The sequence below is a fragment of the Burkholderia sp. Bp9012 genome (genome assembly GCF_003853825.1).
GTDB classification, from domain to species: Bacteria; Pseudomonadota; Gammaproteobacteria; order Burkholderiales; family Burkholderiaceae; genus Burkholderia; species Burkholderia diffusa.
In genome coordinates this window covers 56,013-111,401 of the sequence record NZ_QTQA01000022.1, presented here as the reverse complement: position 1 = coordinate 111,401, position 55,389 = coordinate 56,013, and the positions used below count along the sequence as shown (strand labels likewise).

The window sequence follows — 55,389 nt, the reverse complement described above, 5'->3', positions numbered from 1 at the left end:
GGTACAGGTTCGCGTTCGGCAGCTTGAGCAGCTCGATGTCGGTGCCCGGATGCAGCTTGGTGAAGCCCGCGACGGCGTCGGCGAGCCCCTTGCCATAGATGTCGTCGCGGCCCGCGATGACGAGATCCGCCGCGAAGGCGTGCGAGGCGGCAAGGGACAGCGCAACGGCGGCGGACAGCGCGCGCAGGCGGCTCAGCAGGGTCATGTGGTCTCTCTCGATCGGCGTGGTGGCGGGTCGGCCTCGCGTTGCACACGTGTGCAACACGGGCGACGCTTCGGGCGTCCTGAAGCGAACGCCATTGTTCACGTCGATCGTTAAGAATTTGTGGCACGCGGCGGAACCGGCCGGCCATCGCAGCCGGCCGCCCCGACCGCCTCGCCACGTGCGCGCCGTCAGAAGTTCACGCGAATCCCGGCCATCACCGCCAGCTGCCGGCTCGAATTGCTGTTCGCGAGCACCGGAATCTGCGCGTAGTTCACCGCATTGCCGTTCGCGTCGGTGCCGAGCCCCGTGCCGCTCGAGATCTGGCCGATCGCGACCGCATACAGCGCGGTGCGCTTCGACAGGCTGTAGTTCGTACCGACGTTGACCTGATGGAAGCGCGTCGTGCCGCGACCGTCCGTGTGCGCGGCATTGAAGATGTATGCGACGCCGCCCTGCAGCGCGGGCGTGAACATGTACGTGACGTTCAGCTCGCCGATGTCGAACGTGAACGACTGCTTGCGCGGCTGCGCGTCGGTCGAGAAATAGCGGCTGTCGCCGAGGCGCGTGTGCGTATAGGTCAGTGCGACCGTCGCCGCGCCGAGCGTCACCGAGCCGCCCGCGCCGAACGCACGCATCGAGCCGGCGTCCTGGAGCAGGCAGTACATCGCGCCCGGATTGCTGCACGCGAAGTCGCCGATATAGCCGCTCGCGCCGCCGAGCGCGGCGTCGAGCGGCTGGTGCAGGTCGAGATAGCCGACCGAGAACGCGACCGGCGCACGCGTGTAGGTCGCAGCAACCGCATAGCCGCGCTTCGCGGAAAAGTCGCCGGCCTGCCCGCCGAAGCTGAACGTGCCGCCGAACGTCAGGCCGTTGAAGTCGGCGCTGGTGAACTTCACCGCGTTGTTGAAGTTGAACGCGGCGTTCAGGTTGTCGACGTCGCCGAGATGCGAGCCGTACGGCGTCGCCCAGTTGTTGCTCGATACGTATGCGCCGAGCATGTCCGTGTACGAATCGTACTGGCGGCCGAGGCCGAGCGTGCCGATCGAATCCTGGCGCAGCCCGACCCACGCCTGCCGGCTGAACGCGGTGCCGCCCTGCAGCGCCTGCCCGTTCGCGGACAGGAATTGCTGCTCGAGCGAAAACACCGCGTCGAGCCCGCCGCCGAGCGGCTCGGCGCCCTGAAATCCGAAGCGGGACGGCACGAGGTTGCCGCCGCCCATCTGCCATGCGTGGCCGCTGCCGGTGCTGCCGTCGGCGCGCGTGAACTGCTGGTTCGTCGAATAGATGATGCCTGTGTCCACGGTGCCGTACAGCGTCACGCTGCCCGATGTTTGCGCGTGTGCGTTCATGCAGCCCAGCGCGGCCGCGGCCGCGGCCAGTCTTCGTCCGATCTTCATGTCCCGCCCCTCTGATGTCATCGATTCGCAGTGCAGATCGATGGTGTTGTCGATATGGGTGACAGGACTCTATCCAGCGAAAATTCGGGACCCCTATCCCAAATCAGCAAATGATGAAGCGCAAGGGCGACACGCGACTGCGACCGCGCCCGGCTGCACCAGCGCGATATGCGCAAACGTCATTCGGGACGCAGGGTCTGCGACGGCAACTCGCCGAACAGGTCGCGATACTCGCGTGCGAAATAGCCGAGATGCGTGAAGCCCCAGCTCGCGGCGGCCTCGCCGACGCCGAGTTGCTGCGCCGAGGTCGTGCGTAACAGGCGACGCACCGCATTCAGCCGGATCGTGCGCAGATAGCCAACGGGCGTGACGTCGGCGACGCGCTGGAAGCTCGTCTGCAGCGTGCGGCGGCTGCAGCGCAGCGCGCGGCACAGTTCGAGCACGGTGACGGGTTCCTCGGGCCGGTCGCGCAGGTGTTTCTCGCAACGGCTGACGATGTCGCTGTAGGTCGCGTGCGTGATGTCGCGGCGCTCGGCGCCGATGCCCTGGTCGAGCGCATCGAGGAACATGCCGAGCATCGCGTCGCGGAACATCTTGCGGGTGGCCGCATATTCGAGGCAGCCGGGGTTGCGCTGGGCGTCGTCGATCAGCGACGACAGCCGCGCGCCGAGCGCGACGCCTTGCGCGTCCGACAGCCGCGTGACGTGCCGCAGCTTGCGCGCGCCGGCCGCGCCGAACTCGGCTTCGCACAGCTCGTCGATCATGTCCGACGCGGCGCTGATCCCGACGAGCCCCATCCCTTCCGGCGTGTGGAATTCGAAATCCTCGCCGGCGCGCAGCGCGAGCAGCGCATAGCCGTCGACCGGCTGGCCCTGGAACGTGCCGGCGAGCGGCATCGACAGCGGCACCGCGAGCGACGTGCGCCCGGCCGGCGCAACGCCGGTTTGCGCGACACGCCGGTTGGTCGTCTCGCGGAAGAAATGGAATTCGTCGTACAGCACCTGCGTGACGGTGCCTCTGAACCGGCCCGGCGTCATCTGGCGGTAGACCTGATGCCAACCCGCGATCGCGAGCCCGTGGTCATGCACGTCTTCGTGTGAGCGTGACTGGAACAGCATCGGCATCTCCGGTGAAACCCTGAATCCGCGTTGCGCCCGCACGGCGCGCAGCGGCATAGCTTACCCCCGCAAAATTCCGCGTAGTGCAGTTTCGAATGCAAGGCAGGCCACCGACAGCGCGGTGGCCTGCTCGCCGGTCAGGCGGACATAGCGCCGAAACGACGGCATCCGGTTCACGATCTCGCTGCCGCCGAACGGCACGACGGCGAGCGTCCAGCGCCCGTCGCGCGCGGCGATTCCGCATTCGGTCAGGTGCAGCGGGCGTAGCGCATCGGCAAGTGACGAATCGACGACGAGCGCGGCCACCGCCCTCACGAATCCGGGGTCGCATCCCGGCGCGGGCGCGGCCGCGATGCCGGTGCGCCGCAGCCAGCCCGTCTGCAGCACGCGCGCATGGCCCTGCGCGGCCGGGCCGTCGGCACTGATCGACACCTGCACGCTGACCGTATGCATCAGGAACTGACGGTCGACGCGTTCCTCGATGCTCACGCGCACGCCGTTCGGCAGCCGGGCCAGCGGTTCGGCAGCGCCGCAGTGCGCATCGCGCACCGCACCGAGGTCCGCCAGCACGCGCGCGGCGATCGCGCCGGGCCGGTAGCCGGGCGGCGGCGTGTCGGGCGCCGCGCGCCATCGGATGAATGCGAGCCTCACGACGCGACGTGCTCGTTGCGCAGCACTTCCTCGACCGGCACCGGTTTGAACGGATGCCGGCGCTGCACGACAACCGTCCAGAACAGCGCGTACAGCGCGGTGAGCCCGAGCATTGCGCCGAACGGCACGTAGATGTCGCGCGCGTTCATGCCGGGTGGCGTGATGTACCAGATCGCGAGCACGATACCGACGCTCGACACGATCTGCGGCAGCGGGAATAGCGGCGAACGATACGGACGCGGCAGATCCGGGCGACGGATGCGCAGCATCACGACCGACGCGGTGACGAGCAGATACGCGGTGCCCCACGCGCAGGTCGCGGCGAGCACGAGGTGCAGGATACTGTCGAGGTTGCCGTTGATCAGCCACGCATGGAAGATCGGCACGATCGCCGACGCGACGATGCCGACCACCGGCGTCTTGAAGCGCGGATGCAGATACGCGAAGCAGCGCGGCAGCGCGCCGTCGATCGCCATCCCGTACAGGATGCGCGGCAGCCCGGCCATCAGCGTGTTGATCGTCGCGGCGCCCGCGCACAGGAACGCGATACCGAACCACACGCGGCCGAAGGGCCCCAGCACCTGCAGCGCGAACGCGGGGATCGCGCCCGGCGTGTCGAGCAGGTGCGTGAGGCCGTCCGGGCTCACCGGCACGTTCGCGACCTGGCGGCGGATTGCCGCGCCGTACAGGAACATGCAGATTGCGACGCCGACGAGGCCGAGCGCCATCGCGCGCGGGATCGTGCGGCCGGGGGACTTCATTTCCGGCGCGAGCGGCGTGACGAACTCGCAGCCCACGAACATGAACATCGCCATCCCGACCAGCGACAGCACCGCCGGCACCGACGTGCCGACTTCCGAGCCGCCGAACCAGCCGTCGAGATGCACGGCCGGCGCGGCCGCGAGGCCGAGGATGCCGAAGATCATCAGCGACAGCCACATGCCGGCCGTCAGCACGATCTCGAGCTTGCTGAACACCTTGATGCCGATGATATTGGTGATCGCGAAGGTGACGACGAGGCCGACGCCGACGAGCCACGAGCTGTTGTGCTTCTCGAACGCGGCGTTCAGCGATTCGAAGTTGACGAGCGCCATGATGCCGCTCAGGATCGTCTCCGCCGTGCCGGCGAACACGTGCACGAGGAAATACGCGGAAATCGTGCCGGTGATCGCCCAGAAGCGGCCGAGCCCGCACGACAGGTAATCGTAAACCGAGCCGGCCGTGGGCAGCATCGCGGCGGCTTCGGAGAAGGTGGTCGCCTGCGCCTGCATCATCACGAACGCGATGATCATCGCGACCGCGAACGCCCAGCCGCCCATTCCGAAGCCCGACGTCGCGGTGAGAATCACCGGGCTCGCCATGATGAGGCCGACGGCGCTCGCCAGCGCGGTCGGAAAACCGACCGCGCCCGCCTTCAGCACCGTGCCGCCGCCTGCTTCAGCCGACTTGCCGGCGGGCGTATCGCCCGCGGCGCCGGTCACTCCAGACCATCCCGACATGTTCGTCTCCTTCCCTTTTTGGGCGGAGCCGGCGCTGCGGCGCCCGCTCCGTTCCGTGCTTCGCGGTCGGCCCGGGGCGGCGCATCAGCACGTCGCCACCGGAGCCCCAGTCGATCCAATCCGGATCCGATGTCGAAAAAATACGCAGGCAAAATAATCCGGTCATAGCGCAAATCGGCAAACCGGCGGTGGAGAACGGGTTATCCCGCCCTCCACCGCCGGTTCGGCGTCACGCGATTCCCGCTTTACGGCCTCACGCGAATGGCACGGCCTCGAAGCCCGCCGCGAGCGCGTCGACGATCCGGTCGAGCTGCTCGCGCTGGATCACGAGCGGCGGCGACAGGATGATCTTCGTGCCGACCGGGCGCACCAGCACGCCATGCTCGCGCGCCACTTCCGCGACGGCGTTCGCGTAGCCCGACAGTGGGTCGATCGGCTCGCGGGTCTGCTTGTTCGCGACGAGGTCGAGCGCGAGCATCAGCCCCTTGCCGCGCACCTCGCCGACCGCCGCGAAGCGTTCGGGGAACGACTGCAGCGCTTCAAGCAGATACGCACCCTGCTTCGCCGCGTTCGCCGGCAAGTCTTCCTTCACGACGATGTCGAGGCTCGCGATCGCGGCCGCGCAGGCAACCGGGTGGCCGGCGTACGTGTAGCCGTGCATGATCGCGCCTCCAAAATCCGCGTTCGCGGCGAACGCGTCCTCGATCCGCGCGTTCACGGTCGTCGCGCCGAGCGGCACGTAACCGGACGAGATCCCTTTCGCGAGACACATGATGTCCGGGCGCACGCCCCAGCCGCGACTGCCGAACATGCTGCCGCTGCGGCCGAAGCCCGTCACGACTTCGTCGGCGATCAGCAGCACGCCGTAGCGATCGCACACCTCGCGCACGAGCGGCCAGTAGTTGGCCGGCGGCACGATCACGCCGCCCGCGCCCTGCACCGGCTCGGCGATGAACGCGGCGACCGTGTCGGGGCTCTGGAACTGGATCTCGCGCTCCAGCATTTCCGCGCAGATCCGGCCGAGTTCCTCCGGATCCTGCGTGAACGGATTGCGGTACAGCCACGGCGTCTCGACGTGGAAGCAGCCGGGCAGGTTCGGTTCGTAGTTGCGGCGGAACACCGTGTTGCCGTTCACCGACGCGCCGCCGAAGTGCGTGCCGTGATAGCCCTGCTTCAGCGAGATGAACTTGGTGCGATCGGCCTGGCCGCGCACCTTCCAGTACTGGCGCGCGATCTTCAGTGCGGTCTCGATCGAGTCGGAGCCGCCCGAGCTGTACAGCACGCGGCGCATTCCTTCCGGCTCCAGCATGTCGATCAGCTTCTTCGACAGCTCTTCCGCGCGCGGATGCGAGATGCCGTCGAACAGCTGGAAGTATTCGAGTTCATCGAGCTGGCGCACGATCGCATCCTTCACTTCCTGGCGGTTGTGCCCGACGTTCACGTTCCACAGACCCGCGACGCCATCGACCAGCTGCTTGCCGGTTTCGTCGAACACGTAGCAGCCGTCGCCGCGCACGATGCGGATCGGCTTGCGCTGTTTCATTTCGTTCGGGTGCAGCATCGGGTGCCAGAACTTCGCTTCGTTGTAGCTCATTGCAGTCTCCACTTTCGGATCGTTTGAACCGCGATCGCTCGCGTTAGAGGATCGGGGTTCGAGGTTTTCGGGGTGTTCGGAACGGATGCCGCGCGTCAGTGCGCGATGCACACGGATTTGGTTTCGGTGAAGCCTTCGATCGCGTACTGGCCGAACTCGCGGCCGATGCCCGACTGCTTGTAGCCGCCGAACGGCATCGACGGGTCGAGCGGAATGTGACAGTTCACCCACACGGTGCCGGCCTCGATCTGCGGCACGAGATTCATCACGCGCTTCAGATCGTTGCTCCAGATGCTCGCGGCGAGGCCGTACGGCGACGCGTTCGCGAGGCGCACGGCGTCGGCCGCATCGTCGAACGGCACGACGACGATCACCGGGCCGAACACCTCGTCGCGCACGATCGCGCTGTCCGGATGCGGATCGGCGATCACGGCCGGCTTCACGTAGTAGCCGGGCAGGTCGTCGGCCGGCGTGCCGCCCGCGAGGAACGTGAGGCCCGCGCGGCGCGCCCCCTCGATGTGCTGGACGACCTTGTCGCGATGGTGCGCGGAGACGAGCGGGTTGATCTGCGCGGTGGTGTCGAGGCCCGCGCCGAGCTTCATCGACTGCGCGACGCCCGCGAGGCCGTCCGCGAGTTGCGCGAACTTGCTGCGGTGCACGTAGATGCGCGACGCGGCCGCGCACACCTGCCCCTGGTTGAAGAACGCGCCGGCGGCGACACCGTCGAGCGCCTGCGCGACGTCGACGTCGTCGAGCATCACGATCGGGTTCTTGCCGCCGAGTTCGAGCGAGAAGCGCGTCATGTTCTGCACGGCCGCCGCGCCAACCAGCTTGCCGGTCGCGGTCGAACCCGTAAACGAGATCTTCGCGATCGACGGGTGGCTCGACAGTGCGGCGCCGCATATGCGCCCGCCGGTGACGACGTTGAACACGCCGGGCGGCACGCCGGCGTCGCGGGCGAGTTCGGCGAGGCGCAGCGCGGTGAGCGGCGTTTCCGGCGACGGCTTCAGCACGATCGTGCAGCCGGCCGCGAGTGCCGGGATCAGCTTCCACACGGCGATCATCAGCGGGAAATTCCACGGCACGATCGCGGCGACCACGCCGACCGGCTCCTTGCGCGTATAGGCCGTATAGCGCGCGCCGGGCGGGAACGGGATCGACACGTCGAGCGTCTGGCCGGTGATCTTGGTCGCCCAGCCGGCCATGTAGCGCACGTATTCGACACTCGCGCCGACCTCGATCGCGCGCGACACGTGGATCGACTTGCCCTGGTTCAGCGTTTCGAGCTGCGCGAGCGTTTCGGCATCGGCTTCGATCAGGTCGGCGAGCTTCAGCAGGATGCGCTCGCGGTCGGCCGGGCGCAGCCCGCTCCACACGCGGGTGTCGAATGCATGCTTCGCGCTGGCGACCGCGCGGTCGACGTCGTGCGCGTCGGCATCCGCGACCGTCGCGAGCCGCTCGCCCGTCGCCGGGTCGTACACGTCGAGTCGCGCGGCCGCGTGCGCGGGTTGCATGGCGCCGTCGATGAAAAGGCCGAAATCGCGTGCGACGAATGTGCGCACGGTGTCGCTGACCGTGACGAAGTTTGTGGTGCTCATGGGCGTCTCGATGATTGTCGTGGCTGGGCCGCGTGCGCTCCGGCATGCGGGTGTCGAACCACTGTATCGACGAGGGATCGCGCCCCGTGAGCGCAAATTGGCAAGCGCGCGGGGGATCGAAACGCGGGTGAGCCGGGAACGGGGAATGGCGGCGTGCGAGCGCCGCGCTATCGTCAGATGAATGGCGCGGGATGCATGCTGGTGCGGATGCGGAAAAACTACAGGAACAACGTGCCGACCAGCTCGGTGCGGTTCGACACGCCGAGCTTGCGGTACATCCGCATCAGATGCGTCTTGACGGTCGGCTGGCCGAGCGCGAGATCGCGCGCGATCTCCTTGTTCGAGCGGCCGTCGCGTACGAGGCGGGCGATCTGTTCCTCGCGGTAGGTCAGCCGCGCCTCGCAATCGATCCGGTGAATCCCGCGCCGTGCGCGCAGCAGCGGGCTCAGCGCGGCTTCGGCAACAGGCTGCAGCCGTGCCAGCGCGTCGATCTCGCCCGGCGCGAACCGGCCCGCCGTGCCGTTGCCGACGCCACCGCCCGCTACGCCCTTCCCGAAGCGCAGCAGCGAAAACGCACCGATCGTCCGGCCCGCGTCGTCGCGCAGCCAGATCTCGACGACGTCGGCAACATTGTGCCGCCGCAGGAAACGGGTCCAGTATGCGGATGCATCGCGTCTTTCCTCAGGCAATTGGGAAGCGAGCGTCACGACCGCGTGAGCGCCTGCCGCGCAGCGCGACGGGTGCAGCGGATCGAGCATCCGGTAGCGCGCGATGTAGGTGCGATGCATCGACTCCGGCATGCCGAACAGCTCGAAATCGGCCGGCTCTCCGCTCAGGTCGAGCCGGTAGAACACGATCGCGGACGGGCTCGCAAACGCGTCGAACGCATCGACGCACGCGCGCAGCGCGCGCTGCCAGTCGGCGGCTTCGTGATCGGCGGGAACGGATGAGGTCGGCATGATGGGAGCGGCCGGCGGCCGCACGCGTCGAAGTTCGGGCCAGCCTACCGGCGCCGAAAATGGGCCGGTGAGCACAAATCGGCAATTCGTCTGCTGGTGCCGGATGGCGGACGCGCCGGCCGTGTTGCGACAACCGAATCGACGTCAGGACATCATGCGCCGCGAACCCTGCGGTCGACGATGGCCGTCGACGGTGGCGCGAGACATCGCACGCACCGGCCGTGTCCCGACGACGGAATCTGCGTCGGGAAGGCATGCGCCGTGAGCCGCAGGACCGAGCATGGACGTCGAAGACGGCGCGGAACATCGCGCACGCCGATCGAGCGCGATCGGAACGATCGGCGAGGTTTCCGGAGCGGCCGCGCGGGCGGCCTCGAAACGAAGGCGCGGCACCATGCGCGCGCCGCCCTGTCAGTGAATCTCAGTGCGCATTCGCGGCGAACGTGTCGCAGGCGCTCACTTCGCCCGATTCCATCCCGCGCCGCAGCCAGTACACACGCTGCTCGCTGGTGCCGTGCGTGAAGCTCTCCGGCACGACGTAGCCCTGGCCTTGCTGCTGCAGCCGATCGTCGCCGATCGCGGCGGCCGCCTTCAGCCCCTGCTCGAAATCGCCTGGCTCCATCAGCCGCTGGTTCGCGCGCTGCGCGTTGTTCGCCCACACGCCGGCGAAGCAGTCGGCCTGCAGTTCCATCCGCACCGACAGCGCGTTCGAGCGCGCTTCGCTCGAACGGCGGCGCGCGGCATCGACCTTGTCGGAAATGCCGAGCAGGTTCTGCACATGATGGCCGACTTCGTGCGCGACCACGTAGGCCTGCGCGAAATCGCCACCCGCGCCGAACCGCTTGCGCAGTTCGTCGTAGAAGCCGAGATCGATGTACACGTTGTGGTCGCCCGGACAGTAGAACGGCCCCATCGCGGTCTGGCCGGTGCCGCACGCGGTCGGCGTCGAGTTCGTGAACATCACGAGCTTCGGCGGTTGGTACTGCGCATGCAACTGGGTGTTGAAGACGCCCGTCCACGTGCGCTCGATATTGCCGAGCACCTTGCGCGTGAACACCGCGCCGGGATCGTTCGCCGGTGCGCCCTGGTGCTGCGTAGGCGCGGGCTGGGCCTGCTGCTGCCGGCCCTGCAGCGCCGACGCGCCTTCGAGCACGACGCGCGGGTCGATCCCGAAAAAATACGATGCAGCCAGCGCGACCACGATCGTGCCGATGCCGATCGTCGCGCGCCCGCCGCCGAACCCGCCACCGCCGCGTCGATCCTCGACGTTCACGCTTTCTCTTTCGTCGTCCAGCCTCATTGCCGGCCCCTCCCTGTTCCTGTCGATGGTCCGGCCGCGCGATGCGCGACCGGACGATCAGCCACCGCGCCCTGCGCCATCGGCAGAGCTGATGTATCCGTATCGGTCGCATGCGCACGCCGATCTTGCCGCCTGCCGCTCCGCTTGCACGACGGAATCGGGCGGCCGTCGCGCCCCGCACTGATGGGCGGGCGCGCCCGCGCCATTTTGCCGGGCTTTTGCGACGCATCGCAAAAATACGGAGGATAGAGCGATTCGGCGCCGGACATCGTCAGCTTTTGCAAAATGACCGCGATCTGGCCAGTCGGCCCGGTGCGCGATACCGCTCTCGCCCGTCCGGCCGGTATGCGTTCATCCTTTCGGCGGATACCGGCGTGCGTCGGCGCCACCTAAAGTGACCGGAAACGACACCTTCCGGAGAACGACATGACGCACCCGCAACCCCGTACGATCGCGATCACCGGCGCAGGCACCGGCATCGGCGCCGCGTGCGCGCGCCGCTTCGCCGCCCGCGGCGATCGCGTCGCGCTGATCGGGCGGCGTCGGGCGCCGCTCGACGCGCTCGCCGCCGAGACGGGCGGCCTCGCGCTCGCCGGCGACGCCGCGAGCACGGCCGACTGGGCGCGTTTCCTGCCTGAGATCGCTGCACGGTTCGGCCCCGTCGATGCGCTCGTCGCATGCGCGGGCGGCCACGGTCTCAGCCGCGCGGACGAAACCGACGACGCGCAATGGCGCGATGCGATGCATGCGAACCTCGACACCGCGTTCGTCAGCGCACGCGCATGCCTGCCCGACCTGATCGCGCGGCGCGGCAGCATCGTGCTGGTCTCGTCGATCGCGGCGCTCGCGGCCGGGCCCGGCGTATGCGGCTATACGGTCGGCAAGCATGCACTGCTCGGGCTCGCGCGTTCGCTCGCACGCGACTACGGGCCGCACGGCGTGCGCGCGAATGCGGTGTGCCCGGGCTGGGTCCGCACGCCGATGGCCGATGCGGAAATGGCGCCGCTGATGTCCGCTCACGGCGACACGCTCGACGGCGCCTATGCGCGCGTCAGTGCCGACGTGCCGCTGCGGCGCGCGGCCGATCCGGACGAAATCGCGGCCGTGTGCGCGTTCCTGGCCTCGCCCGACGCGTCGTTCGTGACCGGCGCGACGCTCGTGGCCGACGGCGGTGCGATGGTCGTCGATGTGCCGACGCTCGCGTTCGACAAGCCGTGATGCCTGGATACACGAAGCCCACGTGACACCGCGTTGCGGGCGGCCGCACAAGGTCGGGCGCGTGTCTTCCGGCACTCGAACGCCCGCCCCCCCGCCCCGGCACGCACGGCGCGCGTTCACGCCCCGGAAATCCGCTAACATCGACCGATCCCGCCGCCCCCGCGCGGCACTGCCTCACCGCTCGGAATTCGATGAACATCCGGTTTCTTGAAACCTTCGTCTGGCTCGCGAAGCTGGAGAACTTCCGGCTCACGGCCGAGAAACTGCACACGACGCAGGCGGCCGTGTCGAGCCGCATCGCGTCGCTCGAAGAGGCGTTCGACGTGCGTCTGTTCGACCGCAACACGCGCTCGGCCACGCTCACGCCCGCGGGGCGGCGCATGCTCGCTTACGCGGAGCGAATCGTGCGGCTCGACAGCGAGATGCGGCGCGACATCGACGCGGCGAGCGACGCGGGCCTGATCCGGATCGGCGTGATCGAATCGATCGTTCACAGCTGGTTTCCGGCGCTGATGGCGCAATTGCGCGAGCGCTATCCGCGCCTCGACGTCGAAATCACGAGCGATACGACGCTGCACCTGATTCGCCTGTTGAGCACCGACGGCGTCGACCTGATCCTGCAGACCGACCCGGTGCCGGGCCCCGACTTCACGAACCTGCCGCTGTGCGAATTCCCGGTGCGCTGGGCGGCCAGCCCGCGCCTCGGGCTCGGCGGCGAACGGCTCGACATCGCGCGGCTCGCCGCGTATCCGATCATCAGCTTCTCGCGACATTCGGGGCCTCACGCAACGATCGAGCGGCTGTTCGCGGCCGTCGAACGGCCGGCCAGCATCAACTGCATCACGTCGGTCGCCGCGATGATCCGGCTCGTCGCCGACGGCTTCGGCGTGGCCGCGCTGCCGCCCGCGATCATCGGGCGCGAACTGCAGGAAGGCGCGCTCGAACTGCTCGACGTCGAACCCGAATTCCCCGCGCTGCCGCTCGTCGCGTCGTATCGCACGCAGGGCCTGCCGGTCGCCGCGCGCATCGCGGAACTGGCGAGCGAAGTTGCACGCGCGATGCCGGCCGCATCGAGTCATGCGAAGACGGGCGCATCGGCAAAGGCCGAGGCTGTCGACGAAGCTCCCGTGCGCCCGGCAAGAAAAACCCAGACCGCAGCGGCAAAACGCATGCCGGAATCCGCGCCGCCCGCCACCCCGGCGAAACGCCGTCCGCGCCGCTCATAAGAAAACCTGTTCACCGCGAATTTGTTTTCTTGTTGGACGGGCACGGCCCGTCTTCGGGACACTGCGGTTCCTGACACACCCGTCACGAGGAACCCGCCATGACCCGCCTTTCCCTTCCACACGGCCAGCTCTGCGTCTGGACGGACATCGACCCCGCGCACGAAGCCGATTTCAACGCGTGGTACGACCGCGAGCACATGCAGGAGCGTGTCGCGATTCCCGGCTTCACGCATGCGCGACGGTTTCGCGCGACGGACGGCGGCCCGCGCAAATACCTCGCGCTCTACGTGACGGACACGCTCGACGTGTTCCGCAGCGACGCGTATCGGCGCGCATTCACGCGGCAGACCGCCTGGTCGCTCGCGAACTTCGAACGGATGACGGGCACGCAGCGGCGAGTCGGCGACCTGACGATCGAGGCCGGCGACGGCGAAGGCATGCATCTCGCGCTGTTCGTGCTGCAGCCTGAGCGCATCGACGTGCCGCACCTGCGCGAGCGCTTCGACGCGGTGCTGAGCGAACCCGGCATCCATGCGGCACGGCTGTTCCGCACCGTGCCGGACCTGTCCGCGCCGATCGGTGCCGATGCGGCCGCGCGTCCGGCCGCCGACGCGCTCGTGCTGATCGAGGGCAGCGATGCGGCGGCCACCCGCCGCGTCGCCACCGCCATCGCTACCGCCATCGCCGGTCACGACGAAGTGCGCACCTTCGACCTGCTTTGGCGCGCCGCCGCGCCGCCGCCGGCGGCCGGTCGCGATGCCGAAACGAAAGCGGCCGCCGCCGCCCTGCCGGCCTGAATCCCGACTTCGCCACCGGCCGCGTCATCCGTCATCGGCACGCGCGTCATCCCGTCATCCTTCACGACATGCCCGACACCATGAGCACTCTCGCCCAGCCCGCCGCCCACGCACCCCGCCGCGTCCGCAACAGCCGACTCGCGACCGCGAGCATGATCGGCACGTCGCTCGAGTGGTACGACTTCACGATCTACAACACGCTCGCCGCGCTCGTCTTCAATCATCTGTTCTTTCCGTCGGTCGATCCGCTGGCCGGCACGATCCTCGCGTTCTCGACCTATGCGGTCGGCTACGTATCGCGCCCGCTCGGCGGCTTCGTGTTCGGCAATCTCGGCGACCGCATCGGCCGCCGTGCGGTGCTGATGCTCACGCTCGTGCTGATGGGCGTCACGACCGCGCTGATGGGCGCGCTGCCGACCTATGCGCAGGCCGGCATCCTGAGCCCGATCCTGCTCGTCGCGCTGCGCTTCGTGCAGGGCGTCGCGCTCGGCGGCGAATGGGCCGGCGCGGTGCTGCTGTCGGTCGAGCACGGCGACCAGAAGCGGCGCGGGCTGTCCGCATCGTGGACGCAGATCGGCCCGTCGTTCGGCACGCTGCTCGGTACCGGCTGCATCGCGCTCGTGACACTGTCGACCACGTCGGGCGACTTCCTGTCGTGGGGCTGGCGCGTGCCGTTCGCGGCCAGCGCGCTGCTCGTCGTGTTCGGTTTCTGGCTGCGGCGCGGCGTCGACGAAACGCCGCAGTTCGAGCAGCTCGCCGAATCGCACGCGACCGCCGAGGTGCCCGTCGCCGACGTGCTGAAGTATCACTGGAAGCGTCTGCTGATCGCGGGCGGGTCGCGGATCGGTTCGGACGTGCTGTACGCGCTGATCGTCGTGTTCACGCTGACCTACGTGACGACCGTGCTGCACCTGTCGCGCCCCGTCGCACTGACAGCCGTGATGATCGGCACGGCGTGCAACGCGCTCGCGGTGCCGTTCTTCGGCGCGCTGTCGGACCGCTTCGGACGCCGCCCCGTATACCTCGCCGGCGCGGTCGCCGGGATCGTGTGGGCGTTCGTGTTCTTCACGATGCTCGATTCGGCGCGGCCGGGTGCGATCGTCGCGGCGGTTGCGATCGGCCTCGTGATCCATGCGGCGATGTACGGCCCGCAAGGCGCGTTCGTCACCGAACAGTTCCCGACACGCGTGCGTTACGCGGGCTCGTCGCTGGCCTACACGCTCGCTGGCATCGTCGGCGGCGCCTTCGCCCCGCTCGTGATCGCGACGCTGTTCCGCGAGACGGGAACGACGACGGCCGTGTCGCTGTACGTCACCGCGTCGCTCGTCGTCACGTCGATCGCGCTGCTGGCCGCGCGCGAGACCGCGCACCGGCCGCTCGCGGATTGAGCGTCCCTGCCGATCGTTTCATTCATTCGCACTTCAAACGGATACCCGCATGCAAGCCCTGTCGTTCAACGTGATGTCCCCGCAAGGTGCGTCCGCTCATGTCGACGTCGAGATCGAACGGGTCGTGATTGCCGGCTGGGCCGGCCGCGATCCGGCCGCGATCCGCGCGCACATCGACGAACTCGCGGCGCTCGGCGTCGCGCCGCCGTCGACCACGCCGTGCTTCTATCGCGTGTCGTCCGCGCTGCTCACGCAGGCGGCGTCGATCGGCGTGCTCGGCGCGCGCTCGGGCGGCGAGATCGAGTGCGTGCTGATCGACAGCCCGGTCGGCACGCTGGTGACGGTCGGTTCCGATCATACGGATCGGGAAGTCGAGGCCTACGGCGTCGCGGTGTCGAAGCAGGTATGCGCGAAACCGCTCGGCCGCGATGCGTGGCGCCATGCGGACGTTGCCGATCACTGGGACGCGATCGAGATGCGTTCATGGTTGATCGGACCTGGCGGAGAACGCGTCGCGTATCAGCACGGCGCCGTCAGCGGGCTGCTCGCGCCCGATGCGCTGTGGCAGCGCTTCGACGACCGGCGCACGATGCCCGCGCGCTGCGCGATGTTCGGCGGCACGGTCGCCGTGCACGGCGCGATCGCGGCGATGGGCGACGGTGACACATTCGAGATGGAACTGCACGACCCGGTGCTCGGGCGCAGCCTCCGGCACCGGTATGCGGTCGAGGTATTGCCGGTCGTCGCGTGACGGCAGGTGGCAGGCGCGCATGCGATCACGGACATGAACCGCATGCGGGCCCGCCATCCGCGTGCCCCGCTCGCCGTCATCGCAAGCAGCCCAGCCCGGCCAGCGCCGCCTCCACCGCGGTATCGAGCGGCGTCATCGGCTCGCGGCCCAGCACCGCCGTCACCCGCGCGTTGTCCATCCGGAGCGGCTCGCGCCACAGATAGCGCATCTCGAGCATCTCGCGCATCGTCGTGACGAACGGTGCCGCCGCCCACACAAGCCACCACGGAAATCGCCGCACCGTCGGCCGCATCCCGTGCCGCTGCGCGACGCGGCGCACGGCCTGCGTCATCTGCGTGCCGTCCGCGTCCCAGTGCCCGCCGAGATGGAAGCGCGCGAACGGCGCCAGCGTGTCGCGTCGCTCGAGCAGCTCGACCATCGTGCGCGCGACGTCCGGCACGTACGCCCATTGATGGCCGACGCCCGGCCGGCCCGGCACGCTGATGGCCGCGACGGGTTGCCCGGCCTTGACGAGCCCCTGCCCGAACCAGTTGTTGCCCGCATGCCCCCCGAAGAAATCGCCGGCCCGCACGATGATCGTCCGGACGCCCTGCGCGGTCGCCGCCTGCAACCGCCGCTCCATCTCGACGCGGATCGCGCCCTTGCGCGTCACCGGATGCTGCGGCGCCTCTTCGCGCAACACGGGAAACGCGTCGGGGCCGTAGTTGTAGATCGTCCCCGGCAGCACGACGGTCGCCTGCGCCACCGTCGCCGCCGCGATCGTGTTGTCGAGCATCGGCAGCACCTGCGTCGACCAGCTCCGGTAACCGGGCGGGTTCACCGCATGCACGATCACGCTGCAGCCGCGCGACGCGCGGACCACCGCCTCGCGATCGAGCGCGTCGCCGCGCATCCAGGCGATCCCGTCGCGCTCCACCGTCTCGGCGTCGAGCGCGCGCTTGAGCGCGCGCACCTGCCAGCCGGCATCGCGCAACTGACGCGCGACCTCGCCGCCAATGCCTCCGCTCGCGCCGAGCACGAGTGCCTGTCGTTGCGTTCCGCCTGCGTTTGCCGTCATGGTCGTTCTCCGTGAATGAACCGTTGTCTGCACGCATTCTGGCGCGAGGCCGCCTAGCAAGGAATTGCCGAACATGATTGATTAGCTATACATTTATGTATGGCCATCGATCTGAACTGGGAACGCTACCGCACCTTCCTCGCCGTGCTGACGGAAGGCTCGCTGTCGGGCGCGGCGCGCGCGCTCGGCATCACGCAGCCAACGGCCGGCCGTCATGTCGCGGCGCTCGAGGCCACGTTCGGCCAGACGCTCTTCACGCGCTCGCCGTCGGGGCTGCTGCCGACCGAGGCAGCGCTCGCGCTGCGAGGTCACGCCGAGGCGCTACGCAGCGCGGCAGCCGCGTTCGAGCGCGCGGCCGCGAGCCACGGCGCGGGCGTGCGCGGCACCGTGCGGATCTCGGCCAGCGACGTGATCGCGGTCGAAGTCCTGCCGCCCATGCTTGCGCAGTTGCGGCGCGATCATCCGGGGCTCGTCATCGAACTGGTGCCGACCGACCGCATCCAGGACGTACTGAACCGCGAGGCCGACATCGCAGTGCGGATGGCGCCGCCCGCGCAGGACGCGCTCGTCGCACGGCGCATTGGCGAGATCGACGTCGCGCTGTATGCCCGCGACGACTACCTGGCGCGCAACGGGACGCCATCGTCGACGGACGAACTCGCGCATCACGCGCTGATCGGCTTCGATACGGTGACGCCATTCATCCGCTCGGCAGGACGCGGGATGCCGCTGTGGAAGCGCGATGCGTTCGCGCTGCGCACCGACAGCAATCTCGCGCAGCTCGCGATGATTCGCGCCGGCTACGGGATCGGCTTCTGCCAGAACCGGCTCGCACAGCGCGATGCGCGGCTCGTGCGCGTGCTGCCGGACGGGCCCGTGATGAAACTGGAAACCTGGGTGGTCATGCACGAGGATCTGCGGGCGAGCCCGCGTTGCCGGGCCGTGTTCGATGCACTGGCTACCGGGCTGCGCACGTATGCCGAAGGGACGGCCGACTAGGCCGCTCCAACCCGCTGCGCCCGCCAGTCGCCGCGATGCGCTATTCGTGGATCTTGCCGGCGAACAGGATGTCGGCCATGCGCCGCCACGGATTGTCGGGCAGGTCATAGCAGCGCAGCCCGTCCTCGGACGCCTCGGCCCAGTCGACCATCGCCTCCAGGTACTCGCCGATCGAGCGGTTTTCCCAGCCGAGCGCGGCGGCCCCGAATGGCGACGGCGGCAGGTCGGCGTCGAGCTGGCGCTCCTTGTGCCAGTCATGGCCGAGCACGCGCAGGAAATGGATCAGCGAGCGCTCGTCGACCACCCGCTCCAGCGCGTGCTGCAGCCGCGCCGCCATATTGCTTTTCAGTTCGTCGTTCATGCGTATCGTTCCCTGCTACGCAACGTTCAGAAAGCTTCCACCTCGCACCAACCGGGATACGTTTCCTCGACGATGAAGAAATCGTCGAAGTAGACCAGCCCGAGCCGCTCGAGCGACCTCATGCACGCATCGGCCGCGTCGCCGCCGAAGAACGGGCCGAGCGACACCAGCCGGTCGGACTCGTCGAAATAGTCGGCGAAATTGAATTCGTGCATGACCGTGGACAGGTCGACCGCTTTCTCGACCAGCGCCGCGCGTCGAACGACGATCCCGAAATCTCTCGATATTTTCATTGGTGCCGCCCCCGTCGAATACGTGCGCCTGCGCCGACGCGCATGGCTGCGTCACATCAGCAACTGCCGCGACAGCACCTCGCGTGCCTGCGTGACCGTCTCACGTTCGCCCGGCATCGGCGGCGTCAGCGAGAACACGGCGTCGGGCAGCGCCGGCAGCCGGTATTTCGCGCCGAGCCGCACGAGACCCTCGCCGATCGCCGATGCGCACAGGCAGCCGACGCCGAGCCCCGCCGCCAGCATCGACTGCAGCCCCGCGACGCCCGACGCGCTGTGCACGAGCACATACGGCGCGTGCTGCTCGTCGAGCGAGCGCACGGCGATCTGATGCATCATGCAGTCGTCCGGCAGCAGCACGAGCGGCAACGGCTCGGGCAACTGCTCGGCGAGCGCGGGCGATGCAACCCACGACAGCGGCTCGCGCCGCAGCACCCACCGCGTATCGGCCGACGCGGGCCGGAACGGGCCGCTCGACAGGTTCATCACGACGCCGAGATCGATCTGTCCGCGCGCATGCGCGGCTTCGATCTCCGCGCTCTTCATCGCGCTCACGTGCAGGCTCAGTTGCGGGTAGCACTCCCGCAACCGCGCGAGCAGGCCCGCGACTTCGTGCGTCCGGTAGTAATCGGTGATCGCGACGCGCAACTCGCCCTTGATCGCCTGGCCGCGCACTTCGTCGAACGCGGCCTCGTTCAGCGCGACGATGCGGCGCGCATGCTGCAGCAAACGTGCGCCGGCCGGTGTCGGCTCCACGCCGCGCTTGCTGCGCACGAACAGCGGCACGCCGGCGCGCGATTCGAGCTTGCGCACCTGCTCGCTCACCGTCGACTGTGACAGATGCAGCACCGGCGCGGCCGCCGTAAGGCTGCCCGCATCCGCCACCGCCGCAAAAGTGCGCAACTGATCCAGGTCGAAACCGCGCATCGCCCTCTCCATCCATCGAATAACCCGATGGATGCTACCACCAATTCCCGCTTTTCCGATTCATCGGCAATCCGCAGAATATTGGTTCAACGGCTCGCACGCGCCCGGTTCAACGGGCTTCGACATGCGTTGCAGCCCTCATTCTTCCGGACTTCCGTTCATGACCGACAACACCCTCGCCCCTTGCGCGCCGGCCGGCACGGCCGCCAAGGCACCGCCGCGCAGCCATCACGGCTGGGCGCTCGTGGTCCTGCTGGTCGGCGCCATTCTGCCGCCGCTCGACTACTTCATCGTGAATCTCGCACTGCCGGCCATCCGCGACGGCATCGGCGCACGACCGTCCGAGCTGCAGCTCGTCGTGTCGGCCTACGCGTGCGCGAACGCGGTCGTGCAGATCACCGGCGGGCGTCTGGGCGACCTGTACGGCCGCAAGCGGATGTTCATGATCGGGATGGCCGGCTTCGTCGTCGCATCGACGCTGTGCGGGCTCGCCGGCAGCGGCGCGGTGCTGGTCGGCGGCCGCGTGCTCCAGGGCCTGTTCGCCGCGGTCCTCGCACCGCAAGTGCTCGCGACGATCCGCAGCGTGTTCAGCCCGCAGGAGCAGGTGCGCGTGATGGGTTTCTACGGTTTCGTGTTCGGTCTCGCGGCCGTGATCGGCCAACTGGGCGGCGGCGCATTGATCAGCCTCCATCCGTTCGGGCTCGGCTGGCGCGCGATCTTCCTCGTCAACGTGCCGATCGGCGTCTTCGCGCTACTTGGCAGCTGGCGCTTCATCCCGGAAAGCCGGCCGCCACGCGGCCAGCGTATCGACGTGCCCGGCACGGTGCTGCTGTCGCTGTTCCTGCTGATGCTCGTCTATCCGCTCACGCACGGACGCGAGGCGGGCTGGCCGCTGTGGATGGTCGCGTGCATCGCCGGGGCGCTGCCGATGCTCGGCGCGCTGCTGGCGGTCGAAGCGCGCCGGATCGCGGGCGGCCGCGATCCGCTGCTCGACGTGCGCCTGCTGCGCAATCCGGTCGTCGTGCTCGGGCTCATGCTCGCGTTCCTGTTCTACATGCTGAGCGCGTTCTTCCTGAGCTACGGGATCTATCTGCAGGGCTGCCTGGACTGGTCGCCACTCGCGTCGGGGCTGGCGATCCTGCCGCTCGGCATCGGCTTCCTCGCGAGCCCGCTGCTGATGCCGCGCCTCGTCGACCGGTTCGGCGGCCATCGCGTGCTCATGCTCGGCTTCGCGATGCTCGCGGCCGGCGTCGCGACCGCCGCCGCACTGGCCGGCGAACACGCGCCCGGCCCGGGCTTTTACGCGGGCATCGCGGCGATCGGCATCGGGCAAGGCCTCGTGCTGCCGTCGGTCGTGCGGATCGTGCTCACGGAAGTCGACGCGGCGCGCGCCGGGGTTGCATCGGGCATGGTCAGCACGATGCTGCAGATCGGCGCGGCCGTCGGGGCGGCGACACTTGGCGGGCTGTTCTTCGCGCGGCTCGGCGCGCAGCCGGGTGCGCTCGACTACGTGCAGGGGTTCAGGACGGCGATGTGGGCGCTGACGGTCGTGTTGCTCGTGTGCGTCGCGTTGTCTGCCGCGCTGGGACCGATGCATCGACGCATGCGCGCCGGCGCGTGACGACACGGGTCGGACCACACATCGCCCGCGGCGAATCGGGGCATGCGCGACCGCTTGCGGGCATCAAGCCCGTTTGTGATGCTTGAGTTGCGCGTGCCGCGCTTCCCATTCGGCCAGCTCGACGCGATAGCGCGCCAGCGCTTCGTCGTACAGGTCGAAAACGCACGGCGAGCAGCCGCTGTTGCAGCAGTCTTCCAGTTCGGGTTGTTCGGGCGGGGTCGGACGCGGATCGTCGGCGAGCGTATCCGCGGAGGCAGGCTTGGTCACGGCTTCAGTCACATGATGTCGAACGCCCAGTATACGGTGATGGACCGCGGCATGCAGGCCGCCGGCCGTATGCAGCCGTGCAACCTGCTGATCGACATCGCGGCGATCGCGCACATTCCGCGTGCGCGATTTCGCATGCCCTGACGTCGTACTCGAGTGCGATCGCCCGTCAGCCGCTACGCCACGCGACCACTCACGGGAATCGATGCGCCGGTGATCGCCTGCGCGTCAGTCGACAGCAGGAACCCGATCATCGCGGCGATCTGTTCGGGCCGGACCCAGCGCGTGAAATCCGCATCGGGCATGTCCGCACGGTTCGGCGGCGTGTCGATGATGCTGGGCAACAGCGCATTCACGGTCACGCCGCGATCGAGCAGTTCCGCCGCCAGCGCCTCGGTGAGTCGCGCGACGCCCGCCTTCGCGGCCGCATACGCGCCCATTCCCGCGCCTGCCTTGAACGCCGCACCCGCGCCGATGTTGACGATGCGGCCCGCCGGGCTCGCCACCAGATACGGCAGCGCGGCCTTCGACGCATTCAGTGCCGTCTTCACGTTCAGTTCGTACATGCGGTCCCACGTGGCCGCGTCGCCATCGGCGATCGTCTGCCACACGAACGCGCCTGCAATGTTCAGCAGCGCGTCGACCCGGCCGAATTCGCGATTCACGGTGTCAAGCGCGCGTGCAGCTGCCTGCGGATCGACGAGATCGATGCCGCCGAGGCGCAGCGCATCGGCCGGCACGCCGGGCAACGCCTGCGCGTCCGGCGCGCTGCCACGGCCGATCAGCGCGACGCGAGCGCCGCGCTGGCCGAGCCAGGCGGCTGTTGCGACGCCGAGGTGGCCGAATCCGCCGGTGATCGCGACTGCCTTGCCTTTCAGGTCGTGTTCCATCGATGTGCTCTCCAGGGTCGAAGGGGGTTGGATGATACGCGGTTCGGTGCGATGCCGGCCGCGACACGGGCATGCCCGGCCGGTGTTTCGGCAGCGTAGCGCCGTTCACGCTTCCGTGTGTGCTGCGACGGATGCGTCATCATCGACGAGGTCGATCTGTTGATCCGCCGCGGCCGTGCAGGTGCGCACCACACACAGCGGCAGGCCGCCGGGCATAATGCGCGATCACGGCGCGCCGCGCGGTGCACCGTGATCGCGCCGGGTCGTCGAACGACCCGCGCCGTTTCCGTATCGAACCCCGAACCTCAATCCGTCTATCCCATGCAAGTACTCGTCGTTGGCACCGGCAAGCTGGCAACCGAACTGCTCGGCTCGCACCGGCTCGCACCGGCAACCTGTCGCGTGATGGCCTGGTCGGACCCCGCCCGTGGCAACGTCCGTTCGATCGTCGTTCACGCCGGATCCGGCCGCGAGCTGCCTGCCGCGATCGAATTCTGCCGCGCCACGGGGTCGCCGCTCGTCGAGCTGTCCACCGGCTCCGACCTCGAAACCGCATCGCACGACTTCCCCGTCGTGCTCTGTCCGAATACGAACATCCTGATGCTCAAGTTCATGAGCATGCTGGAAACCAGCGGCCATCTCTTTCGCGACTGCCACATCAGCGTGACGGAGTCGCACCAGGCCAGCAAGACGTCCGTGCCCGGCACCGCAGTCGGCATCGCTCAGTCGCTCGGCGTTCCGGCGCAGGACATCCACTCCGTGCGGGACCCAGCCGAACAGCGCGACGCCTTGCAGATTCCCGACGATCAGCTCGGCCGCCATGCGTTCCACCGGATCCGCATCGAGGACGGCGCATGCAGCCTGCAATTCGAATCCCGCGTGTACGGCGCGTCGCCTTACGCGGATGGCGTGTCGCGGATCGTCGAGGCCGTCCGGCAGCATGAACTCGAACCTCGCCGGTACTCGATCGTCGAGTTCATTCATAACGGCTGGCTTTAGTAGCGACGGGCGCGACCGGCGCGACGGTGCGCGGGTCGCACCGACGGCGCCCCTGCCGGCCCATTCGACGGCCCTCGTCGCACGATCGCGCGCGCGGCCCTTACCCGTCACCCGGCACGGCTCCGCTCTCCGGCAACGTCGCGCCGCCGTCGACGACGATCGTCTGCCCGGTGATGTACCCCGCATCGGCCGACGCGAGAAACAGCATCGCGTTCGCGATGTCCTCCGGCTCGCCCATTCGGGCAAGCGGAATGTCGCGCGCGATCTGCGCGGCGACCGACGCATCGCCGAGATTGCCGGCTGCCGGCGTGCGGATCATCCCCGGCTCGACGCCGTTGACCGTCACGTTGCGGCGCGCGAGTTCAAGCGCCGCCGCGCGAATGAAGCCGTTCACGCCTGCCTTCGACGCCGCGTAGTGCGCGAGCCCCGGATAGACGACGCGCGGCCCGGTCACCGACGACGTGACGAGCAGCCGCCCCGCCCCCGCACGCTCGAATGCCGGCAGCGCGGCCTGTGCGAGCCAGAACAGCGCCGACAGGTTGACCGACAGCGTGCGCTCGAGCAGCGGCGCATCGATCTGCTCGAACGGAGTGAGCGGGAAGTACGCGGCGTTATGAACGACGACGTCGAGCCGGCCACCGTCGCGCTCGACCGCCGCGACGAGCGCGACGAGTTCGTCTCGGCTCGCGGCGTCGACGCGATACGCACGCGCAGCGCCGCCCGCGCTGGCAAGCGCGTCCGCCTGCACGGCAGCGGCATCGCCGTTGAGATCGGCCAGCGCGACGAATGCATCGGATTGCGCGAAGCGGCGCGCGATTGCCGCGCCGATCCCCTGCGCCGCGCCCGTGACGAGCACCACGCGGCCACTGAAATCCGCACGCAGGCGGCCGCTGCCCGGCACGGCGTTCATCGCTGCGCCTCGCCGGCGAGCGGATGCACGGTTTCGTTCAGCACCTGCGCATGCGCGCCGATCGGGAAATTCGACAGCATGCCGAAATCGCCGCCCTGGTATCCAAAGATCTTGCCGTCCGTCTTGCGTTGTGCGAGGTCGATCAGCACGACGCCGAGCGTCGGCACCACCTTCTCGCGCCATACGAACAGATACAGCTGCTCGGCGAGCCTGAAGTAATGGCAGCGGTCCACGTCGGCCAGCCCGCCTTCGACGCCCTGCAGACACTGCCATGCGTAGAAGTTCTCGTTCAGGTAAATGTGCTCGTAGCATTCGGTCGGGCTGTAGCGATACATCGTCCGTTTGCCGATCAGTTCGCGCGTGGGCCCGTGCAGCGGGCCCGGCTGCGCATGGCCGCCGAGCGTGCCGTGCCGGAACGTCGCATCGACGCCCGTCAGCGGCAGCCCGCGCGCGACACGCGTGAACGCGTCGACATGCGTATCGGCTTCGGTCGGCAGCGTGCCGATCACCGACGTCCACACGCCGCCGCCGACGTCGATCACGAGACTGACCGACGTCGCGCGTGCTGCCGGGTCGATGTAGTCGACGAAGTACAGGTCGTCGCGCAGCCGCGTGACACGGCAAGGCGCCCGGCCGCCCGTGTCGGTCGCCGCGTCGCGCCATTGCAGCGCGCCCGCTTCGAACGTATAGACGCGCCATGCGCCCGATGCGTCGCCGAGGGCCAGCGACCGCCCGACGAGCTCGTCCACGGGCGAGAGGATGTTCGCGTCCGGCGCGAAGCCGTCCGCGAGCGCGCCCACCTGAATGAATACCGTGTCCTGTCGTTCCACCTGCCGTCTCCCGCGCAGCTTCAGGCCCGGCGGGCCCTGTACGCTGCTCATGTGCACATGGTGCGGGCTGCGCACGCCGCGCGGTATCGGCCAAAAGGATGAAGGGCGCGCGGCGCCGGAACGCGCTAAAGTGCACGTGATCCGCGCCGCTGCCGGCGCGAGGAGCGCCCATGCACCGTGTCACCCATTACCGACGCACCGATGAAGGCATCGAGGCGATCAGCCTCGAGTCCGACCACACGTTTCCGCGGCACGCGCACGACGACTTCGGGGTCGGCGTGATCGTCAGCGGCGCGCACCGGTCCTGGAGCGGCCGCGGGCAGGTCGACGCGCTGACCGGCGACGCCATCATGGTCAATCCGGGCGAGATGCACGACGGCATGCCGATCGAAACGGGCACGGGCCGGCGTTGGCAGATGCTGTACCTTGCGCCCGCACTGGTCGCGGGCGTCGCGGCGGAAGAAGGCCTCGGGGGCGTCGAGCTCGCACATCCCGCCGTGCGTGACGCGCGGCTCGCGGCCGCGTTCGGACGGTTGCATGCACGGATCGTCGCAGGAAACGACACGCTGCCGCTCGCCCGCGACGAGGCGCTCGTCACGCTGGTCGCCGGGCTGCTTGCGCGGCACTCGAATCGCGCGCTGCCACCCGCCGGTGTCGCACCGGCGATCCGAGTCGCCCGCGAGCGACTCGATGCGGCGCCCGCCGCACCCGTTTCGCTGGCGGAACTCGCCGGCCTGAGCGGCGTGAGCCGCTTCCAGCTGCTACGCGGATTCGCGCGCGAACTCGGCATCACGCCGCACGCGTATCTGATGCAGTCGCGCACGCGGCTGGCGCGCGCACTGCTCGCGAACGGCCGGCCGATCGCGGATGCCGCGGCCGAAGCCGGTTTTGCCGACCAGAGCCACCTGACGCGCGCGTTCGCGCGCCAGTTCGGGATCACGCCGGGACGATTCACGCAGGCAGGCTGAACAGGCCTCGCCGTCGCTGCGCGGCCACCGGTGCGCGACGATGTCGACCATCGCCGTCCGGCACGTTGGATGGCGGCGCTGCCGGTCAACGGGAGACACCGGACGCATCGCCTTCCCGCTCACCCGCCCCGCTCGCCGACGCGCTGCAATTTCGTTCAAGACGCCCGTGCCGCCGCACGCGACGATGCGGCACATGAAGACACGACTGATCGGCTATCTCTATCTCGCCGCCGCAATGGCAGGCGTAGGCAGCACCGTCATCGCGAGCCGCCTCGCGGCCGGCGGCCTGCCGCCGTTCGCAGCCACCGCGCTGCGCTTCCTGATCGCAACCCCGCTGCTGTTCGCGCTGATGCGAGCGCAGCGAATGCGGTGGCCGCGGGTCTCCACACGCGACGCCGTGCTGCTGGTCGTGCAGGCTGCGGCGGGCGGTGTCGGCTATACGGTGCTGCTGATCATCGGCACGAAGTTGTCGTCGCCCATCGATGCAGGCGTGATGCTCGGCACGCTGCCGGCGATGTCGACGCTGATCGCGGCGGTCGTGCTGCGCGAGCGGCAGACGCCGCGCGACTGGGGCGCGGCCGCGCTGGCCACCGCCGGCGTGCTGTTCGTCACGTTCGCGCCCGGCCAGGCCATGCCGTCGCTCCGGACGCTCGCCGGCGACGCGCTGGTGCTGGCCGCCGTCGCTTGCGAGGCCGTGTTCATCCTGCTCAACCGGCGGCTGTCAGCGCCGTTGCCGCCGCTCGCGCTGTCGACGGCGATGTCGGGCCTCGGCTTCGTGCTCGCGCTGGTGCCGGCCGCGTTCGAATGGCACGCGCTGGCGACCGGCTGGAACATCGGCGCGGTGTCGGCAATCGCGTACTACGCGCTGGTGCCGACCGTGCTCGGCTATCTGTGCTGGTACGCGGGTTCGGCTCGCACGAGCGGCACCGAAGCCGCGCTGTTCACGGCGGTCGCGCCGGTCTCGGCCGTGCTGTTCGCGGTCGCGCTGTTCGGCGAGTCGCTGGGCGGCACGCGCGTGCTCGGCATCGCGCTCGTCGTCGCGGGGATGCTGGTGGGTGCGACACGGCGGCGCGAGCCGCCGGCACGCATCACGTCAGCCGGTTGTCTCGATGGCTAGCCCGTTCGTCGATCGATGGCCATCGCCGCCCGCCATCGACGACTGTAGGAATGTGTCCGCACGCGGCAAAATCGTTGCGTACCGTCGCGCAAGATGCAATATTCGCGTGGCCGGGCCATTTGACCACCATCGAACAATAATTCGCATCGCCATGAACAAGAAGGAAGCCAAAACAAGAATCGCGGCGCTGCTGTCCGCGGGCGCGAGGAAAGCCGACGTGCTTGCCGAGCTGGCCGGACAGGGCCTCAAGGATCGCGTGCTCGCGCGCCTGATCGCGTCGCGCCCCGACCCCGAACTGTGCAGGAAAAACAAGGTGCATACCCGGGTCCTGATCGCGCTCGGCATCGCGCAGTTGTTGATCAGCGTCGCACTCGCCTATCTCATCCTGGTGGACGGACTCAACATGGGCGCCGCGGTGCTGTTCCTCGCTTTGACGGTGCCGCTGTCGCTGCTGTTCATCTGGGGTTTCGCGACCCATCGCGTCGGCGCGTATCACGCGTTCATCATTCTGTCGCTGCTGCAAGTTCCGAAGACCATCGCCGATCTCGGCCGCGATCCGTCGGCCGCGCTGCCGACCCTCGGCGTGACGGTCATCCTGGTCGGCTACGTCTGGTTCGTCCGCAACCGGCTGTTCCCGGACTTCGGCTGGTTCACGCCGCGCAAGGTCGAGGGCCGTTACGCGTTCGTGGAAAGCGCCTGACGCCGCCCCCCGCGCGCCATGAAAAAGGCGCCGGGCCGCCCCGCGATCGCAGGACGGCCCGGCGCCTTCCACATTCCGGAACCCGGTGGCTTACTTCGCCTTCTCGGCGGTATCGCTAATTGCCTGGCCACCCTTCGAAATGTCCTGTCCCACGCCTGCAACGGTATTGCAACCAGCGAGCGCGGCGGTCACGACCAGCAGCACTGCAGCAATCGTACGCGTCATTCTCATTCTCCTTGGAGTCAACATGCCCGGCCGGGCGAATCGTATGCGGCGTGATGCCCTGCGGCTCGCAGGACACGGGGCCTGACCTGATTATACGGAGACAGCCGCCGCGCGCCAGTGTTCGCCGGGCCGGCGTGACGCAGGCCACACGGGGCGTCGCGCAGATTTTCCTTGACTTCGGCCGGCCTCGAACTAATATACGCACCGCGTATATTTCTCATCAGGTGCCGCCGATGACCGTTCCCCAGCAAGCCTTCCTGCGCGACGCGATGCGCCGCCTCAACATGACCCGCGAAGCGTTCGCGAACCGCATCGGCGTCAGCCGCCGTGCGCTGGACACGTGGCTGTTGCCCGACGATTCGCAGGAATCGCGCGGCATGCCCGAGATCGTCGAGCGATTCGTGTCGGAAATCGTCGAACGCCCGGCACCGGACGGCGGGGACTATACGCAAAGCGTAGAAAAGCAGGGGCTCGCGAAGCAATTCCTGTTCGAAGGCAAGCCGCAGCTGATTTCCGTGGACCAGTTCTCCCGCGATTCGGTCGAGGCGCTGTTCCGCGTCGCCGACGTGATGCAGCCGATCGCGCGCCGCCACAAGATCTCCCGCGTGCTCGAAGGCGCCGTGCTCGGCAACCTGTTCTTCGAGGCCAGCACGCGCACCCGTGTGTCGTTCGGCGCGGCTTTCTGCCGGCTCGGCGGCTCGGTATGCGACACGACCGGCTTCACGTTCTCGTCGATGGCCAAGGGCGAATCGATCTACGACACGAGCCGCGTGATGGCCGGCTACGTCGACGCGCTCGTGATCCGCCACCCGGAGAAAGGCTCGGTTGCGGAGTTCGCGCGCGCGACCAACCTGCCGGTGATCAACGGCGGCGACGGCCCGGGCGAGCACCCGAGCCAGGCGCTCCTCGATCTCTATACGATCCAGCGCGAGTTCTCGCGACTCGGCAAGATCGTCGACGGCGCGCATATCGCGCTCGTCGGCGACCTGAAATACGGCCGCACCGTGCACTCGCTCGTCAAGCTGCTCGCACTGTACCGCGGGCTGAAGTTCACGCTCGTGTCGCCGCCGACGCTCGAAATGCCCGCGTACATCATCGACCAGATCGCGACGAACGGCCACGTGATCGAGCAGACGAACGACCTCGCGGCCGGGCTGCGCGGCGCGGACGTCGTCTACGCGACGCGGATCCAGAAGGAGCGTTTCACCGACGAGTCGTTCGAAGGCTACACGCCGGATTTCCAGATCAACCAGGCGCTCGTCGACTCCGTCTGCAAACCCGACACGCTGATCATGCACCCGCTGCCGCGCGACAGCCGGCCCGGCGCGAACGACCTGTCGGTCGACCTGAACCGCGATCCGCGCCTCGCGATCTTCCGGCAAACCGACAACGGCATTCCGGTGCGAATGGCGATCTTCGCGGTGCTGCTCGGCGTTGAGAATCTGGTTCAACACTCGATGCGCGACGCGACGTGGCGCCCACCGGCGTACCTCGGGCCGGAGGATGCGGTGTTTCACGGGATCGATTGACCCGCATCCAGTGTCGCGCCCGTCCGGTCTTGAGACTGCTTCGGCTCAAGGGCCGCGCACAGAAGTAACGCACACGACGCGCCGCCTTGCACGGCGCGTTTTTCATTTTCGATGCAGATAATGCGGGAGCGGCCGGCCCCTGCGTCAGCTGGCCTGCGGGGTCGATCACGCACAAGCCCGCCGCTGCGAACGGCGCGACGTCGCGTGTGGCCACGATCAAACCGTTCGCTGCGGCCGTTGTGGCGATAAGGCCATTGGCCGATGCCAGCGCGTTGCCCGTCGCACGAGCCTTCGCACGAAGGCTCGCATATGCTTTGCTGGCTGCATCAGCAAACGCCAGGACCAGGCCGCGAAACAGCGGCACGATGCGCTCCTCGATGCTCTGGTGCAGCCAGTCCCGCCTCCGCCCTTCCGGCAACACCGCCACGCCGCCACGGCGAATCGCATTTCTGCGAGACCGATTCGACCATCCTGCCCGCCCCGCAAGCGTTCAAACCCTCCGCAACATTCGTCAACACTCTCATCACAAATGCAAACAAGAACGCTTCTCATTTACTTAGAAATTACATAGAATGCCGCCTGAAACCAAATCGTAATAATTCCCGACGGCGTGCACATTCCCGTGGCGCGTCGTTCCGGGGGCCACACCGCGAGGTCGAAGCGCATCATGAAGTCCCGTCCTGAAGAGCTGAAGCTCGGCAAATTCACCACCCTGTGCAGCGTGCTCGCCGCGAGCCCGGCGTTCGCCGACGGCACGCCGCCGCCCGCACCGGTCAGCACCGAAGGCCATCTCGCGCCGATCGAGGTCCAGGGCAAGACCGAGCACAGCTACAAGGCCGACTTCTCCGCATCCACGAAATTCACCGCACCGCTCGTCGACACGCCGAAGTCCGTGACCGTGATCCCGCAAGAGCTGATCCAGAACAGCGGTGCGGCGACGCTGACCGAAGCGCTGCGCACCGTGCCGGGCATCACGTTCGGCGCCGGCGAAGGCGGCAACCCGCTCGGCGATCGTCCGTTCATCCGCGGCTACGACACGCAAGGCAGCATGTTCGTCGACGGGCTGCGCGACACGGGCGCGACCACGCGCGAGATCTTCAACACCGAGCGCGTCGAGATCACCAAGGGCTCCGACGGCGCATACGGCGGCCGCGGCGGCGCGGGCGGCAGCATCAACCTGATCACGAAAGCGCCGCACCTCGGGACGACGGCTGCCGCGAGCGCCGGCCTCGGCACCGACCGCTACCGCCGCTTCACCGCCGACGGCAACTGGCAGTTCGCCGATCACGCGGCGTTCCGCCTGAACCTGATGAGCCACAACAACGACGTCGCCGGCCGCGACGCCGTCAACAACGAGCGCTGGGGTGTTGCGCCGTCGATCGCGTTCGGTCTCGGCACGCCGACGCGCGTGACCGCGAGCTACTACCACCTGTCGACCGACGACCTGCCCGACGGCGGCATTCCATACTTCTACACGACGGCGAACAAGCCCGCGAACGTCGACACGATCCATCCGGCGCCCGTCGACCGCCACAACTTCTACGGCCTGATCGACCGCGACTTCCGCAAGACCACGTCGGACATCAGCACGATCAGGATCGAGCACGACATCACGCCGAACCTGACGATGCGCAACACCACGCGCTACACGGAATCGACGCAGGACTACATCTGGACGCAGCCCGACGACAGCCAGGGCAACGTGGTCAACGGCAAGGTCTGGCGCCGCAACAACAACCGCAACAGCTCGATCAACAGCCTCGCGAACCTGACCGAACTGTTCGGCGAATTCCGCACCGGCCCGTTCAAGCACAGCTTCACGACCGGCATCGAGCTGTCGCGCGAATGGGGCAAGCGCGATTCGTACACGGTCGCGACCGACAAGGGCACGATCTGTCAGAAAGGCATCGGCGCGCCGTCCGGCTACAACTGCACGAGCCTGTGGTCGCCGAACCCGAACGATCCGTGGGCCGGTTCCGTCACGCGCAACAACGACTATGCACATGCGCGAACCACGACCAAGTCGATCTACGGCTTCGACACGATCGAGCTCACGCCGCGCTGGCAAGTCAACGCCGGCGTGCGCGTCGACGACTACTCGACCCGCTTCACCGACACCAGGGCGAACGGCGGCAAGACCTACACGCGCGACGACACGCTCGTGAACTGGCAGGCCGGCGTCGTGTTCAAGCCCGCGCGGAACGGCAGCATCTACGCGTCGTATGCGACGTCGTCGACGCCGGCCGGCATGCTGCTCGGCGAAGGCAGCGAAACGCAGTCGCTCACGCCCGGTCGCGGCGGCGTCGGGGCGAACGCCGATCAGCTGTCGCCCGAGAAGAACCGCAGCATCGAACTCGGCACGAAGTGGAACGTGCTCGACGACAAGCTGTCGCTGACCGCCGCGCTGTTCCAGATCGACACGACGAACGCCCGCGTGACGCTGCCGAACAACCAGTACGCCATGGTCGGCAACAAGCGCGTGCAGGGTCTCGAACTCGGTGTCGCGGGCCAGATCACGAAGCAGTGGCAGGTGTTCGGCGGCTATACGTACATGAAGAGCGAGCTGCGCGACAACGGCAAGGATGCCGCGAACAACGGCCACCGGTTCCCCAATACGCCGAAGCACAGCCTGACGATGTGGTCGAACTACGACGTGACGCCGAAGTTCACCGTCGGCGGCGGCGCGTTCTACATGTCGGAAGTGTTCGGCGATCCCGCGAACCTGCGTGCGGTGCCGTCGTACTGGCGCTTCGACGCGATGGCGCAATACCGGATCAACAAGAAGCTCGATCTGCAACTGAACGTGAACAACCTGTTCAACCGCACGTATTTCGATCAGGCGTATCCGGCGCACTATGCGTCGATCGCGCCGGGCCGCTCCGCGTTCGTCACGCTGAACGCGCGCTACTGATCGATGGAGACCGTCTCGCTGAAGGCGCTCGCGTCGGTGTCGCCGCGCGCGTTCGCCGACATCCTGGCCGGGCCGCCCGAGCGCGCCGCGGCGTGGGTCGCGGCAGCCGCCGAAAACGGGATCGTCGACGCGCAAGCCGTCTACGGCCAGTACCTGCTCGACGGGCACGGCGTCGCGCGCGATCCGGCCGCCGCATTCGGCTGGTTCCGGCATGCGGCACGAGCCGGTCACCCGATGGCGATGAACATGCTCGGCCGCTGCTACGAGTTCGGCTGGGGTACGGCCGCATGCGCACCGGTGGCCGTGTACTGGTACCGGCTCGCCGCGCAGGCCGGCCTCGACTGGGGCATGTACAACCATGCGACGGCGCTCGCGCTCGGCAACGGCATCGCCGAGGATCGCGCCGCCGCCCTCGACTGGTTTCGCCGCGCCGCTGCGCTCGGCCATGCGAAATCGATCAACCTGATCGGCGGCTTCTACGAGGACGGCTGGGTCGTGGCCGTCGATGTCGACGCCGCGTTCGACCACTATCGCCGCGCCGCCGAGGCCGGTGATTTTCGCGGCCAGTTCAACTACGCGCGGCTGCTCGCCGATCGCGGGCGCGTTGACGAAGCCCTCGCCTGGCTCGCGCGCGTGCCGGCCACCGCCACCCCCGCATTCGTCGCGAAGATGCGCGCGTATCTCGCGTCGTCGCCGCTCGATGCGTTGCGCGCGGCGGCGCTGCAGCTGCCGTCTCATGACATGGAGTCCGAATCATGATGCTTCAGATCCCCGGCGTGCTGACCAAGGCGCAGGTCGCGCAATGCCGCGAAATGCTCGATGCCGTCGACTGGGTCGACGGCAACGCAACGTCCGGCACGCAGTCGGCGCTCGCGAAACGCAACCGGCAGTTGCCGGAAGGTTCGCCGGTCGCGCGCGCGGTCGGCGATGCGATCCAGGATGCGCTGGCCCGGCATCCGCTGTTCTTTTCGGCGGCGCTGCCGCTCAAGGTGTTTCCGCCGCTGTTCAATCGCTACGAAGGCGGCGAGGCGTTCGGCACGCATGTCGACAACGCGATCCGGCTGCTGCGCGGTACGGATTTTCGCGTGCGCAGCGACCTGTCGGCGACGTTGTTTCTCGAGGAACCGCACGCGTACGACGGCGGCGAGCTGTGCGTGGAAGATACATATGGCGTGCATCGCGCGAAGCTGCCGGCGGGCGATCTCGTGCTGTATCCGGCGTCGAGCCTGCATCGCGTGACGCCCGTGACGCGCGGCGAACGCGTCGCGTCGTTCTTCTGGATCCAGAGCATGGTGCGCGACGACGGTGATCGCACGCTGCTGTTCCAGCTCGATACGCAGATTCAGACGTTGTCGGCGGAAAAAGGCGCGAAGGATCCGATGGTCATTTCACTGACGGGGATTTATCACAACCTGTTGAGGAAGTGGGCGGATGCGTAGGGTGGCTTTTCGGTAGAAATTAATGCGCATGCACGCGAGTAGCGCCCGAGCGTTGGCAGCGTAATCGATTACATATCCGACGTTACAAAATCGAGATAGCATGCCCTCCGAATTTGAGCTATGTTCTTATGGTATGACAATTAGACATTAAGAATTAGCGCCAATCGGTGGAAATTGCATGATGCCAAAATCCTGCCTGGCGATTTCGGCGTATCCATTTTAAGGAGACGATTATGAACACGGACGTGATCGACGTTTTGGTAGCAATCGACACGGAGGCGATCGTAAAATCGGTTGGATTCAACAATAGCGCCTCCAATCCTTCTACGGTGGATCCCTCGCATGTTTCCATTGCCGGAAGCGGCCAGAGTGCCAAGGATAACAACCTTTCTTTCAACTCACTGGATCCGGTCTATTGGCGGGCCTCTGCAATTGGTCTTGGTGACCCATGCGAAATTTATGATTTCGTTGGCACTGACGAAGTAATCACCCAGCCACAATTAGAGTCGCTTAACGGAACAACGCTCACCCCGAACCCAGAAAACCCGAGTGAGCCAACCGTGAACAACAATATAAAACTATGGCACTGGAAATCTACCGCAGGCCGCAAGGGACAAGCCACATGCGGGATTCGCTTCGTAATAATTGGGCGCGAAGGCCGACAGACCGGTTACTACCAGTGCAATATATCAATCACGACTAGTTGACGGACTGCAGTTCATTCTGTGGCGCTCATTCTTCACCGCGGCGAGGGAGCGCCACTCAATACGATCCATCCACTCATTCGTTCCAACCTGCCTGCACAATCGCGCGAAGTTCCGCCATTTCCCCTGTGGCACGTCGGGTTCGGGTGAGCACCGCGATAGCGGCGTCGGAATTCCTGGCGTTCGCCGCGACTCACCGTATCCAGGTCGGGCAGCGCCTTGTTCTGACGGGCTCTGCTTGCCCTGTCGAGCGCGTCCCGATCGCGCCGCATCTCCCCGAGCCTCCGAAAGCTCGTGCGCATGCAACCTGGACAATCAGGCATTGCGTTGCCGGTCGCGCGACCGACCGCTTGCGGCGTCGCCCGTCGGCGATCTCCGGTAAAGCCGTGCCACGACGGAAAACGTCGACCGAGACCGTCCCCCTCGTCGCTTGCATCAGGTCGCCACGCCGATCTAAAATGACCATCGTCAAATGACCATGCTCATATCATGATGCCGCACGCTCCCGTATCGAAATCCGAATTCAAGGCTCGCGCACTCGAATACTTCCGGCTCGTCGAGGCGTCGGGCGAAAGCCTCATCGTTACCGACCACGGCAAGCCGACGCTGGAAATCCGGCCCTATCACGCAAGCGAAGCCCAGCCATTGGACATATTGCGCGGCTCGGTCATGCGCTACGACAATCCTCTCGATCCGATTGCGGAAGATGATTGGGAGGCGTCGCGGTGATCGTGCTGGATACGCATGCATTGGTGTGGTGGGTAGCGGGCGATCCGTCGCTCAGCAAGAAGGCCCGCAGCGCAATCGATCGCGCGCGCGGCGAAGGCACGCTCGCCGCGTCCGCGATCTCCGCATGGGAAATCGCGATGCTGGTGCGCAACGAACGCCTCGCGCTGACGATGGACGTCGATGCGTGGCTCGCGACGGTCGCGCAAATCGACGGCATGCGCTTCGTGCCGGTCGACGCCGACATCGCCGCGAAGTCCACCGCCCTGCCCGGCACGTTCCACAAGGATCCGGCCGATCGCATGATCGTCGCCACCGCGCGGCGGCTCGGCGCGCCGCTCGTCACGCGCGACGAAAAAATTCGTGCGTATGCGCACGTGAAGACGCTCTGGTGACCGTCATCTACCCGTCAGCCAAATCACGCACCGACGGAGCGTGACTTCGGTCGACAGGCGATTCGTCTGACCGAACCGATGGCGACGCTCTTGCGAAACCGTCCGCTATCGATCAACGCACCGCCCCATACCGGTTTCACGCATTACCACGCGAATAGTGGCATTGGCGGCGCTACGACCTCCATTGCCTCGCGATGCAAAGCGAATTGCTCGCCATATCCAGCCCCGTCGACGAAACATTGCTCGACGAACACACCCGCCGACGTTCTTTCCGACGACAACACCGCGCATCGGTAACATCCGCACTTGCCGATCCCCGCCCACTCCCGCACAATCGGCCCACCTGCCTTCCTCCCCCCGCGCCGATGTCCTATGCGTCACTCGCCACCGGCGTCCTGCTCGCCGGCGGTCTCGGTCAACGCTTCGACCCAAGCGGTCTGCACAGCAAGCTGCTCGCGCTGCTTCCCGACGGCACGCCGGTTGCGGTCGCGGCTGCCCGTCGCCTCGCCGGGGCCACGGCCGACGTGATCGCCGTCGTGCGCCCCGGCGCGGAAAAACTCGCGATTCTGCTGAACGAAGCCGGCTGCCAGGTCGTCTACGCGCCCGACGCGATGCGCGGCATGGGCGCGAGCCTCGCGGCCGGTGTCCGTGCGACGCCGGAAGCAACCAGCTGGCTGGTCGCGCTCGGCGACATGCCGTGGATCGCGGCATCTACCTACGAAATGCTCACGCGCGCGCTCGACGCCGATGACGCGTCGATCGTCGCCCCCATCCATCGCGGCGTACGCGGTCATCCGGTCGGCTTCGCCGCGCACCATTACGATGCGCTCGCCGCGCTCGACGGCGATACGGGCGCCCGCGCGCTATTCGCCAGCGCGTCGGTGAACCTGCTCGACGTCGACGATCCCGGCATCCTTCGCGACGTCGATACGCCGGCGGATCTGGGCTGACATCGGAACGCGCCGGCCGCACCGCACATCGTGGATGCCGGCCTTCGCGCGATCCGGCGCGATACCTGCAGAGGCTCGCATATCGCCGGCAATCCGCATGCCGCTGCGAGAATCCCGCTGCAAACACCCGCCCGATTGCCTATAACGGAGACGAGGCACGCCCGCCGCGCCACCGCCGCCACGCATTACGCGAGTTTCCCATGGACCACACGACCCCGATGCCCGAGCCCCCGGCCGACCCGAACCGCGATCCGGAAGACGATCCGTTGTCGCCACCGCCACCGGGGCATCCTCACGACAACCCGCAGCAACCCGACGGACCGCCGAGCAAGGACCCGGTCTAGCCGGCATCCGCCCGTGCCATCCGACCTGCTCAGGCATTCGCCCCGACAAGCGACGGCCACCTGCCGTGCGAGTGCCGCCGCCCGCGCCCGCTACCGCGCCGTATACCCGCCGTCGATGGCCAGCGACACGCCGCTGATCATCGACGCCGCGTCGCTGAGCAGGAACAGGATCGGCTCGACCACCTCGTCCGGTTCCGCGAATCGCCCGAGCGGAATCGCCGCGAGCATCGGCGCGCGCTTCTCCGGCTCGCTCCACGCGAACTGCGCCATTGGCGTGAGCGTAACGGTCGGGTTCACGCTGTTCACGCGGATTCCGTGCGCGCCGAGTTCGATGCAGAGCACACGCGTCACCGCATCGAGCGCCGCCTTCGATGCGCAATAGCTCAGATGCGCCGGCAGGCCGACGAGCGCGGCCTGGCTCGATACGTTGACGATACTGCCCCGCGCGCACGCCGCGCCGCGCCCCGCGCGTTCGATCATCTTCCGCGCGACGGCCCGCGCAACCAGCGCCGCGCCGCGCGCATTGACGGCCATCACGCGATCGAAGTGCGCCGCACTCACCTCGAGCGCCGGTTCGAGCGACGCGATCCCCGCGCAATTGACAAGCCCGTCGAACGCATCATGCACGGCGAGCGCCGCATCGATCGCGTGTTCGTCGCCGCCGATATCGATGCGCAAGGTTTCGCATGCGATCTCGCCCGCAAGCGAATCGAGCGCGGCCACATCGCGCCCCGCCGCGACGACCCGCGCGCCTGCATGGGCCAGCGCAACCGCGCAAGCGCGCCCGATCCCGCTCGACGCACCGGTGACGAGCACTCGCGCACCGCTGAAATCGAATCGTGTCTTCATGATGATGCGCGCAGTTCGTGCATGATCGGCTCGAGTGCCGGATACAACGCCGTATAAAGCGCGAAGCGCGCCGCATACGCATTCGCGCGCGCGGCATCGGGACGCGCGCGTTCGACGAGCGTGACCCAGCCGCCCTGCGCGTCGCCGTGCGACACCAGCCCCGCGCCGACGCCCGCGAGCAACGCGGCGCCCATCGCGGCTTCGACGTCCTGCTCGATCGTCCATACCGGAAAACCGGTCACGTCCGCGATGATCTGCATCCACAGCGCCGAATGCGCGGCACCACCGACGACGATCAACCGGTCGTCCAGCGCCACCGCGCCGCGCCGGCCGGCCTCGATGTTGTGCCGCAGCGCGAACGCGACGCCTTCCAGCACCGCGCGATACAGGTGCGCGCGCGTGTGCGCGAGGCTCAGTCCGACGAATGCGCCGCTCGCCTTCGCGTCCCACACCGGGCTGCGTTCGCCCATCAGGTACGGCAGGAACAGCACGCCGTCCGCGCCGGGCGGCACGCTTTCGGCCGCTTCATCGAGCAGCACGTGCGGGTCGCCGTGCGGCAGCAATCGCGCCGCATCGATCTCCGCATGACAGAACTGATCCCGGAACCACGCGACCGATGCACCGGCCGTGATCGCGCCGCCGAACACGTACAGGTCGCGCTGACCGTTGAACACGTGCGGCATGCTGACGAGCCCGTGCCGCGCATCGACGTGCTGGTTCACGTAGCCCCAGCACATGCTGGTGCCGATCATCGCGACATGCTGGCCGGTGCGCGTCGCACCGGCCGCGAAGGTCGCGACGGCCGCATCCACGCCGCCCGCGACGACCGGCGTGCCGGCGGGCAGGCCGAGCCGTTCCGTCCATTGCGACAGCAACCCGCCGACGACGTCGGTCGATTCGACGAGCCGCTCGGGCATCATGGTCGCGGGGATGCCGAGCATGTCGAGTGCATCGTCGGACCACTCGCGGCGCGCGACGTCGTACACGCCGCCGATGTTGCCGGCCGAACTGTGGTCGACCGCGACTTCGCCGGTCAACAGATAGATCACGTACGCGTTCGGCGGCAGGAAATAACGCACATTCGCCCACACATCAGGGCGCTGCTCGCGCAGCCACAGCATCTTGGTGAACCCGTAGTAGCTGTCGACGCCGTTGCCTGTGATCACACGCAGCCGCTCGACGTTCACGTTCTCGTTCACCCAGTCGACCTCCGCGGTCGCGCGCCGGTCCATCCAGATCAGGCACGGGTGCAGCGGCCGCATGTCGCTGTCGACCGGAATGCCGGAGCCACCGTACAGGCTGCTCACGCACATGGCGCGGATCGCGTCGGCCGGCACGCCGTGCGCGCGCGCGTCGCTCACGCAGCCCGCGATGCAGTCGAGCACCGCATCGAACCACACCTGCGGCCACTGCTCGGCCCACAGCGGGCGCGGCGTGTCGGGCTGGTAGCCGGCCGAACGGCGCGCGACGATCGTGCCATGCCCGTCGACGAGCAGCGCCTTGGTGCTCTGCGTGCCGATGTCGACGCCTATCACGTATTCCATGGTGTCTCCGGTGAGGGATCGCACGAGCCGTCGTTCAACGCGCCGGCTTCAGCAGCACCTTGATCGATTCGGGCGACTTCGCGACGCGGATCGCTTCGTCCCAGTCCTCCAGCGCGAAGCCGTGCGTGACGATGCCTTTCGACGTGACGAGTCCACGCGCGAGCAGGTCGATCGCGACCGGATAGCAATATGGCCCCAGATGCGCACCGCGCACGTCGAGCTCCTTGCGATCGCCGATGATCGACCAGTCAGCGGTCGTGTCCTCGCCGAACACGCTGAACTCGACGAACCGGCCGAGCTTGCGGATCAGTTCCAGCCCCTGGTTCACGCCGACCGGCGCGCCGGTCGTCTCGATGTACACGTCGCATCCGTAGCCGTCGGTCAGCGCGCGGACGATCTCGCGCGCATCGTCGCGCGTCGGATTGATCGTCACGTCCGCGCCGTATTGCCGCGCGAGTTCGAGCCGCTCGTCGATCAGGTCGATCACGACGAGCTTCTTCGGCGTCTTCAGGTGCGCGACCTGCGTCATCATCAGGCCGAGCGGGCCCGCGCCCGCGATCACCACGACGTCGTCGAGCTGAAGGTCGCCACGGTTCACGGTATGGATCGCGCACGACAGCGGCTCGATGATCGCCGCATCCTCGAGCGACACACCCAGCGGAATCCTGTGCACGATCGCCGTCGGCGGAATGCGCATGTACTCGGCCATCCCGCCGTCGGCGACCTCGCGCTGGAAGCCGAAGATGTTGTGCACCTCGCACATCCAGTATTGGCCCGACTTGCAGTAGCGGCACTTCCCGCATGGCACGATCTGCTCGGCGATCACGCGGTCGCCCAGTGCGACGCCGAAATGCTCGGCCGCGCCGTCGCCGAGCGCTTCCACGTAGCCGAAGAATTCGTGGCCGGGAATCACGGGCGCCTTTACCCATGGGCTCGGGCCGCCCCAGAACATTTTCGCGCCCGTGTAGCATTTGCAATCGCTCGCGCAGATCCCGCACGCGGCGATGCGGATCACGAGCTCGTTCGCGCCCGCGCGCGGCTTCGCGACCTGCTCGACGCGGTAATCCTCGGGGCCGTGGCAAACCACCGCGGTCATGCGCGGCTGGGCTTCGGGTGTCGTCATGAGTTGTCTCTTCCGTTGATGTTTCGGATGTCAGATGAATGAATCGTTACCGCGACCGTTCGCGGCTTATGTAGATCGCGAGCAGGATGATTCCGCCCTTGATCACGTTCTGCACATACGGGTTCACGCCGATCATGTTCAGCCCGTTGTTGAGCACACCGAGCAGCAACGCACCGACGAGCGTGCCGAGGATCGCGCCGCGCCCGCCGGAGATCGACGTGCCACCCATCACGACGGCCGCGATGGCGTCGAGCTCGAAACCGACGCCGGCGTTCGGCTGCCCGCTCATCAGGCGCCCGGTCAGCACGATCGCGGCAAGCGCCGACGTGAGCCCGGCCAGCGTGTAGACGATCAGCTTCACGCGCGCCACGCGCACGCCGGTGAGCCGCGTCGCCTGCTCGTTGCCGCCGATCGCATACACGTAGCGGCCGAACGGCATCCGATCGAGCAGCAGCCATGCGATCGCGTAGACGACCAGCATGATCAGCACCGGCGCCTGAATGCCGAGCACCTTGCCGCTGCCGAAGAACGCGACCCAGTCGGGCAGCCCGTCGATCGGATAGCCGCCCGTATAGATCAGCGCGAGGCCGCGCGCGATGCCCATCGTCGCGAGCGTGACGATGATCGGCGGCATCCCCGCGAACGCAACGAACACGCCATTCAGGAAGCCGAACCCGAAACCCACCGCGATGCCGATCGCGAGCGCGGCGACCGCATTCACGCCGGCCACCATCAACCCGGCCGCCAGCGTGCCGGACAGCGCCATGACCGAGCCGACCGACAGGTCGATCCCGCCGGTCAGGATCACGCAGGTCATGCCGACCGCGATGATCGCGTTGATCGACACTTGCCGCAGCACGTTCTCCAGGTTCGCGGCGGACAGGAAGCTCGGGCTCGCGATCATCATCGCGATGCACACGACGATCAGCCCGACGAGCGGATAGAACAGCGTCGAGTGCCGCAGTTGCGTCCACATCGCGCGCGGCGGCGGCATCTCGCCGGCCGCGGCCGCGAGTGTCGGGGAAGCCGGGGAAGAAGAATCAGGCAAGTTCATGGGTCGCTCCTCGCGTGCCGCCCGTGGCATGGGTCATGACCGTGTCGGGATCGATCTCGTCGCCTTCGAGCGTCGCCTCGATGCGGCCCTGCCGGAACACGGCGACGCGATCGCACATGCCGACGATCTCCGGCAGCTCGGACGAGATCATGATGATGGCGTAGCCGCGCGCGGTGAGTTCGCGCATCAGCCCGTAGATTTCTGCTTTCGCGCCGACGTCGATGCCGCGCGTCGGCTCGTCGAAGATCAGCACCGTCGCGTGGTGATTCAGCCACCGCGCGATCACGACCTTCTGCTGGTTGCCGCCCGACAGCGTCGCGACCTCGGTATGGATCGACGGTGCCTTCACGCCGACACGCCGCATCACGTCGTTCGTCGTACGGGCTTCACCGCGGCGATCGATCAGCCAGTGCATCGACCGGTACTTGCCGAGGTTGTTCAGCGAGATGTTGTCGCGAATCGAGAACGACGTGACGAGCCCTTCCGCCTTGCGGCTCTCCGGCAGAAGGCCGATGCCTGCGCGCAGCGCATCGGCCGGGTCGGCGAGCTTCGCCGCCGCGCCGCGCACGCGCACGTCCTTGCGGTGCGCGCGCGTCGCGCCGATGATCGCGAGCGCGGTCTCGGTACGGCCGGAACCGACGAGCCCCGCGAAGCCCAGAATCTCGCCCGCATGCAGCGCGAAGCGGTTGACCGGGCCGTCGCGCTCGATCTGCAGCGCGTCGACTTCGAGCACGGCGGGCGCATCGGCGGCGCGCGCCGGCTTCGGCGGGAAGCTGCTTTCGAGCCGGCGTCCGACCATCATCCGCACCAGTTGCTCGACGTCCGTGCGCGCGACGTCGGTGGTCGCGACATACTGACCGTCGCGCAGCACCGTGATGCGATCGCACACCGCGAAAATCTCGTCGAGATGATGCGAGATGAAGATCATCGCGACACCCTGCCGCTTCAGCTCGCGCATGATCGAGAACAGGCGTTCGGCCTCGGCCGGCGTGAGCGTGGCGGTCGGTTCGTCGAGAATCAGGATGCGCGCGTCGAGCGACAGTGCCTTGCCGATCTCGACGAACTGCTGCTGCGCGACCGACAGCGTGCGCAATGGCGCGTCGAGATCGATCGTCACGCCGAGCCGCGCGAAGATGCCGGCCGCGACGCGCCGCATCCGCGCACGATCGCGCACACCCCAGCGGGTGCGCAGCTCGCGGCCGAGGAACAGGTTGTCGACGGCATCGAGGTGCGGAATCAGGCTGAATTCCTGGAACACGATGCCGACTCCGGCCTCGACCGCGTCGTGATAACTCGCGAAATGCCGCGCGCTGCCGTCGATCTCGATCGTGCCGGCATCCGGCTGCTGGATCCCGCAGAGGATCTTCATCAGCGTCGACTTGCCGGCCCCGTTCTCGCCGAGCAGCGCATGAATCTCGCCGCGCGCGATTTCGAGGTGAATGTCCGACAGCGCCTTCACGCCCGGAAAGCTTTTCGTGATGTGATCGAGCGTCAGTATCGTGTCCATCGGCTTCTCCGTGCGAAGGGCGTCGGCCGGGCCGCCGCCCTCCACGTCGCGTTGCGCGTCGCTCACCAGCTGAATCCCTTGGCATTGCCGCGATCGACGACCTTCACGTCGACCGGAATCGCCTTCGGCACCGTCGCGCCCCACTTGCGCGCGATCGCGATGCCGAGCGCGATGCGCACCTGGTCGGCCGGGAACTGCGCGGTCGTCTCGATGAACTTCGAGTTCGGTTTCTGGATCGCCGCGATCGCCTCGGGGGCGCCGTCGACGCTGGTCAGCCTGATGTCCTTGCCCGATCCCTCGATCGCGGCGAGCGCGCCCATCGACCCGCCGTCGTTCACGCTGAAGATGCCCTTCAGGTTCGGATGCGCGGAGATCATGTTCTCCGTCACCGACAAAGCGGTCGCGCGCTCCTGCTTGCCGTTCTGCGTGTCGACCAGCTTCACGTTCGGGAATTTCGCAAGGCCGGCCTTGCATCCGCGCACGCGTTCGAGAATCGGCACGACCGGAATGCCGTCGAGGATCGCCACCTCGCCGCTGCCGCCGATCGCCTTCGCGAGGTATTCGCACGACATCACGCCCGCGTCGTAATTCTTCGAGCCGACGAACGAATCGACCGGGCCGTTCGCGTTCGCGTCGACGGCCACGACCACCGCGCCGGCCTTCTTCGCCTGCGTGATCGCCGACTGGATGCCGGTCGAATCGGTCGGATTCACAAGCAGGATGTCGATCTTCTTCTGCAGCATGTCCTCGACGTCGCTCACCTGCTTGCTGACGTCGTGATGCGCGTCCGTCACGACGACCTGTGCGCCGATCGACGCGGCCGCGTCGTTCAACGCCTTCTGCATGGTCACGAAATACGGGTTGTTCAGCTCCTGGAAAGTCATGCCGATCCGCAGCGGCGCCGCATGCGTGACCATCGGGAACCAGGTTGCGACAGCTGCCGCGGCAACGGCCGCTATGCGGGCGGCGCGGCGGCGGGATGAAGCGAGCGATGCGTGCGTCATGACGGTGTCTCCGGTTATGTGCGGTTTTTTCGTGGGTAAGCGAGCCCCTCGCGACGCGAACGGCGCGATCGGCTGGGTGAAACGGCAAGGAAAGTCAGGCGGGCGAATGCCCGTCGATCATCCGGGTTGCGGTACGAGCCCGAGCGCACCGGACGCGACCACGCGCGGCGGCATCGGATTGCCGGTGGGCGCGGCGTGCAGCGCGAGCTCGCGGCTGCGTGCGTTCAACCGCTGCAGCGCGCGGAATTCGGACGGTGCCATCCCCTTCACCGCGCGGAACTGGCGGTTGAAGTTGGACACGTTGTTGAAGCCGGCCTGGAAACAGATGTCGGTGATGTTCGCGTCGTCGGCGAGCAGCATCTGGCATGCGGATTCGATCCGCAGCCGGTTCACGTACTGGACGAACGGCAACCCGGTATGGCGATGGAACGCGCGCGAGAATGCGCTGACGCTCTGTCCGGTCAATTGCGCGAGATCGGATTCGCGCAGCTCGGATGCGAGGTTCTTGCCGATGTACGACAGCGCGTGGCTGAGCCGCGTCGGCGTCACGTGTGCCTGGTCGTACGCGGGACTCGCGAGCAGCGTGCGTTCGGCCGCGCCGCACAGCCGTTCGAGAATCGTCATGAACAGCGCGATGCGACGCATCCCGCGCGCGTTCAGCAGTTCATCGAACAGCGGTGTGATCGCGGCGCTCGTGTCGTCGTCGAAGCCGACGCCGCGCCGCGCGTCGTCGAGCAGCGCCTGCGCGTCGCGGCATTCGGGAAACGCGTCCATGCAGCGCCGCACGAACGACGGATCGAACTGGATCACCAGGTTACGGCGCTCGACGGTTTCCCCTTCCGCCATGTCGCTGACCCAGTTGTGCGGCAGGTTCGGGCCGAGCAGCACCAGATGGCCGGGGCCGAATGAGCCGATGTGGTCGCCGACGAAATACTTGCCGCTCGTCGCGACGATCAGGTGCAGTTCGAATTCGGGATGGAAATGCCAGCGGATCGTGCGGTACGGATAGCCGTGCGACCAGACCTTGAACGACTCGTCGCGTCGCACGTCGACCACTTCCAGATCGGGATGCATCATCCTGGCGTCTCCATTCCCATGTCTCGCTGGCCGGGCCGTTCGGCGGTTCGCCTCGTTCGCCGCATGAGTCGTGCGGCAACGCGACCGGTCGCATGGAAAGCAATGTAGGTCGATCGCGTGCGCGGCTCCACCAACTTTACGCCTGATTTTCGATACTTTTTTGCAGGTTGCGGGTGGAAAGGGACACGAAACGCAAAATTGTGCAGTGCGGCACCCCGCCGACCGAACGCCGGCGGGAAGTACGCGCGCGCCGGTGAGCGGCCGCCATGCGGATCGACGACGGCCGCTGCCTCGGCTACGCCGCCGCGCTTTCCCGCGCGACACGCACCTCGTACGCCTTCAGGTGGTTGTGCGCGATCCGCAGCAACGACAACGCATCCGCCGCCCGCGGGTCACGGCGGGCAAGCAGGTCGCCGATCACGTGATCGGCTTCGACCCGTGCGCGGTTTTCGACGTCGCGCAGCATCGATGCGGTCAGCGGCGACGGCGTCAGCACCATCCGCTGCATCCGCTCGACCGCGGCGGGGTCCGGCCTGTAACCGTTATGCGCGGCGATCGCGCTGCATTCGTCGAGCATCGTCTCGAGCAGGCGGCGGCCGTCCGGCGCGGCGAGAATGTCGCCGATCGAACCGCGAAACAGCGACGTGCTCGCCGCGAGCGTCGCGAGGAACACCCACTTGTCCCACATCCGCGCGGCGATGTCGTCGCTGAGCGTCGCATCGAAACCCGCGCCGCCGAGCACCTCGGCCACCGCGCGCACGCGCGCCGATTCGCCTCCGGCGAGCTCGCCGAACGACAGCCCCGCCGTGTCGTTCAGGTGCACGATCCGCTGCTCGCGATCGAGCGTCGCCGCGATCACGCACAGGCCGCCGAGCACCTGCGCGGCATCGAACCGGTCGCGCAGCACGTCGAGATGGCGCATCCCGTTGAGCATCGGCAGGATCAGCGTCGTCGGCCCGACGAACGGCGCGAACGATGCGATCGCATCGTCGAGGCTGTACGCCTTGCAGCTCAACAGCACCAGGTCGAACGGCGCGGCCGCGTCGCTCGCGCGCAGCGTCTGCACGTTCGCGAGCGTCAGGTCGCCGCGCGGGCTGCGAATCAGGAGCCCGTCGCGCGCGAGCGCGGCCGCTCGGCCGTCGCGCACGAGGAACGTCACATCGCGCCCCGCCGCCGCGAGCCGGCCGCCGAAGTATCCGCCGACCGCGCCGGCTCCCACCACCAGAATTCGCATCGTTGCCTCCTTTCGGGTTCGTTCGACGCCGCCGCCGTTCACCCGACCGTCGGGGCACGACGCGCAACCGCCATCGCCCGACAGTATAGCGACGACGAGTATGTATATGCATAGATACCCGTACCGCGCGCGACGGTATCGCGCCGCTGCCGTTTCTAAGGGATTTCCCGCCTACGGCAACGTCCGCTTCATGCCGTCAAAGAATTATCCCGTCACGCCGTTCCGGCGCGCTTGTTCGACCGACCGACCTCACTACCCATGCGCACCCTTTCCCTGAACCAGAAACTCGCCTCGATGATCGTCATCCTGTGGCTCGGCCTGCTCGTGATCGCCGGCGTCGGCGCGTGGCAGACGCGCGCATCGATGATCACGGACCGCCGCGACCAGCTTGCGTCGCTGGTCGCGCAGGCGACGAACGTCGCCGACCACTACTACAAGCTGTCGCAACAGAACGCATTGCCGGAAGCGGACGCGAAGCAGAAGGCGCTCGAGGCGATCGCCGCGATGCGCTACGGCACCGACGGCTACGTCTCGATCAACGATTCGAAGCCGGCGATCGTGATGCATCCGATCAAGACCGAGCTCAACGGCAAGGACATGTCGAATTTCACGGATCCGAACGGCAAGCACCTGTTCGTCGAGATCGTGAAGGCCGGCAACGTGGAGGGCGGCAAGGGATTCGTCGAATATCTGTGGCCGAAGCCGGGTGCCGACAAGCCGCAGGACAAGACCAGCGCGGTGCAGCGCTTCGCGCCGTGGGACTGGTATCTCGTGACGGGCATGTACACGGACGACGTGCGTTCGGCCGTGCTCGCGAGCGTCGGCCGCTGGCTCGCGATAACGGCCGTGCTCGGCGCGATCTCGACCGCCGTGATGGTGGTCGTGCTGAAAAGCGTGCGCGCGAACCTCGGCGGCGAGCTCGAAGTGGCGCTCGACGCCGCGCAGCGCATCGCACAGGGCGACCTGACCGGGCGCGTGAGCGTGAAGCACGACGACCGCGGCAGCCTGCTGCATGCACTGCATACGATGCAGAGCGGGCTGATCGACATGGTGTCGCGCGTGCGCGCGGGCACGGAGAACATCAACGTCGGCGCGAGCGAGATCGCGTCGGGCAACACCGATCTGTCGCAGCGCACCGAGGAACAGGCGGCCGCGCTCGTGCAGACCGCATCGAGCATGGACCAGATGACCGCGAACGTGAAGCAGAACGCGGACAGCGCCGCCCAGGCCGCGACGCTCGCGGGCCAGGCCGCGCAGGTCGCGACGCGCGGCAGCGAGGTGGTCGACGATGTGGTGCGCACGATGAACGAGATCACCGACCGCTCGCACAAGATCGGCGACATCATCGGCGTGATCGACGGGATCGCGTTCCAGACCAACATCCTCGCGCTGAACGCGGCCGTCGAAGCGGCGCGTGCGGGCGAACAGGGCCGCGGCTTCGCGGTGGTCGCGGCCGAGGTGCGCTCGCTCGCGCAACGCTCGGCGACGGCCGCGAAGGAGATCAAGTCACTGATCGTGTCGTCGAACGAAACCGTCGAGCACGGCGCGTCGCTCGTCACGCACGCGGGCGAGACGATGGCCGAGATCGTGCAGTCGGTGCGGCGCGTGAACGAGATCCTCGACGAGATCAGCCATGCGTCGCGCGAGCAGAGCGCGGGGATCGAGCAGGTCAACCGCGCGGTGGGCGAGATGGACCAGGTCACGCAGCAGAACGCGGCACTCGTCGAGCAAGCCGCGGCCGCCGCGCATTCGCTGCGCGACCAGGCCGAAGCGCTGCGCGACGCCGTCACGCGATTCGCGTTGCCGGCCTGACGTCGCTCCATCCGTCGGCATCCCGCCGGATGCCGACGGATTTCGCCTGACCGGCCGGCAATGCGCGGCCGGCCCCTGCACGACCCAGGCCCCTCTCGCGCTGCTTGCGCGCTTCTTCCACGCTTACCCCGCTCCGCCCGGCCGGCTCATGGCCTTGACACCGCCGAACCCGATCCCGGCCGCCCGCTGGACCAGTTCGATGTCGTTGGTCACGCCGAGTTTCTTCATCGCGCTGATCTTCTGCGCGCTGACAGTCTGCTTGCCCTTGTTCAACCGCTGCGCGATCGTCTTGATCGGCAGGCCGGCCAGATAAAGGCGCATCACCTCGATCTCGCGCGTCGACAGTTTCACCGGCGCCTGTTCGTGCTCGGCGACCGCATCGAGCGCGCGCCGGACGAGCGGCGACTGATAGCGCCCGCCGCTGTAGCTCGAATGGATCGCGGTGACGATGTGACCGACTTCGTCGAACTTGCTGACGAGGCTCGTGCCGCCTTTCGCGAGAATCGAGCGGAAGATCACCGGATTCTCGTTCCCGACGAGCGCGACGACTCCGACGTTCGGGCGCGTGCTGTGCAGCCAGTCGAACAGTGCGAGACCGTCCATCTGCACGTCGCCGCGAATCGGATAGTCGACCAGCACGATGTCGCAGTCGAGGCGGCCGAGCACCTCGATCAGATCGCCCGGGGTCCGGGAGACGCCGACGAGATCGATTGCGCACGCGTCGCCGGCAATGTGCTCCATGCCAGCGAGCGTCAGCGGCGAGTCGTACGCGAAAACAGTGCGAATTCTGAATTTCCCCATGCGCAGTTCCAGAAGGTTCGCCGGGCCGCACGACGCGGAATGCGTGCGCGGCCGGATCGGCATTGAATCGACGTTCAGGATATTTTTATCCCGAACATCATTCTAGGCAGCAACGCGCGGCCGGGATATGGGGCGCCGTCTGAATTGATCCGTGCAGGCGTGATACGAGTTTGATATCGGCGCCGGCCGGCTCGTCCGGCGGCAGCCGGGGTCGGCCGGATGGCCGACGTTGCGGGTCGCGCGGGCCGCACGGACGGCCCGCGGGGTAAAATTGCGGCCTTTGCATGCCACTCCGGGCGACCGGCCAGGGGCAGCGCGCCATTGCCGGCCGCGCGCCCGCCCGTTCGCCGGCTACCCGTACTCCCCGCTTCCCCCATGACCGAATCCGATCTGCAACCCGACGACACCACCATCCACGAAGACGGCCTCTGGCGCGACAACGGCTGGACGGCCCGCATCATCAAGAACGAGGACGACGACGGCTGGGCCGTCGAGATGATCAAGGACGGCGAAGCCGAGCCCGCGCTCGTCGGCCCGTGGACGATGGGTCGCGACAAGAAGAATCCGAAGCCGATGGACGCGAATGCGTTCCGCACGCTGGTGAAGACCGCGACCGAGGTGCTGATGCGACACGAGCAGCAACGCCGTGCGATGCTGCACAAGGAAGTGACGGTGCAGGACGACGACGGACAGGATGTGTCGGTCACGCTCGACATCGTGCCGGACGAGTTCGAGCCGTATGCGCAACTGAAGGCGTTCGACCCGTACGGCGAGCTGCTGGCGGACGCGAAGGTCTCCGCCGGGTTCAAGCTCAACAAGGCCAGTGCCGCGCGCTGGGTCGAATCGGGCTTCGAACGGCCGGCCTGACGCCACGGGCCGGCGCCCGCGCGGGCCCGGGCCGCATGCCGCGCGGGCGCAACCGGCGTCAGCCGTGCAGGCCGTGCGCGGTCATCAGGCGGTACAGCGTCGCGCGCGAGACGCCGAGTTCCGCCGCGACGTCGGCATGCTGGCGCCGATGCCGCAACAGCGTTTCCTCGATCGTGCGCCGCTCGGCCTGGCGGCGCGATTCCACGAGCGTCGGCGGCCGGTGCGACGTGTACTGGCTCAGTTCGAGATCGACGGCCGAGATCAGCGGGCCATTCGTCATCACGACCGCGAAGCGGATCCGGTTGATCAGTTCGCGCACGTTGCCGGGCCATGCATAGTCGTGGATCGCCTCGATCGCGCACGGCATGAAGCCGCGAATCCGGTGCGCGCTGTCGCCGCGATAGCGCCGCAATATGTGGTCGGCAAGCAGCATGATGTCGCGGCCACGCGCGCGCAGCGGCGGCTCGTCGATACGCAACACGCACAGCCGGTAGTACAGGTCCGCACGGAACCGGCCCGCGCGCATCGCGGCCTCGAGATCGACGTGGGTCGCGGACACAATCCGCACATCCACCGGAATCGACGCATACCCGCCGAGCCGCTCGATCTTGCCCTCCTGCAGGAACCGCAGCAGGCTCGCCTGGCTCTCGAACGGCATGTCGCCGATTTCATCGAGGAACAGCGTGCCGCCGTGCGCGGACTCGATGCGGCCGATCTTGCGCTGATGCGCGCCGGTGAACGCGCCGCGTTCATGGCCGAACAGCTCGGCCTGCAGCAGCGTCGCCGGAATCGCCGCGCAATTCACGGCGACGAACGGCGCGTCGGCGCGCGACGAATGCTGGTGGATCGCCGACGCCGTCAACTCCTTGCCGGTGCCGGATTCGCCGGCGATGAACACGGTGGCCTCGGTGTTCGCGACCTTGCGGATCGTCGCGAACAGACGGCGCATCGCGTCGCACGCGCCGATCATCGTACCGCCGGGCGGCGCGGCATCGGCGGCCGGATCGCCTTCCTCCAGTTTCAGCATCCCGTACGCATGGCCTGCGAGATAACCGATCGTCGTATAGGCCGTCGCATTGCGCACGTAGCCGAAGCAGCACTGGCGGATCAGGCGCGCGATGGTGGCATCGCGCAGTCGCTCGTCGTCGGCGAGCGCGACCCAGCCGATCCGCGGATCGCGCAGCAGCGCCTCGAATGACGCGACGTCGGGCGACGCGAAGTCGTCGAAATCGACGATGCCCGCATGCAGGCGGTTCGCCTTCACGAGATTGAGTGCGTCCGCAACGGATTTCGCGCGCCACATGTCCCAGCCGCGCGACGCGAGACAGTCGACGAGCCCCGCATCGGGACGCTGCGACAGATACACGAGCGGGCGTGATGGCACGCTATGGAGACGCGGGACCGCGACGAACTGTGGCGTGCACGGGGCCCGTTCATCCTCCTGCGGGCCTGACAGTCTGATTGGGCAGCATTGGTTCACGATGGCCTCGCCGCATGGGGTTGTCTGGCGGAACGGACGGCGCGAAACGGTGCGCGGCAGGCCTGCCTGCCCACGCGCGACGCTGCCGGCATGTCCGCTCGGGAAAGTTTCGTCATCGGCAGAACACGACACGCTGCAGGTAGATCTGCGGTTCGACGACGGGCCGCACGGCCTGGTTGAGATCGTCGCGATAAGCACGGTAGGTCTTGCCGTTCACCGTCACTTCCGTCGCAGGCGCCGTCTCGATCGTGTTCAGCCCCTTGCGCTGCCAGTCGCTGACTCGCGCCGACGCGGACAGGCTCGACTCGCCGGCGATCTTCTGCGTGATCGCGCTGCTGTCGCTCCACGGCTGCGTCTGCATGTCCTCCGCGTGCTGCATCGCGCCGATCGTCTTGCCGGTCGGCGTCGGCCCGGTCTGCGCTTCGAACGGCGCGCCACGACCGTACACCGGCGATTGCCACGACGGTGCGTGTCCTTCCGCCGGCATCATGTAGATCATCTGCGGATCGCCGACCATCATCATCGGCACGCATGCCGTGTTGTCCGCGCGGCCGAGCGTCGTCAGCGCCTGCTGGACGCTCGCGGCATTCGCGAGGGTCTGCTCGCTCAGGATGACAAAGACCGCAGGGTTCTGAAAAACCGACTGCGCGGCGGCTTGTGTGCCGACCAGCAGCAGCGCGACCAAAAAGATCCTCATGATTGAGGCCTCCTTGTACCCTCGTCAGGCAAAAAGAGGTGTTGACCTCGGGGAGGAACCAACACCCGTCAAACTTGCGACCTGCGTCGCGCCGCGAATCCCGGCGGCGCCCGCGCCACCGGCATGCCGATCGCACGGGCGCCCTGTCCGCATGATTACGACGACGTGCTCGTCGAGATGACGGTCGGCGCCGGCATCATCGGCGCGGCCGGGGCGGCCTGCTGGTCAACCGTGGCCGGCGCCGGATCGGATGCGGCCGGCATGTCGGCGAACGGTGCGGGCGCGGCAGCGGATTCGACGGCTTCCGTCGCCTTCGCGTCGGCGGCCGGTGTGTCGGCAACCGCAGCCGCTGCGGCGGGCTGCGCGGCTTCCGGCGCAGGCGCTTCGGCTGCCGCCTGCGTGGCCGGTTCGGCAGCCTTCGCATCGATCGCGGGCGCGGCCATTGCAGCGTCCTGGGTCCGCGGTGCGGCGTCGGTCGCGGCCGGTCCGGATTGCGCGATATCCTGCGTCTTCGTGACAGCGGCCGGCGCTGCCGCAGCTTGCGCGGCGGTGTCGGTCGCAGCCGGTGCAGGTTCCGGTGCCTTGTCGGCGACCGCCGGCGCGGGTTGTTCCGGCGCCTTCGTATCGACCGCAGGCGCAGCCGTGGCTTGCGCCGTGGTGTCGGTTGCAGCCGGCGCGGGTGCCGAGGCCTTGCTGGCAACCACCGGCACGGGTTCCTTCGTCTTCGTGTCGACCGCCGGCGCCGCCGCGGCTTGCGCCGTGGTGCCGGTCGAGGCCGGCGTGAGTTCCGGAGCCTTGCTGGCAACCACCGGCACGGGTTCCTTCGCCTTCGTGTCGACCGCAGGCGCCGCCGCGGCTTGCGCCGTGGTGCCGGTCGAGGCCGGCGTGAGTTCCGGAGCCTTGTCGGCAACCGCCGGCACGGGTTCCTTCGTCTTCGTGTCGACCGCCGGCGCCGCAACGATGGCGGCAGCCGGCACCGCGCTCACCGCGGCCGGTGCTGCCGCAGGCGCGGCGCTCACTGCCGGTGCGGCCGCGGCAACCGGTGCGGCAACGGCGGCAGGCACGAGGGCAGCCGCTTGCGTCGCCTTCACGGCGGCCGCTTGTGCTGCAGCAGGCACCGCGCTGGCCGCCGGCGCGGCGATCGACGGCGCGGGCACCGGCGCCGGGATCGGCGCCGCCTGGACCGCGGTCGTCGCCACCGGGCGCGTCTGCACGGGCGCGGCGGCATCGAGCGGCGGGAGGCCCATGCGGTTGCGCACGAGCGGATCGCGATACTTCACGTCGTCGGCCACGGTCGCTTCGGCGGAGGGCGCCACGTTCGAGCGCGCAAGCGGCGCGGTCGTGCCCGGGCACAGGTGCCCGGTCGCTTCCACCGCACGCCGGTTCGCATCGCTCTGGCAAAGCAGCGCGAGCGCGACGTCGGTCAGCCCCATCGCGCGGAATTCACGCGCGTCGAGACGACGCACGCATGCCTGGTCGACCAGGGTCGTGCCGCCCGTCGCGCCGAAGCCCGGAAACGACACGCCGACGCTCACCGAGCCCATGCAGGTATCGGACAGCGTGGTCGTGAGACCTGGCGCCTGGATCGCCGGGTTCGTCTTGATCGTCTGGGTGCCCGAGTAGTTGACGTTTTCCGCCGCCTGGGTGTTGTACGGGCTGGTGCCGGGCGCGCCGGCCGCGAGCGAGCTCGTGCTCTGCGGCGTCACGTTCGAGCCGCCACTCGTGGAAGACGGCAAGTTCAAGTTCACCTGCACGCTCGAATTGCCGCTGCTCCGAACGCCGCTGCTGCTCGTGGCATTGCCGCCGGTCGTGTTGTTCGTGTTCATGCTCGCGCCGCCGCCAAGGCTGACTGCCGTCGACGACGTCGAGGACTGCGCGCTTGAAGTCGAGTCGGCGGTCTGCGCTTGGGCACCGATCGTGGCCATCGCGAACATTGCCGCACATGCCACCCTGATCTTGTTGCTGTTCATTTCAATCTCCGGACGTGGTTTGACCTCCCACCCAGGCAACCGTATTAATTCCCCTGAATTCCTTCAGCTTTGCCTGCTTCCCCGAACTGCTTCCAGCCGCTGCCCAGCTGGGACCATGAACCGCCCGACATGCCCGGCCATTGCGGGGCCGCCGATGCACCGATGGCGCTGCCCGACGAAAGCGTGTGTTGTTGTGACGGTTTGGTCATCTGGTCAGGATTGCTTGACGTTTGCACATTCGATTGCACGTCGTCGGCAGCACGGTCAGCGCCATACACCGTCAGAGACGCGAGCATCAGAGCGGCGGCAATCAGTTTCTGCTTCATGCCAACTCCTTACGGTGACAACAAGGCGAGGAAAGAGAGACCAGCGTCGTTGGGAAGCTGGCCCCCCGACACGCGAATCAGGGACTGCCGGCGGTCGCGCCGGAGCTGCCCTGACTGCCGCCCGATGCGAACGGCGATCCGGCCGGACCCGTGCCCCATACCGTCGACGAGTTGTAGTGGTTCGAGCCCGCGACCGTTCCCGACCACCCACTGCCCGCCATGCCAGCGGCCCCCGCGTTGGCAATACCGTTGTCGTTCGCGCCGGTTGCCGTGTAGTGGTTCGCGCCGAGTACGATCGTGGCGGTCACCCCTCCCGACAGCGCATTGGCGTTCTCGCTCGTGTTGCCGGTTCCACCGAACGAGCCTGCGGCACCGATACCGCCGCCTGCCGCGAACGCGCCTCCGTTCGTGCCCCAGCCGCTGGCCGTCGAAGTCGAGTCGTGATAGGCGGATGCCGTGCCGGTGGATCCGGCGGGTGTCACGGTGCTTCCGGCGTTCGCGCCCGCGACCGAAGTCGAGTTGCTCGTGTAGCTGCCGGTACCGACCAACACAGAACCGGAGACGCCTGCCGCGACGGATTGCGTCTGGTTGAATGTCGTCGGACCTGCCGCCAGCACGACTGACGATAGGGCGGTGAGCACTGTCGCTAAAATGACGTTGGCTTTCATAGCAATTCCTTGCTGTGAGGAAATTCGGTGGCCAGGTCGCCGGGTCCGCCCTCGCGGGACGAAACCCGGCATCCCTGTCACCTATCCATGACGAACGCTATGCGCCGCGGCTTAGTAGTGATACATCGTCCAGCCGGTCGATCCGGCATTCGCGCCGCTGGAACCGCCCGCTTGTGCGCCGCCGAAGCCGAAGCCGCTCACCGTCGATGTGTTGGTGTGGTTCGTGTACGAGATCGAGCTGCTCGCGCCGCCACCGGCCGTTGCACCGGCAGCGCCGAGCGCCGCGCCGGAATCCATGGCAGTGAACGAACCGAACCCGACAACACCGGCCATCGTCTGGCCACCGCTCGACGAATTGCTGGTCGAAACCGTGCCGCTCGCTGCGAACGCTACACCCGAAACCGCCATAACTGCTACTGCAATCAGAAGCTTCTTCATGGTCGACTCCATAACGGCGTGGACGGAACAAGCGAGGAAAGCTGCACGCCTTCAACTTCCCTGCCTCGAGCAATCCCT

58 protein-coding genes and 1 pseudogene (2 of these 59 running past the window's edge) are annotated in these 55,389 nt (G+C 67.7%); 25 read left to right on the top strand and 34 right to left on the bottom strand.

From position 1 onward, the window contains the following. The 8 genes from DIE11_RS26860 to DIE11_RS26825 form a co-directional block, all read right to left on the bottom strand. A protein-coding gene (locus DIE11_RS26860) for an ABC transporter substrate-binding protein (RefSeq protein WP_124628242.1) crosses the window boundary here: on the bottom strand, positions 1-205 show its beginning. Its footprint begins 1,034 nt before the window's first position; the window shows 205 of its 1,239 coding nt (coding positions 1-205); it begins with the start codon at positions 203-205; the stop codon falls past the left edge of the window. A gap of 188 nt (positions 206-393) precedes the next feature. Further along, positions 394-1,602, bottom strand: coding sequence for a porin (locus tag DIE11_RS26855; RefSeq protein WP_124628240.1), 1,209 nt, complete (start codon positions 1,600-1,602; stop codon positions 394-396). A gap of 179 nt (positions 1,603-1,781) precedes the next feature. Further along, positions 1,782-2,720: a helix-turn-helix domain-containing protein gene (locus DIE11_RS26850; protein WP_059599234.1), complete on the bottom strand. Its 939-nt coding sequence runs from the start codon at positions 2,718-2,720 to the stop codon at positions 1,782-1,784. A 60-nt stretch (positions 2,721-2,780) separates the two neighbouring features. Continuing rightward, complete coding sequence (locus DIE11_RS26845; protein WP_124628238.1) at positions 2,781-3,371, bottom strand: DUF3156 family protein; 591 nt, start codon at positions 3,369-3,371, stop codon at positions 2,781-2,783. Next, positions 3,368-4,870, bottom strand: a complete 1,503-nt coding sequence (locus tag DIE11_RS26840; RefSeq protein ID WP_059599171.1) for an APC family permease — start codon at positions 4,868-4,870, stop codon at positions 3,368-3,370. Before DIE11_RS26840 ends, DIE11_RS26845 begins: the two co-directional genes overlap by 4 nt. Positions 4,871-5,123: 253 nt before the next feature. Beyond that, on the bottom strand, positions 5,124-6,464 hold the full coding sequence (locus DIE11_RS26835; RefSeq protein ID WP_124628236.1) for an aspartate aminotransferase family protein: 1,341 nt from the start codon (positions 6,462-6,464) through the stop codon (positions 5,124-5,126). A 95-nt stretch (positions 6,465-6,559) separates the two neighbouring features. Further along, on the bottom strand, positions 6,560-8,062 hold the full coding sequence (locus DIE11_RS26830; protein ID WP_124628234.1) for an aldehyde dehydrogenase family protein: 1,503 nt from the start codon (positions 8,060-8,062) through the stop codon (positions 6,560-6,562). A gap of 218 nt (positions 8,063-8,280) precedes the next feature. Then, complete coding sequence (locus DIE11_RS26825) at positions 8,281-9,021, bottom strand: helix-turn-helix transcriptional regulator (protein WP_124628232.1); 741 nt, start codon at positions 9,019-9,021, stop codon at positions 8,281-8,283. 280 nt (positions 9,022-9,301) lie between these two features. Between DIE11_RS26825 and DIE11_RS36555 the strand changes: the two genes are divergently transcribed. After that, entirely contained in the window at positions 9,302-9,439 is a 138-nt protein-coding gene (locus DIE11_RS36555; RefSeq protein WP_185633825.1) for a hypothetical protein, read from the top strand. A 3-nt stretch (positions 9,440-9,442) separates the two neighbouring features. Here DIE11_RS36555 and DIE11_RS26820 read toward each other — a convergent pair whose 3' ends face one another. Next, on the bottom strand, positions 9,443-10,321 hold the full coding sequence (locus DIE11_RS26820; protein ID WP_059599167.1) for a neutral zinc metallopeptidase: 879 nt from the start codon (positions 10,319-10,321) through the stop codon (positions 9,443-9,445). Between the two features lie 426 nt (positions 10,322-10,747). Between DIE11_RS26820 and DIE11_RS26815 the strand changes: the two genes are divergently transcribed. The 5 genes from DIE11_RS26815 to DIE11_RS26795 all read left to right on the top strand — a co-directional run bounded on the left by DIE11_RS26815 (position 10,748) and on the right by DIE11_RS26795 (position 15,701). After that, positions 10,748-11,539: an SDR family NAD(P)-dependent oxidoreductase gene (locus DIE11_RS26815; RefSeq protein WP_124628230.1), complete on the top strand. Its 792-nt coding sequence runs from the start codon at positions 10,748-10,750 to the stop codon at positions 11,537-11,539. A gap of 191 nt (positions 11,540-11,730) precedes the next feature. Next, positions 11,731-12,765: a LysR family transcriptional regulator gene (locus DIE11_RS26810; protein ID WP_124628229.1), complete on the top strand. Its 1,035-nt coding sequence runs from the start codon at positions 11,731-11,733 to the stop codon at positions 12,763-12,765. Positions 12,766-12,863: 98 nt separating this feature from the next. Beyond that, entirely contained in the window at positions 12,864-13,562 is a 699-nt protein-coding gene (locus DIE11_RS26805; RefSeq protein WP_124628227.1) for a DUF4286 family protein, read from the top strand. Positions 13,563-13,630: 68 nt separating this feature from the next. Then, positions 13,631-14,950 carry an MFS transporter gene (locus DIE11_RS26800; protein ID WP_124628225.1) on the top strand — a complete coding sequence of 440 codons (1,320 nt, stop codon included), beginning with the start codon at positions 13,631-13,633 and terminating at the stop codon, positions 14,948-14,950. Between the two features lie 49 nt (positions 14,951-14,999). Next, entirely contained in the window at positions 15,000-15,701 is a 702-nt protein-coding gene (locus DIE11_RS26795; protein ID WP_124628223.1) for a DUF2848 domain-containing protein, read from the top strand. A 76-nt stretch (positions 15,702-15,777) separates the two neighbouring features. Here the strand turns inward: DIE11_RS26795 and DIE11_RS26790 are convergent, their stop codons facing one another. Further along, a complete protein-coding gene (locus DIE11_RS26790) occupies positions 15,778-16,758 on the bottom strand; it encodes an NAD-dependent epimerase/dehydratase family protein (protein ID WP_124628221.1) in 981 nt (326 codons plus the stop codon). Between the two features lie 99 nt (positions 16,759-16,857). On the opposite strand from DIE11_RS26790, the gene DIE11_RS26785 reads away from it, so the two are divergent. Then, complete coding sequence (locus DIE11_RS26785; protein ID WP_124628219.1) at positions 16,858-17,757, top strand: LysR family transcriptional regulator; 900 nt, start codon at positions 16,858-16,860, stop codon at positions 17,755-17,757. A gap of 40 nt (positions 17,758-17,797) precedes the next feature. Here DIE11_RS26785 and DIE11_RS26780 read toward each other — a convergent pair whose 3' ends face one another. Genes DIE11_RS26780 through DIE11_RS26770 form a run of 3 tightly spaced genes read right to left on the bottom strand, consistent with a single transcriptional unit; the run spans position 17,798 to position 19,335 of the window. Beyond that, positions 17,798-18,118 carry a hypothetical protein gene (locus tag DIE11_RS26780; RefSeq protein WP_124628217.1) on the bottom strand — a complete coding sequence of 107 codons (321 nt, stop codon included), beginning with the start codon at positions 18,116-18,118 and terminating at the stop codon, positions 17,798-17,800. A gap of 26 nt (positions 18,119-18,144) precedes the next feature. Continuing rightward, a complete protein-coding gene (locus DIE11_RS26775; protein WP_124628215.1) occupies positions 18,145-18,411 on the bottom strand; it encodes a hypothetical protein in 267 nt (88 codons plus the stop codon). A gap of 51 nt (positions 18,412-18,462) precedes the next feature. After that, positions 18,463-19,335, bottom strand: coding sequence for a LysR family transcriptional regulator (locus DIE11_RS26770; protein WP_124628213.1), 873 nt, complete (start codon positions 19,333-19,335; stop codon positions 18,463-18,465). 160 nt (positions 19,336-19,495) lie between these two features. Here DIE11_RS26770 and DIE11_RS26765 point away from each other — a divergent pair, with 160 nt between their 5' ends. Continuing rightward, entirely contained in the window at positions 19,496-20,956 is a 1,461-nt protein-coding gene (locus DIE11_RS26765) for an MFS transporter (protein WP_124628211.1), read from the top strand. Positions 20,957-21,019: 63 nt separating this feature from the next. On the opposite strand, the gene DIE11_RS26760 is transcribed toward DIE11_RS26765, so the two are convergent. Next, positions 21,020-21,223 (bottom strand): oxidoreductase-like domain-containing protein, encoded by a 204-nt coding sequence (locus tag DIE11_RS26760; RefSeq protein WP_059600306.1) that lies wholly within the window; start codon positions 21,221-21,223, stop codon positions 21,020-21,022. 12 nt (positions 21,224-21,235) lie between these two features. On the opposite strand from DIE11_RS26760, the gene DIE11_RS37090 reads away from it, so the two are divergent. Next, positions 21,236-21,367 (top strand): hypothetical protein, encoded by a 132-nt coding sequence (locus DIE11_RS37090; protein WP_260437182.1) that lies wholly within the window; start codon positions 21,236-21,238, stop codon positions 21,365-21,367. Between the two features lie 32 nt (positions 21,368-21,399). Here DIE11_RS37090 and DIE11_RS26755 read toward each other — a convergent pair whose 3' ends face one another. Next, positions 21,400-22,113, bottom strand: a complete 714-nt coding sequence (locus tag DIE11_RS26755; protein WP_124628209.1) for an SDR family NAD(P)-dependent oxidoreductase — start codon at positions 22,111-22,113, stop codon at positions 21,400-21,402. A gap of 321 nt (positions 22,114-22,434) precedes the next feature. Here DIE11_RS26755 and DIE11_RS26750 point away from each other — a divergent pair, with 321 nt between their 5' ends. After that, entirely contained in the window at positions 22,435-23,112 is a 678-nt protein-coding gene (locus tag DIE11_RS26750) for a dihydrodipicolinate reductase C-terminal domain-containing protein (RefSeq protein WP_124628273.1), read from the top strand. A gap of 100 nt (positions 23,113-23,212) precedes the next feature. Here the strand turns inward: DIE11_RS26750 and DIE11_RS26745 are convergent, their stop codons facing one another. Continuing rightward, positions 23,213-24,022, bottom strand: a complete 810-nt coding sequence (locus DIE11_RS26745; RefSeq protein WP_124628207.1) for an SDR family oxidoreductase — start codon at positions 24,020-24,022, stop codon at positions 23,213-23,215. Beyond that, the gene (locus DIE11_RS26740; RefSeq protein ID WP_124628269.1) at positions 24,019-24,852 is read right to left on the bottom strand and encodes a molybdenum cofactor biosynthesis F family protein; all 834 of its coding nucleotides are present in this window, start codon (positions 24,850-24,852) and stop codon (positions 24,019-24,021) included. The genes DIE11_RS26745 and DIE11_RS26740 overlap by 4 nt, the downstream gene beginning before the upstream one ends. Positions 24,853-25,022: 170 nt before the next feature. On the opposite strand from DIE11_RS26740, the gene DIE11_RS26735 reads away from it, so the two are divergent. From DIE11_RS26735 to DIE11_RS26725, 3 genes are all read left to right on the top strand, one after another. Then, entirely contained in the window at positions 25,023-25,820 is a 798-nt protein-coding gene (locus tag DIE11_RS26735; RefSeq protein ID WP_124628205.1) for an AraC family transcriptional regulator, read from the top strand. Positions 25,821-26,013: 193 nt separating this feature from the next. Further along, complete coding sequence (locus DIE11_RS26730; RefSeq protein ID WP_059600308.1) at positions 26,014-26,937, top strand: DMT family transporter; 924 nt, start codon at positions 26,014-26,016, stop codon at positions 26,935-26,937. A gap of 151 nt (positions 26,938-27,088) precedes the next feature. Then, a complete protein-coding gene (locus tag DIE11_RS26725) occupies positions 27,089-27,637 on the top strand; it encodes a permease (protein ID WP_124628271.1) in 549 nt (182 codons plus the stop codon). Positions 27,638-27,727: 90 nt separating this feature from the next. On the opposite strand, the gene DIE11_RS26720 is transcribed toward DIE11_RS26725, so the two are convergent. Further along, positions 27,728-27,862: an entericidin A/B family lipoprotein gene (locus tag DIE11_RS26720; RefSeq protein WP_006752948.1), complete on the bottom strand. Its 135-nt coding sequence runs from the start codon at positions 27,860-27,862 to the stop codon at positions 27,728-27,730. Between the two features lie 233 nt (positions 27,863-28,095). Between DIE11_RS26720 and DIE11_RS26715 the strand changes: the two genes are divergently transcribed. After that, entirely contained in the window at positions 28,096-29,391 is a 1,296-nt protein-coding gene (locus DIE11_RS26715; protein ID WP_059526663.1) for an aspartate carbamoyltransferase, read from the top strand. Between the two features lie 157 nt (positions 29,392-29,548). Here the strand turns inward: DIE11_RS26715 and DIE11_RS37430 are convergent. Beyond that, positions 29,549-29,827 (bottom strand): annotated as a pseudogene (locus tag DIE11_RS37430) (VapC toxin family PIN domain ribonuclease); the annotation flags it as partial. Between the two features lie 231 nt (positions 29,828-30,058). Between DIE11_RS37430 and DIE11_RS26705 the strand changes: the two are divergent. The 8 genes from DIE11_RS26705 (at position 30,059) to DIE11_RS36550 (ending at position 36,860) form a co-directional block, all read left to right on the top strand. After that, positions 30,059-32,302 carry a TonB-dependent siderophore receptor gene (locus DIE11_RS26705; RefSeq protein ID WP_124628203.1) on the top strand — a complete coding sequence of 748 codons (2,244 nt, stop codon included), beginning with the start codon at positions 30,059-30,061 and terminating at the stop codon, positions 32,300-32,302. Between the two features lie 3 nt (positions 32,303-32,305). Further along, positions 32,306-33,061 (top strand): tetratricopeptide repeat protein, encoded by a 756-nt coding sequence (locus DIE11_RS26700; protein WP_124628201.1) that lies wholly within the window; start codon positions 32,306-32,308, stop codon positions 33,059-33,061. After that, the gene (locus tag DIE11_RS26695) at positions 33,058-33,741 is read left to right on the top strand and encodes a Fe2+-dependent dioxygenase (RefSeq protein ID WP_124628199.1); all 684 of its coding nucleotides are present in this window, start codon (positions 33,058-33,060) and stop codon (positions 33,739-33,741) included. Before DIE11_RS26700 ends, DIE11_RS26695 begins: the two co-directional genes overlap by 4 nt. A gap of 233 nt (positions 33,742-33,974) precedes the next feature. After that, positions 33,975-34,448, top strand: a complete 474-nt coding sequence (locus DIE11_RS26690) for an AidA/PixA family protein (RefSeq protein ID WP_124628197.1) — start codon at positions 33,975-33,977, stop codon at positions 34,446-34,448. A gap of 486 nt (positions 34,449-34,934) precedes the next feature. Beyond that, positions 34,935-35,174 (top strand): type II toxin-antitoxin system Phd/YefM family antitoxin, encoded by a 240-nt coding sequence (locus DIE11_RS26685; RefSeq protein WP_124628195.1) that lies wholly within the window; start codon positions 34,935-34,937, stop codon positions 35,172-35,174. Next, entirely contained in the window at positions 35,171-35,566 is a 396-nt protein-coding gene (locus tag DIE11_RS26680) for a type II toxin-antitoxin system VapC family toxin (RefSeq protein ID WP_006759143.1), read from the top strand. The genes DIE11_RS26685 and DIE11_RS26680 overlap by 4 nt, the downstream gene beginning before the upstream one ends. A 365-nt stretch (positions 35,567-35,931) precedes the next feature. Further along, complete coding sequence (locus tag DIE11_RS26675) at positions 35,932-36,516, top strand: NTP transferase domain-containing protein (RefSeq protein WP_124628194.1); 585 nt, start codon at positions 35,932-35,934, stop codon at positions 36,514-36,516. 200 nt (positions 36,517-36,716) lie between these two features. Further along, positions 36,717-36,860, top strand: a complete 144-nt coding sequence (locus tag DIE11_RS36550) for a hypothetical protein (protein ID WP_006752960.1) — start codon at positions 36,717-36,719, stop codon at positions 36,858-36,860. Between the two features lie 90 nt (positions 36,861-36,950). On the opposite strand, the gene DIE11_RS26670 is transcribed toward DIE11_RS36550, so the two are convergent. The 8 genes from DIE11_RS26670 to panE all read right to left on the bottom strand — a co-directional run bounded on the left by DIE11_RS26670 (position 36,951) and on the right by panE (position 46,252). Continuing rightward, positions 36,951-37,709 (bottom strand): SDR family oxidoreductase, encoded by a 759-nt coding sequence (locus DIE11_RS26670; RefSeq protein WP_124628192.1) that lies wholly within the window; start codon positions 37,707-37,709, stop codon positions 36,951-36,953. Next, positions 37,706-39,253: an FGGY-family carbohydrate kinase gene (locus DIE11_RS26665; RefSeq protein WP_124628190.1), complete on the bottom strand. Its 1,548-nt coding sequence runs from the start codon at positions 39,251-39,253 to the stop codon at positions 37,706-37,708. The genes DIE11_RS26670 and DIE11_RS26665 overlap by 4 nt, the downstream gene beginning before the upstream one ends. A 34-nt stretch (positions 39,254-39,287) precedes the next feature. Then, a complete protein-coding gene (locus DIE11_RS26660) occupies positions 39,288-40,376 on the bottom strand; it encodes an alcohol dehydrogenase catalytic domain-containing protein (RefSeq protein ID WP_124628188.1) in 1,089 nt (362 codons plus the stop codon). Positions 40,377-40,422: 46 nt separating this feature from the next. Beyond that, positions 40,423-41,430, bottom strand: a complete 1,008-nt coding sequence (locus tag DIE11_RS26655; RefSeq protein WP_124628186.1) for an ABC transporter permease — start codon at positions 41,428-41,430, stop codon at positions 40,423-40,425. Further along, positions 41,417-42,937, bottom strand: a complete 1,521-nt coding sequence (locus DIE11_RS26650) for a sugar ABC transporter ATP-binding protein (protein WP_124628184.1) — start codon at positions 42,935-42,937, stop codon at positions 41,417-41,419. Before DIE11_RS26650 ends, DIE11_RS26655 begins: the two co-directional genes overlap by 14 nt. Before the next feature lie 62 nt (positions 42,938-42,999). Further along, positions 43,000-43,941 carry a substrate-binding domain-containing protein gene (locus tag DIE11_RS26645; protein ID WP_059600065.1) on the bottom strand — a complete coding sequence of 314 codons (942 nt, stop codon included), beginning with the start codon at positions 43,939-43,941 and terminating at the stop codon, positions 43,000-43,002. Positions 43,942-44,058: 117 nt separating this feature from the next. Beyond that, positions 44,059-45,018, bottom strand: a complete 960-nt coding sequence (locus DIE11_RS26640; protein WP_124628182.1) for an AraC family transcriptional regulator — start codon at positions 45,016-45,018, stop codon at positions 44,059-44,061. Between the two features lie 295 nt (positions 45,019-45,313). Next, positions 45,314-46,252: a 2-dehydropantoate 2-reductase gene (gene panE / locus DIE11_RS26635; protein ID WP_124628180.1), complete on the bottom strand. Its 939-nt coding sequence runs from the start codon at positions 46,250-46,252 to the stop codon at positions 45,314-45,316. A gap of 258 nt (positions 46,253-46,510) precedes the next feature. Between panE and DIE11_RS26630 the strand changes: the two genes are divergently transcribed. Further along, positions 46,511-48,064 carry a methyl-accepting chemotaxis protein gene (locus tag DIE11_RS26630; RefSeq protein ID WP_124628179.1) on the top strand — a complete coding sequence of 518 codons (1,554 nt, stop codon included), beginning with the start codon at positions 46,511-46,513 and terminating at the stop codon, positions 48,062-48,064. A 123-nt stretch (positions 48,065-48,187) separates the two neighbouring features. Here DIE11_RS26630 and DIE11_RS26625 read toward each other — a convergent pair whose 3' ends face one another. Further along, on the bottom strand, positions 48,188-48,865 hold the full coding sequence (locus DIE11_RS26625; protein WP_124628178.1) for a response regulator transcription factor: 678 nt from the start codon (positions 48,863-48,865) through the stop codon (positions 48,188-48,190). A 375-nt stretch (positions 48,866-49,240) separates the two neighbouring features. Between DIE11_RS26625 and DIE11_RS26615 the strand changes: the two genes are divergently transcribed. After that, positions 49,241-49,732 carry a hypothetical protein gene (locus DIE11_RS26615; RefSeq protein WP_124628176.1) on the top strand — a complete coding sequence of 164 codons (492 nt, stop codon included), beginning with the start codon at positions 49,241-49,243 and terminating at the stop codon, positions 49,730-49,732. 58 nt (positions 49,733-49,790) lie between these two features. On the opposite strand, the gene DIE11_RS26610 is transcribed toward DIE11_RS26615, so the two are convergent. From DIE11_RS26610 to DIE11_RS26585, 6 genes are all read right to left on the bottom strand, one after another. Next, positions 49,791-51,212, bottom strand: coding sequence for a sigma-54 dependent transcriptional regulator (locus tag DIE11_RS26610; RefSeq protein WP_124628174.1), 1,422 nt, complete (start codon positions 51,210-51,212; stop codon positions 49,791-49,793). Between the two features lie 112 nt (positions 51,213-51,324). Further along, positions 51,325-51,909, bottom strand: coding sequence for a hypothetical protein (locus DIE11_RS26605; protein ID WP_124628172.1), 585 nt, complete (start codon positions 51,907-51,909; stop codon positions 51,325-51,327). 155 nt (positions 51,910-52,064) lie between these two features. Further along, the gene (locus DIE11_RS26600) at positions 52,065-53,879 is read right to left on the bottom strand and encodes a chemotaxis protein CheA (protein WP_124628171.1); all 1,815 of its coding nucleotides are present in this window, start codon (positions 53,877-53,879) and stop codon (positions 52,065-52,067) included. Positions 53,880-53,923: 44 nt separating this feature from the next. After that, positions 53,924-54,205: a hypothetical protein gene (locus DIE11_RS26595; RefSeq protein WP_124628168.1), complete on the bottom strand. Its 282-nt coding sequence runs from the start codon at positions 54,203-54,205 to the stop codon at positions 53,924-53,926. Positions 54,206-54,282: 77 nt separating this feature from the next. Next, on the bottom strand, positions 54,283-54,873 hold the full coding sequence (locus tag DIE11_RS26590) for a hypothetical protein (protein ID WP_124628166.1): 591 nt from the start codon (positions 54,871-54,873) through the stop codon (positions 54,283-54,285). A gap of 111 nt (positions 54,874-54,984) precedes the next feature. Next, positions 54,985-55,281, bottom strand: a complete 297-nt coding sequence (locus DIE11_RS26585; RefSeq protein WP_260437184.1) for a hypothetical protein — start codon at positions 55,279-55,281, stop codon at positions 54,985-54,987. On the opposite strand from DIE11_RS26585, the gene DIE11_RS37085 reads away from it, so the two are divergent. Further along, positions 55,175-55,389: the 5' portion of a hypothetical protein gene (locus tag DIE11_RS37085; protein ID WP_260437185.1), read on the top strand. Its footprint extends 427 nt past the window's final position; the window shows 215 of its 642 coding nt (coding positions 1-215); its start codon is at positions 55,175-55,177; its stop codon lies off the right edge, out of view. The two genes, DIE11_RS26585 and DIE11_RS37085, sit on opposite strands and share 107 nt — an antisense overlap.

Coding starts and splice junctions, on each gene's coding strand:
- DIE11_RS26855 (WP_124628240.1), bottom strand. CDS start 1,602: ATGAAGATCGGACGAAGACTGGCCGCGGCCGCGGCCGCGCTGGGCTGC.
- DIE11_RS26850 (WP_059599234.1), bottom strand. CDS start 2,720: ATGCTGTTCCAGTCACGCTCACACGAAGACGTGCATGACCACGGGCTC.
- DIE11_RS26840 (WP_059599171.1), bottom strand. CDS start 4,870: ATGTCGGGATGGTCTGGAGTGACCGGCGCCGCGGGCGATACGCCCGCC.
- DIE11_RS26835 (WP_124628236.1), bottom strand. CDS start 6,464: ATGAGCTACAACGAAGCGAAGTTCTGGCACCCGATGCTGCACCCGAAC.
- DIE11_RS26830 (WP_124628234.1), bottom strand. CDS start 8,062: ATGAGCACCACAAACTTCGTCACGGTCAGCGACACCGTGCGCACATTC.
- DIE11_RS26825 (WP_124628232.1), bottom strand. CDS start 9,021: ATGCCGACCTCATCCGTTCCCGCCGATCACGAAGCCGCCGACTGGCAG.
- DIE11_RS36555 (WP_185633825.1), top strand. CDS start 9,302: ATGGACGTCGAAGACGGCGCGGAACATCGCGCACGCCGATCGAGCGCG.
- DIE11_RS26820 (WP_059599167.1), bottom strand. CDS start 10,321: ATGAGGCTGGACGACGAAAGAGAAAGCGTGAACGTCGAGGATCGACGC.
- DIE11_RS26815 (WP_124628230.1), top strand. CDS start 10,748: ATGACGCACCCGCAACCCCGTACGATCGCGATCACCGGCGCAGGCACC.
- DIE11_RS26810 (WP_124628229.1), top strand. CDS start 11,731: ATGAACATCCGGTTTCTTGAAACCTTCGTCTGGCTCGCGAAGCTGGAG.
- DIE11_RS26805 (WP_124628227.1), top strand. CDS start 12,864: ATGACCCGCCTTTCCCTTCCACACGGCCAGCTCTGCGTCTGGACGGAC.
- DIE11_RS26800 (WP_124628225.1), top strand. CDS start 13,631: ATGCCCGACACCATGAGCACTCTCGCCCAGCCCGCCGCCCACGCACCC.
- DIE11_RS26795 (WP_124628223.1), top strand. CDS start 15,000: ATGCAAGCCCTGTCGTTCAACGTGATGTCCCCGCAAGGTGCGTCCGCT.
- DIE11_RS26790 (WP_124628221.1), bottom strand. CDS start 16,758: ATGACGGCAAACGCAGGCGGAACGCAACGACAGGCACTCGTGCTCGGC.
- DIE11_RS26785 (WP_124628219.1), top strand. CDS start 16,858: ATGGCCATCGATCTGAACTGGGAACGCTACCGCACCTTCCTCGCCGTG.
- DIE11_RS26780 (WP_124628217.1), bottom strand. CDS start 18,118: ATGAACGACGAACTGAAAAGCAATATGGCGGCGCGGCTGCAGCACGCG.
- DIE11_RS26775 (WP_124628215.1), bottom strand. CDS start 18,411: ATGAAAATATCGAGAGATTTCGGGATCGTCGTTCGACGCGCGGCGCTG.
- DIE11_RS26770 (WP_124628213.1), bottom strand. CDS start 19,335: ATGCGCGGTTTCGACCTGGATCAGTTGCGCACTTTTGCGGCGGTGGCG.
- DIE11_RS26765 (WP_124628211.1), top strand. CDS start 19,496: ATGACCGACAACACCCTCGCCCCTTGCGCGCCGGCCGGCACGGCCGCC.
- DIE11_RS37090 (WP_260437182.1), top strand. CDS start 21,236: ATGATGTCGAACGCCCAGTATACGGTGATGGACCGCGGCATGCAGGCC.
- DIE11_RS26755 (WP_124628209.1), bottom strand. CDS start 22,113: ATGGAACACGACCTGAAAGGCAAGGCAGTCGCGATCACCGGCGGATTC.
- DIE11_RS26750 (WP_124628273.1), top strand. CDS start 22,435: ATGCAAGTACTCGTCGTTGGCACCGGCAAGCTGGCAACCGAACTGCTC.
- DIE11_RS26745 (WP_124628207.1), bottom strand. CDS start 24,022: ATGAACGCCGTGCCGGGCAGCGGCCGCCTGCGTGCGGATTTCAGTGGC.
- DIE11_RS26735 (WP_124628205.1), top strand. CDS start 25,023: ATGCACCGTGTCACCCATTACCGACGCACCGATGAAGGCATCGAGGCG.
- DIE11_RS26730 (WP_059600308.1), top strand. CDS start 26,014: ATGAAGACACGACTGATCGGCTATCTCTATCTCGCCGCCGCAATGGCA.
- DIE11_RS26725 (WP_124628271.1), top strand. CDS start 27,089: ATGAACAAGAAGGAAGCCAAAACAAGAATCGCGGCGCTGCTGTCCGCG.
- DIE11_RS26720 (WP_006752948.1), bottom strand. CDS start 27,862: ATGACGCGTACGATTGCTGCAGTGCTGCTGGTCGTGACCGCCGCGCTC.
- DIE11_RS26715 (WP_059526663.1), top strand. CDS start 28,096: ATGACCGTTCCCCAGCAAGCCTTCCTGCGCGACGCGATGCGCCGCCTC.
- DIE11_RS26705 (WP_124628203.1), top strand. CDS start 30,059: ATGAAGTCCCGTCCTGAAGAGCTGAAGCTCGGCAAATTCACCACCCTG.
- DIE11_RS26700 (WP_124628201.1), top strand. CDS start 32,306: ATGGAGACCGTCTCGCTGAAGGCGCTCGCGTCGGTGTCGCCGCGCGCG.
- DIE11_RS26695 (WP_124628199.1), top strand. CDS start 33,058: ATGATGCTTCAGATCCCCGGCGTGCTGACCAAGGCGCAGGTCGCGCAA.
- DIE11_RS26690 (WP_124628197.1), top strand. CDS start 33,975: ATGAACACGGACGTGATCGACGTTTTGGTAGCAATCGACACGGAGGCG.
- DIE11_RS26685 (WP_124628195.1), top strand. CDS start 34,935: ATGATGCCGCACGCTCCCGTATCGAAATCCGAATTCAAGGCTCGCGCA.
- DIE11_RS26675 (WP_124628194.1), top strand. CDS start 35,932: ATGTCCTATGCGTCACTCGCCACCGGCGTCCTGCTCGCCGGCGGTCTC.
- DIE11_RS36550 (WP_006752960.1), top strand. CDS start 36,717: ATGGACCACACGACCCCGATGCCCGAGCCCCCGGCCGACCCGAACCGC.
- DIE11_RS26670 (WP_124628192.1), bottom strand. CDS start 37,709: ATGAAGACACGATTCGATTTCAGCGGTGCGCGAGTGCTCGTCACCGGT.
- DIE11_RS26665 (WP_124628190.1), bottom strand. CDS start 39,253: ATGGAATACGTGATAGGCGTCGACATCGGCACGCAGAGCACCAAGGCG.
- DIE11_RS26660 (WP_124628188.1), bottom strand. CDS start 40,376: ATGACGACACCCGAAGCCCAGCCGCGCATGACCGCGGTGGTTTGCCAC.
- DIE11_RS26655 (WP_124628186.1), bottom strand. CDS start 41,430: ATGAACTTGCCTGATTCTTCTTCCCCGGCTTCCCCGACACTCGCGGCC.
- DIE11_RS26650 (WP_124628184.1), bottom strand. CDS start 42,937: ATGGACACGATACTGACGCTCGATCACATCACGAAAAGCTTTCCGGGC.
- DIE11_RS26645 (WP_059600065.1), bottom strand. CDS start 43,941: ATGACGCACGCATCGCTCGCTTCATCCCGCCGCCGCGCCGCCCGCATA.
- DIE11_RS26640 (WP_124628182.1), bottom strand. CDS start 45,018: ATGATGCATCCCGATCTGGAAGTGGTCGACGTGCGACGCGACGAGTCG.
- panE (WP_124628180.1), bottom strand. CDS start 46,252: ATGCGAATTCTGGTGGTGGGAGCCGGCGCGGTCGGCGGATACTTCGGC.
- DIE11_RS26630 (WP_124628179.1), top strand. CDS start 46,511: ATGCGCACCCTTTCCCTGAACCAGAAACTCGCCTCGATGATCGTCATC.
- DIE11_RS26625 (WP_124628178.1), bottom strand. CDS start 48,865: ATGGGGAAATTCAGAATTCGCACTGTTTTCGCGTACGACTCGCCGCTG.
- DIE11_RS26615 (WP_124628176.1), top strand. CDS start 49,241: ATGACCGAATCCGATCTGCAACCCGACGACACCACCATCCACGAAGAC.
- DIE11_RS26605 (WP_124628172.1), bottom strand. CDS start 51,909: ATGAGGATCTTTTTGGTCGCGCTGCTGCTGGTCGGCACACAAGCCGCC.
- DIE11_RS26600 (WP_124628171.1), bottom strand. CDS start 53,879: ATGAACAGCAACAAGATCAGGGTGGCATGTGCGGCAATGTTCGCGATG.
- DIE11_RS26595 (WP_124628168.1), bottom strand. CDS start 54,205: ATGAAGCAGAAACTGATTGCCGCCGCTCTGATGCTCGCGTCTCTGACG.
- DIE11_RS26590 (WP_124628166.1), bottom strand. CDS start 54,873: ATGAAAGCCAACGTCATTTTAGCGACAGTGCTCACCGCCCTATCGTCA.
- DIE11_RS26585 (WP_260437184.1), bottom strand. CDS start 55,281: ATGGCGGTTTCGGGTGTAGCGTTCGCAGCGAGCGGCACGGTTTCGACC.